General features: G+C 59.1%; 53 protein-coding genes and 1 riboswitch (1 of these 54 cut by a window edge). Of the genes, 14 read left to right on the top strand and 39 right to left on the bottom strand.

Annotated features, from left to right (window positions below; genetic code table 11):
• The 8 genes in view from cobT to cobO are tightly spaced (at most 15 nt apart) and all read right to left on the bottom strand, a layout consistent with a single transcriptional unit that may run on beyond the window.
• Positions 1-461 carry the beginning of a nicotinate-nucleotide--dimethylbenzimidazole phosphoribosyltransferase gene (gene cobT / locus QFX16_RS08955; protein WP_283183638.1) on the bottom strand. It extends 595 nt beyond the left edge of the window, so only the first 461 of its 1,056 coding nucleotides appear in the window; it begins with the start codon at positions 459-461; the stop codon falls past the left edge of the window.
• Entirely contained in the window at positions 458-979 is a 522-nt protein-coding gene (gene cobU, locus QFX16_RS08950) for a bifunctional adenosylcobinamide kinase/adenosylcobinamide-phosphate guanylyltransferase (RefSeq protein ID WP_283183637.1), read from the bottom strand. Before cobU ends, cobT begins: the two co-directional genes overlap by 4 nt.
• Positions 980-994: 15 nt before the next feature.
• Positions 995-2,446 (bottom strand): cobyric acid synthase, encoded by a 1,452-nt coding sequence (locus QFX16_RS08945; protein ID WP_283183636.1) that lies wholly within the window; start codon positions 2,444-2,446, stop codon positions 995-997.
• On the bottom strand, positions 2,443-3,435 hold the full coding sequence (gene cobD / locus QFX16_RS08940) for a threonine-phosphate decarboxylase CobD (protein WP_283183635.1): 993 nt from the start codon (positions 3,433-3,435) through the stop codon (positions 2,443-2,445). Before cobD ends, QFX16_RS08945 begins: the two co-directional genes overlap by 4 nt.
• Positions 3,428-4,336: an adenosylcobinamide-phosphate synthase CbiB gene (gene cbiB, locus QFX16_RS08935; protein WP_095130118.1), complete on the bottom strand. Its 909-nt coding sequence runs from the start codon at positions 4,334-4,336 to the stop codon at positions 3,428-3,430. The genes cobD and cbiB overlap by 8 nt, the downstream gene beginning before the upstream one ends.
• Positions 4,333-4,983, bottom strand: a complete 651-nt coding sequence (bluB, locus tag QFX16_RS08930; protein ID WP_283183634.1) for a 5,6-dimethylbenzimidazole synthase — start codon at positions 4,981-4,983, stop codon at positions 4,333-4,335. The genes cbiB and bluB overlap by 4 nt, the downstream gene beginning before the upstream one ends.
• Positions 4,980-6,380, bottom strand: coding sequence for a cobyrinic acid a,c-diamide synthase CobB (locus tag QFX16_RS08925; protein WP_283183633.1), 1,401 nt, complete (start codon positions 6,378-6,380; stop codon positions 4,980-4,982). Before QFX16_RS08925 ends, bluB begins: the two co-directional genes overlap by 4 nt.
• Positions 6,377-6,988: a cob(I)yrinic acid a,c-diamide adenosyltransferase gene (gene cobO, locus QFX16_RS08920; RefSeq protein WP_283183632.1), complete on the bottom strand. Its 612-nt coding sequence runs from the start codon at positions 6,986-6,988 to the stop codon at positions 6,377-6,379. Before cobO ends, QFX16_RS08925 begins: the two co-directional genes overlap by 4 nt.
• 81 nt (positions 6,989-7,069) lie before the next feature.
• Positions 7,070-7,304, bottom strand: a riboswitch (cobalamin riboswitch).
• Positions 7,305-7,458: 154 nt separating this feature from the next.
• Here cobO and QFX16_RS08915 point away from each other — a divergent pair.
• Complete coding sequence (locus QFX16_RS08915; protein ID WP_283183631.1) at positions 7,459-8,043, top strand: hypothetical protein; 585 nt, start codon at positions 7,459-7,461, stop codon at positions 8,041-8,043.
• Positions 8,044-8,111: 68 nt separating this feature from the next.
• The gene (locus QFX16_RS08910; protein WP_283183630.1) at positions 8,112-9,425 is read left to right on the top strand and encodes a PQQ-dependent sugar dehydrogenase; all 1,314 of its coding nucleotides are present in this window, start codon (positions 8,112-8,114) and stop codon (positions 9,423-9,425) included.
• Between the two features lie 4 nt (positions 9,426-9,429).
• Here the strand turns inward: QFX16_RS08910 and QFX16_RS08905 are convergent, their stop codons facing one another.
• From QFX16_RS08905 to QFX16_RS08880, 6 genes are all read right to left on the bottom strand, one after another.
• A complete protein-coding gene (locus tag QFX16_RS08905) occupies positions 9,430-10,083 on the bottom strand; it encodes a class I SAM-dependent methyltransferase (protein WP_283183629.1) in 654 nt (217 codons plus the stop codon).
• Between the two features lie 15 nt (positions 10,084-10,098).
• The gene (locus QFX16_RS08900; RefSeq protein WP_129442324.1) at positions 10,099-10,635 is read right to left on the bottom strand and encodes a C40 family peptidase; all 537 of its coding nucleotides are present in this window, start codon (positions 10,633-10,635) and stop codon (positions 10,099-10,101) included.
• A 165-nt stretch (positions 10,636-10,800) separates the two neighbouring features.
• Positions 10,801-11,451: a C40 family peptidase gene (locus tag QFX16_RS08895; protein ID WP_129442322.1), complete on the bottom strand. Its 651-nt coding sequence runs from the start codon at positions 11,449-11,451 to the stop codon at positions 10,801-10,803.
• 215 nt (positions 11,452-11,666) lie between these two features.
• Complete coding sequence (gene hda, locus QFX16_RS08890) at positions 11,667-12,371, bottom strand: DnaA regulatory inactivator Hda (RefSeq protein ID WP_008148645.1); 705 nt, start codon at positions 12,369-12,371, stop codon at positions 11,667-11,669.
• Positions 12,372-12,601: 230 nt separating this feature from the next.
• Positions 12,602-13,675, bottom strand: a complete 1,074-nt coding sequence (locus tag QFX16_RS08885) for an AI-2E family transporter (protein WP_283183628.1) — start codon at positions 13,673-13,675, stop codon at positions 12,602-12,604.
• A gap of 39 nt (positions 13,676-13,714) precedes the next feature.
• Positions 13,715-14,773, bottom strand: a complete 1,059-nt coding sequence (locus QFX16_RS08880; RefSeq protein WP_283183627.1) for a DUF8605 domain-containing protein — start codon at positions 14,771-14,773, stop codon at positions 13,715-13,717.
• 382 nt (positions 14,774-15,155) lie between these two features.
• On the opposite strand from QFX16_RS08880, the gene purM reads away from it, so the two are divergent.
• Genes purM through QFX16_RS08865 form a run of 3 tightly spaced genes read left to right on the top strand, consistent with a single transcriptional unit; the run spans position 15,156 to position 17,598 of the window.
• A complete protein-coding gene (gene purM, locus QFX16_RS08875) occupies positions 15,156-16,214 on the top strand; it encodes a phosphoribosylformylglycinamidine cyclo-ligase (protein ID WP_283183626.1) in 1,059 nt (352 codons plus the stop codon).
• An 11-nt stretch (positions 16,215-16,225) separates the two neighbouring features.
• Positions 16,226-16,876, top strand: a complete 651-nt coding sequence (purN, locus tag QFX16_RS08870) for a phosphoribosylglycinamide formyltransferase (RefSeq protein WP_008148637.1) — start codon at positions 16,226-16,228, stop codon at positions 16,874-16,876.
• A gap of 8 nt (positions 16,877-16,884) precedes the next feature.
• Positions 16,885-17,598 (top strand): DUF3108 domain-containing protein, encoded by a 714-nt coding sequence (locus QFX16_RS08865; protein ID WP_283183625.1) that lies wholly within the window; start codon positions 16,885-16,887, stop codon positions 17,596-17,598.
• A 63-nt stretch (positions 17,599-17,661) separates the two neighbouring features.
• Here QFX16_RS08865 and QFX16_RS08860 read toward each other — a convergent pair whose 3' ends face one another.
• The 3 genes from QFX16_RS08860 to QFX16_RS08850 all read right to left on the bottom strand — a co-directional run bounded on the left by QFX16_RS08860 (position 17,662) and on the right by QFX16_RS08850 (position 22,008).
• Positions 17,662-18,840: a trans-sulfuration enzyme family protein gene (locus QFX16_RS08860; protein WP_283183624.1), complete on the bottom strand. Its 1,179-nt coding sequence runs from the start codon at positions 18,838-18,840 to the stop codon at positions 17,662-17,664.
• Complete coding sequence (locus tag QFX16_RS08855; RefSeq protein WP_283183623.1) at positions 18,837-20,213, bottom strand: pyridoxal-phosphate dependent enzyme; 1,377 nt, start codon at positions 20,211-20,213, stop codon at positions 18,837-18,839. Before QFX16_RS08855 ends, QFX16_RS08860 begins: the two co-directional genes overlap by 4 nt.
• Before the next feature lie 169 nt (positions 20,214-20,382).
• Positions 20,383-22,008, bottom strand: coding sequence for a methyl-accepting chemotaxis protein (locus tag QFX16_RS08850; protein WP_283183622.1), 1,626 nt, complete (start codon positions 22,006-22,008; stop codon positions 20,383-20,385).
• 252 nt (positions 22,009-22,260) lie between these two features.
• Between QFX16_RS08850 and QFX16_RS08845 the strand changes: the two genes are divergently transcribed.
• Together QFX16_RS08845 and QFX16_RS08840 are read left to right on the top strand one after the other, a co-directional pair.
• Entirely contained in the window at positions 22,261-22,677 is a 417-nt protein-coding gene (locus QFX16_RS08845) for an OsmC family protein (RefSeq protein ID WP_283183621.1), read from the top strand.
• 61 nt (positions 22,678-22,738) lie between these two features.
• On the top strand, positions 22,739-23,626 hold the full coding sequence (locus tag QFX16_RS08840) for a pirin family protein (RefSeq protein ID WP_283183620.1): 888 nt from the start codon (positions 22,739-22,741) through the stop codon (positions 23,624-23,626).
• 28 nt (positions 23,627-23,654) lie between these two features.
• On the opposite strand, the gene QFX16_RS08835 is transcribed toward QFX16_RS08840, so the two are convergent.
• From QFX16_RS08835 to QFX16_RS08820, 4 genes are all read right to left on the bottom strand, one after another.
• Positions 23,655-24,383, bottom strand: a complete 729-nt coding sequence (locus QFX16_RS08835; protein WP_283183619.1) for a dienelactone hydrolase family protein — start codon at positions 24,381-24,383, stop codon at positions 23,655-23,657.
• Positions 24,384-24,449: 66 nt separating this feature from the next.
• Complete coding sequence (gene htpG / locus QFX16_RS08830) at positions 24,450-26,354, bottom strand: molecular chaperone HtpG (protein WP_283183618.1); 1,905 nt, start codon at positions 26,352-26,354, stop codon at positions 24,450-24,452.
• A 96-nt stretch (positions 26,355-26,450) separates the two neighbouring features.
• On the bottom strand, positions 26,451-26,888 hold the full coding sequence (locus QFX16_RS08825; RefSeq protein WP_283183617.1) for a PaaI family thioesterase: 438 nt from the start codon (positions 26,886-26,888) through the stop codon (positions 26,451-26,453).
• Positions 26,885-27,361: a PaaI family thioesterase gene (locus QFX16_RS08820; protein WP_283183616.1), complete on the bottom strand. Its 477-nt coding sequence runs from the start codon at positions 27,359-27,361 to the stop codon at positions 26,885-26,887. The genes QFX16_RS08825 and QFX16_RS08820 overlap by 4 nt, the downstream gene beginning before the upstream one ends.
• A gap of 157 nt (positions 27,362-27,518) precedes the next feature.
• On the opposite strand from QFX16_RS08820, the gene QFX16_RS08815 reads away from it, so the two are divergent.
• Entirely contained in the window at positions 27,519-27,752 is a 234-nt protein-coding gene (locus tag QFX16_RS08815; protein ID WP_283183615.1) for a hypothetical protein, read from the top strand.
• 77 nt (positions 27,753-27,829) lie between these two features.
• Here QFX16_RS08815 and QFX16_RS08810 read toward each other — a convergent pair whose 3' ends face one another.
• The 13 genes from QFX16_RS08810 to sdhC form a co-directional block, all read right to left on the bottom strand.
• Positions 27,830-28,231 (bottom strand): MAPEG family protein, encoded by a 402-nt coding sequence (locus tag QFX16_RS08810; RefSeq protein ID WP_283183614.1) that lies wholly within the window; start codon positions 28,229-28,231, stop codon positions 27,830-27,832.
• Positions 28,231-28,968, bottom strand: a complete 738-nt coding sequence (locus QFX16_RS08805) for a DUF599 domain-containing protein (RefSeq protein ID WP_008148609.1) — start codon at positions 28,966-28,968, stop codon at positions 28,231-28,233. Before QFX16_RS08805 ends, QFX16_RS08810 begins: the two co-directional genes overlap by 1 nt.
• A 158-nt stretch (positions 28,969-29,126) precedes the next feature.
• Positions 29,127-30,440, bottom strand: a complete 1,314-nt coding sequence (gene brnQ / locus QFX16_RS08800; protein ID WP_283183613.1) for a branched-chain amino acid transport system II carrier protein — start codon at positions 30,438-30,440, stop codon at positions 29,127-29,129.
• A gap of 350 nt (positions 30,441-30,790) precedes the next feature.
• Complete coding sequence (ltrA, locus tag QFX16_RS08795; protein WP_283182147.1) at positions 30,791-32,212, bottom strand: group II intron reverse transcriptase/maturase; 1,422 nt, start codon at positions 32,210-32,212, stop codon at positions 30,791-30,793.
• A 487-nt stretch (positions 32,213-32,699) separates the two neighbouring features.
• Entirely contained in the window at positions 32,700-33,581 is an 882-nt protein-coding gene (gene sucD, locus QFX16_RS08790) for a succinate--CoA ligase subunit alpha (protein WP_008148605.1), read from the bottom strand.
• The gene (gene sucC, locus QFX16_RS08785; protein WP_008148602.1) at positions 33,581-34,747 is read right to left on the bottom strand and encodes an ADP-forming succinate--CoA ligase subunit beta; all 1,167 of its coding nucleotides are present in this window, start codon (positions 34,745-34,747) and stop codon (positions 33,581-33,583) included. Before sucC ends, sucD begins: the two co-directional genes overlap by 1 nt.
• A gap of 199 nt (positions 34,748-34,946) precedes the next feature.
• A complete protein-coding gene (gene lpdA / locus QFX16_RS08780; RefSeq protein ID WP_095130080.1) occupies positions 34,947-36,383 on the bottom strand; it encodes a dihydrolipoyl dehydrogenase in 1,437 nt (478 codons plus the stop codon).
• A gap of 110 nt (positions 36,384-36,493) precedes the next feature.
• Positions 36,494-37,714, bottom strand: a complete 1,221-nt coding sequence (gene odhB / locus QFX16_RS08775) for a 2-oxoglutarate dehydrogenase complex dihydrolipoyllysine-residue succinyltransferase (RefSeq protein WP_010456848.1) — start codon at positions 37,712-37,714, stop codon at positions 36,494-36,496.
• A gap of 42 nt (positions 37,715-37,756) precedes the next feature.
• Complete coding sequence (locus tag QFX16_RS08770; RefSeq protein ID WP_283183612.1) at positions 37,757-40,588, bottom strand: 2-oxoglutarate dehydrogenase E1 component; 2,832 nt, start codon at positions 40,586-40,588, stop codon at positions 37,757-37,759.
• Positions 40,589-40,847: 259 nt separating this feature from the next.
• On the bottom strand, positions 40,848-41,552 hold the full coding sequence (locus tag QFX16_RS08765; RefSeq protein ID WP_140893366.1) for a succinate dehydrogenase iron-sulfur subunit: 705 nt from the start codon (positions 41,550-41,552) through the stop codon (positions 40,848-40,850).
• An 11-nt stretch (positions 41,553-41,563) separates the two neighbouring features.
• Positions 41,564-43,339, bottom strand: a complete 1,776-nt coding sequence (gene sdhA / locus QFX16_RS08760; RefSeq protein ID WP_208671896.1) for a succinate dehydrogenase flavoprotein subunit — start codon at positions 43,337-43,339, stop codon at positions 41,564-41,566.
• Between the two features lie 3 nt (positions 43,340-43,342).
• A complete protein-coding gene (gene sdhD / locus QFX16_RS08755) occupies positions 43,343-43,711 on the bottom strand; it encodes a succinate dehydrogenase, hydrophobic membrane anchor protein (RefSeq protein WP_007945134.1) in 369 nt (122 codons plus the stop codon).
• Entirely contained in the window at positions 43,705-44,079 is a 375-nt protein-coding gene (sdhC, locus tag QFX16_RS08750; protein ID WP_033053500.1) for a succinate dehydrogenase, cytochrome b556 subunit, read from the bottom strand. The genes sdhD and sdhC overlap by 7 nt, the downstream gene beginning before the upstream one ends.
• Positions 44,080-44,442: 363 nt before the next feature.
• Here sdhC and gltA point away from each other — a divergent pair, with 363 nt between their 5' ends.
• Together gltA and QFX16_RS08740 are read left to right on the top strand one after the other, a co-directional pair.
• On the top strand, positions 44,443-45,732 hold the full coding sequence (gltA, locus tag QFX16_RS08745; protein ID WP_282377548.1) for a citrate synthase: 1,290 nt from the start codon (positions 44,443-44,445) through the stop codon (positions 45,730-45,732).
• A gap of 273 nt (positions 45,733-46,005) precedes the next feature.
• Complete coding sequence (locus QFX16_RS08740) at positions 46,006-47,310, top strand: IS4 family transposase (RefSeq protein ID WP_283183611.1); 1,305 nt, start codon at positions 46,006-46,008, stop codon at positions 47,308-47,310.
• 146 nt (positions 47,311-47,456) lie between these two features.
• On the opposite strand, the gene QFX16_RS08735 is transcribed toward QFX16_RS08740, so the two are convergent.
• The 3 genes from QFX16_RS08735 to QFX16_RS08725 all read right to left on the bottom strand — a co-directional run bounded on the left by QFX16_RS08735 (position 47,457) and on the right by QFX16_RS08725 (position 50,527).
• Positions 47,457-49,115 (bottom strand): cation acetate symporter, encoded by a 1,659-nt coding sequence (locus QFX16_RS08735; protein WP_283183610.1) that lies wholly within the window; start codon positions 49,113-49,115, stop codon positions 47,457-47,459.
• Positions 49,112-49,423, bottom strand: a complete 312-nt coding sequence (locus QFX16_RS08730; protein ID WP_017337238.1) for a DUF485 domain-containing protein — start codon at positions 49,421-49,423, stop codon at positions 49,112-49,114. The genes QFX16_RS08735 and QFX16_RS08730 overlap by 4 nt, the downstream gene beginning before the upstream one ends.
• A 252-nt stretch (positions 49,424-49,675) precedes the next feature.
• Positions 49,676-50,527 (bottom strand): glycine betaine ABC transporter substrate-binding protein, encoded by an 852-nt coding sequence (locus QFX16_RS08725; protein ID WP_283183609.1) that lies wholly within the window; start codon positions 50,525-50,527, stop codon positions 49,676-49,678.
• Between the two features lie 300 nt (positions 50,528-50,827).
• Between QFX16_RS08725 and QFX16_RS08720 the strand changes: the two genes are divergently transcribed.
• On the top strand, positions 50,828-52,423 hold the full coding sequence (locus QFX16_RS08720; RefSeq protein ID WP_283183608.1) for a glycoside hydrolase family 17 protein: 1,596 nt from the start codon (positions 50,828-50,830) through the stop codon (positions 52,421-52,423).
• 93 nt (positions 52,424-52,516) lie between these two features.
• Here QFX16_RS08720 and QFX16_RS08715 read toward each other — a convergent pair whose 3' ends face one another.
• Positions 52,517-52,885: a hypothetical protein gene (locus tag QFX16_RS08715; RefSeq protein WP_046054321.1), complete on the bottom strand. Its 369-nt coding sequence runs from the start codon at positions 52,883-52,885 to the stop codon at positions 52,517-52,519.
• A gap of 224 nt (positions 52,886-53,109) precedes the next feature.
• Between QFX16_RS08715 and QFX16_RS08710 the strand changes: the two genes are divergently transcribed.
• Positions 53,110-54,408, top strand: a complete 1,299-nt coding sequence (locus tag QFX16_RS08710) for a serine/threonine protein kinase (protein ID WP_283183607.1) — start codon at positions 53,110-53,112, stop codon at positions 54,406-54,408.
• Positions 54,401-55,189 (top strand): MlaA family lipoprotein, encoded by a 789-nt coding sequence (locus QFX16_RS08705; protein ID WP_283183606.1) that lies wholly within the window; start codon positions 54,401-54,403, stop codon positions 55,187-55,189. Before QFX16_RS08710 ends, QFX16_RS08705 begins: the two co-directional genes overlap by 8 nt.
• A gap of 87 nt (positions 55,190-55,276) precedes the next feature.
• Here the strand turns inward: QFX16_RS08705 and QFX16_RS08700 are convergent, their stop codons facing one another.
• Complete coding sequence (locus QFX16_RS08700; RefSeq protein WP_283183605.1) at positions 55,277-56,191, bottom strand: DUF808 domain-containing protein; 915 nt, start codon at positions 56,189-56,191, stop codon at positions 55,277-55,279.
• Positions 56,192-56,325: 134 nt separating this feature from the next.
• On the opposite strand from QFX16_RS08700, the gene QFX16_RS08695 reads away from it, so the two are divergent.
• Positions 56,326-56,931 (top strand): TetR/AcrR family transcriptional regulator, encoded by a 606-nt coding sequence (locus QFX16_RS08695; RefSeq protein ID WP_283183604.1) that lies wholly within the window; start codon positions 56,326-56,328, stop codon positions 56,929-56,931.
• The last annotated feature ends 77 nt before the right edge of the window (positions 56,932-57,008 follow it).

The following is a 57,008-nucleotide window of genomic DNA, read 5'->3' as shown; positions in this document are numbered from 1 at the left end:
GCCTGCAAAGCGAGTTCGCCTTGAGCCGGCGTCATGGCCGCCCCTTCGACGAAATTCGCCGTGCCCGGGCCGATGTTCACGTGACGCACGCCTGGTAAATTCAACGACGGCGTCACCGTGCCGAGGTCGACAACTTCCAGGGATGCCCCGAGTTGCCGCGCCAACACGCTGATCGCCGCGCCACCGCTGACGAAGTTGTGCAGCATCTGCCCGGTGACTTCCTGAGGAAATGCCGACACCCCTTCCGCGACCACGCCGTGGTCACCGGCAAAAATCGCGATCCACAGCTGATCGAGTCTCGGCTTGACCTGCCCCTGCAACCCGGCCAATTGCACGGCCACCGACTCAAGCCGACCGAGGGAGCCGGCCGGTTTGGTCAGTTGCTGTTGACGGGCCTGCGCCTGCTCGACCGCTTGAGCATCGATCGGTTTGCATGGGTTCAGCCACCAGGATTGAGTCATAACGCAGTTCCTTTCAAAGTCAGGGGCAGGCCGGCGACGGTCAGGACAACTCGCTCACAGCGCTCGGCCAACGCTTGATGCAGCCAACCGGCTTCATCGACATAGCGGCGGGTCAATTCGCCCAGCGGCACGACACCCATTCCGGTCTCGTTGCTGACAAAAATGATTTCACCCGGCAGCGACGCCAGGCAGTCCAGCAACGCATCACGTTCGGCCGACAGACGCTCGGTGTCGTCGAGCATCAGCAGATTGGTCATCCACAACGTCAGGCAATCCACCAGCAGGCACCGATCGGTGCTGGCGGTTTCGCGCAGGACGCGGGCGAGTTCCACAGGCTCTTCGATCAATGCCCATTCGGCCGGACGACGGGCGCGGTGATGGGCGACCCGCTCGTTCATTTCACCGTCGAGCGGTTGACTGGTGGCGATGTAAGTCACTGCCAGAGCGCTGTCGGAGGCGAGTTTTTCGGCCAGGCGACTTTTGCCGGAGCGGGCGCCGCCGAGGATCAGTTGCAGCATGCTGATAACCCTTCTTTAAAACCCACAGAGCTCACGCAACAACCCGGTATCAAGATGCTTCTCCACCAGATCCGCCAGCCGCTCGATATCGCGCTCACGCAACGCGTGATAATCCACGTCCTGCACCGCCTGCAAACCTGCCCAGCGCAACAGCGCACTGCACGCCGCGGGCGATTCAAACAGCCCATGCAGATAGGTGCCGAATATCTGCCCGTCCACACTTTGCGCACCGTCGCAGCGACCGTCGTCCAGCTGCACCGCGGCGTTTTCCAACGCCGGCCCGGTGGTCACGCCGGCATGAATTTCATAGCCGCTGACCGGCGCGTCTTCGAGCGCCAGATGCCCGCGCACATTGCGCAATTGCTTCTCTTCTTCGAGCTGCGTTTCGAACGCCAACAAGCCCAAACCAGCACTGGAACCCGGTGCGCCTTCAAGGCCCAGCGGGTCGTGTACCTGCTCGCCGAGCATTTGCAAACCACCGCAAATGCCTAGCACTTTGCCGCCATAACGCAGATGACGACTGATCGCGGTGTCCCAGCCATTGGCCCGCAGATACGCGAGGTCGCTGCGCACGCTTTTCGAACCGGGGAGAATCATCAGGTCGGCCGGTGGAATCGCCTGGCCGGGGCCGATGAATTGCAGATCCACCTGCGGATGCAGGCGCAGCGGATCGAAATCGGTGTGATTGCTGATGCGCGGCAGCACCGGCACCACCACTTTCAGCACCTGGTCGGCCTTGTCGGTCTGACGCTGGTCAATGCCGTCCTCGGCCTCCAGGTGCAGGTCCATCACGTAAGGCAGAACGCCGATCACCGGTTTGCCGGTGCGCGCTTCCAGCCAGTCAAGACCCGGTTGCAGCAAAGCGATATCACCGCGAAACCGGTTGATGATGAAGCCTTTGACCCGCGCCTGCTCGCTGGGCGACAGCAGCTCCAGCGTGCCCACCAGATGCGCAAAAACCCCGCCGCGATTGATGTCGGCGATCAGCAGCACCGGACAATCCACCGCCTCGGCAAAGCCCATATTGGCAATGTCACCGGCACGCAGATTGATCTCGGCCGGCGAACCCGCGCCTTCGACCATGACCACTGGATAAGCCGCGCTCAACCGTTCATGAGAGGCCAGCACTGCTTGCATGGCGATGGCTTTGTAGTCGTGATACGCGACCGCGTTCATCGTCGTGACCGCGCGGCCATGGATGATCACTTGAGCGCCGGTGTCGCTGTTGGGCTTGAGCAGCACCGGGTTCATATCGGTGTGTGGCTCAAGGTTGGCGGCCTGAGCCTGCACCGCTTGCGCACGACCGATCTCGCCACCGTCGGCGGTCACGGCACTGTTCAGCGCCATGTTCTGTGGCTTGAACGGCACGACGCTCACACCCTGACGCGTGACCCAGCGGCACAACGCCGTCACCAGCGTACTTTTACCGGCGTCGGAAGTGGTGCCCTGCACCATCAACGTAGTCATTGGGTTTCCCTAGCGTAGGCTTCGAACGCTTGCGCGAGACGTGTCCAGTCGGCTTCATCGGCGGGCAAACCGAAACGCAGGCTGCTGTTGTGCGTGAACAACCGCAACAGAATGCCGCGCCGGGCCATGAACTCATGCAGGACTTCGGCGCTGTCGGTGATCAGCCATTGAAACAAGGCGCAGCCACCCTGGGGTTTGAAACCGTGGTGTTCAAGCAGCAGCGCCAGACGTTCACTGGCTTCATCAGCGCGAACCCGTTGCCGGGCATGCCCTTCGGTATCCAGCAGACAGGCCTGCCCCAGCACCCGTGTCGGCCCGCTGACCGCCCACGGTCCCACTTGCTCAGCCAGCAACTTGAGCAACTTGCGCTCGGCCAGCACAAAACCCAGGCGCACACCGGCCAGGCCGAAAAATTTGCCGAAGGAACGCAGCACGATCAACCCGACCTGATTGGAAAAAGGTGCGAGGCTCAGCTGCGGTGTGTTGTCCATGAACGCCTCGTCTACCACCAGCCAGCCACCACGTTGGGCCAGCCGCGAATGCCAGTCGAGCAGCCGACTCGGTGTCAGGCTCAGGCCGGTAGGATTGTTCGGGTTGACCACCACCAGCACGTCGAGGCTGTCGAGAAAGAAGTCGACTTCCTGCTCCAGCACTTCACGCACGATGTAGCCATTACGGCGCCACGCTTCGGCGTGTTCGGCGTAACACGGCGAGAGCACGCCGACCTTGCCGACCCGGCGCAAACGCGGCAGCAGCTGGATCGCCATTTGCGAACCGGCCACCGGCAGCACCTGAGCGGCGCCGTAATAATCACAGGCCGCCTGCTCCAGACCGTCATCGGTTTCCGGCAAACGCGCCCAGGCCCGCAACGGAATCTCCGGGACCGGAAACGGCCAGGGCGCGAGGCCGCTGGACAGGTCGAGCCAATCGGCTTCGGCGATGCCGTAATCGAGCGCCGCCTTGCGTAACCGACCACCGTGCTCAAGCATAAAATTCAGCCCCCACGCAGAGTATCAGCAACCATAACCATACCCCGCGCTGGACCAATTGCCAGCCGCGGTCGATGGAGTCGGCATCCGCCGGCACGCCTTCGCCTAGCGGCGGACGCTGATGCAGTTCACCGTGATAAATCGCCGCCCCGCCCAACTCGACACCGAGCGCACCGGCTCCGGCCGCCATCACCGGACCGGCATTCGGGCTGTCCCAGGTCGGGCCTTGAGTACGCCAGCATTTCAGCGCCAGTCGGGTTTTGCCCAGCAGCGCGTAGGTCAGCGCCACCAGGCGTGCTGGAATATAGTTGAGGACGTCGTCGATCTTTGCCGCGGCCCAGCCGAAACGCTCGAAGCGTTCATTGCGATAACCCCACATCGCATCCAGCGTGTTGCTCAAACGGTAGAGCACCACGCCAGGCGCGCCGGCCACGGCAAACCAGAACAACGCGGCAAATACTGCGTCGCTACCGTTCTCCAACACGGATTCGGTGGCGGCGCGGGCGACTTCGGTTTTATCCAGTTCGCTGGTCTGGCGGCTGACCAGATAGCTGACCCGTTTGCGCGCCTCGTCCAAATCATCGCTGCGTAGAGCCTTGGCCACCGGTTCGACGTGTTCACCGAGGCTGCGCATACCGAGGGCGCAATAGAGCACGAGAATTTCGACGATCCAGCCGACATAGGGCGCCCAGGAAAACGCCGTGGCCAGCAGGGTCAGCGGCAACACTGCAATCACCCAGGCAGTGACGCCATGGCTGCGCCAGCCGCGACCCTCACCATTGAAACGTTGCTCGATGCGATCGGCAAAACGGCCGAACGCCACCAGCGGATGCCAGCGTTTGGGTTCACCCAGCAGCGCATCCAGCGCAACCGCGGCGACACTCAACAACGCCACACTCATTGACTTACTCCCCAATAATTTTCGTACAGCAACTCACTGAGCGGACGCGCCTGCGCCCAGCCTTCAAGTACCAGCATCGGCGCCGGATAGAATTCCTTGACCGGCCCCAGGCAAAGAACGGCCAACGGCTTGGCTCCGGCCGGCAAACCCAGCAGGTCCGCCAGGGCTTGCGGCTCGAACAGCGACACCCAGCCCATGCCCAATCCTTCAGCGCGGGAGGCCAGCCAGAGGTTCTGGATCGCGCAGGACAACGAGGCCATATCCATTTCGGGCAAGGTGCGTCGGCCGAAGATGTGGCGCTCGCGATCGTCCATCAGCGCAGCGACCAGCACTTCGGCGCAGTCGTTGATGCCTTCGACTTTCAGCTTCATGAATTCGTCGGTGCGCTCGCCGAGGGCTTCGGCGGTGCGGATGCGTTCTTCTTCCACCAGTGACTGGATCTTGCCGCGCAAGGCTCGATCGCTGATGCGGATGAACCGCCAGGGCTGCATCAGACCGACACTCGGTGCCTGATGCGCGGCTTCGAGCAGGCGCCGCAGTAACTCCGGCTCGACGGTGCCACCGCTGAAATGACGCATGTCGCGGCGTTCGCCGATGGCTCGGTAGACCGCCGCGCGCTCAGCTTCGGAAAATGCGTTGTCGCTCATGGCCTCTTCGCGAGCAGGCTCGCTCCCACATTGGAAGGTGTGCTGTCTGAAGAAACGCGGTCCCCTGTGGGAGTGAGCCTGCTCGCGATGGCGGCCTCAAGGTCAGGCGCAAACAATGCGGCTACAGCAGTCGGATTGGATGGGAAATAAAAGTGCACATAAGAAGCCGTCATCCGCCCCTCACGATAAACCGCTTCCGCCCCACGCCCACCGTTAGGGCTCAGGCCACGAGCGATTGGCTCAAGTTCGGTGCTGGTTAGCGAATGGTGATAGGTGTGTCCGCGCAACGAACCTTCCGGCAACTCGACTGCCTGCAACGCCAGCGCGGCCAGACGCTTTTGCATCACCGCATCACCGGCCAGCAAGCCGACTAATTCAGCGCGAGTGCCCTCGACATCGGTCAACGAATCGAGCAGATACAGCATGCCGCCGCACTCGGCCAACAACGGTTTCCCCGCCGCATGGTGAGCGCGGATTGCGGCCAGCATCGTGGTGTTCTGTGCCAGCGCTACATGGTGCAATTCGGGATAACCACCCGGCAGATAGAGGCTATCTGCCTCCGGTAATTGCGTGTCACGGATCGGCGAGAAAAACGACAACTCGGCGCCCATGGCGCGGAGCAAATCCAAGCTTGCACCGTAGGTGAAGGCAAACGCTTCGTCACGGGCCACGGCAATCCGCACACCGGCCAGCAGCGGCTCGGCAGCGATCACATCAGGGGCGGCGAATTCCACCGCTGGTGGCAGCGCGACTTCGCAACTGCTGGCCAGTGCATCGGCCGCCGCATCGAGGCGCAGATCGAGATCGTTCAACTCACTGGCCTGAACCAGACCCAAATGGCGACTCGGCAATTCGATCCCGGTTTCCCGGGACAACGCGCCGTACCAGCGCAAACCTTCAGTGAGGCTGCCTTCCAGTAATTGCGCGTGACGCAGGGTGCCGACGCGGTTGGCCAGCACACCGGCAAACGGCAAGTCCGGCTGATAACGCGCCAGCCCCAACGCCAGTGCGCCAAAGGTCTGGGCCATGGCCGTGCCGTCGATTACACCGAGCACCGGCACACCGAAGTGCCGCGCCAGATCTGCGCTGGACGGCGTACCGTCGAACAGGCCCATGACGCCTTCGATGAGGATCAGATCGGCTTCGCCGGCGGCTTCCCACAACAGTCGACGACTTTCCTGCTCGCCGACCATCCACATGTCCAGTTGATACACCGGTGCACCGCTGGCGCGCTCAAGAATCATAGGGTCGAGAAAATCCGGGCCGCATTTGAACACGCGCACCTTGCGCCCCTGATTGCGATGCAAACGGGCCAGCGCGGCGGTCACGGTGGTCTTGCCCTGACCGGAGGCCGGCGCGGCAATCAATACCGCCGGGCAATGACGTGGCTGACTCACAATTCGACGCCTTTTTGCGCTTTGATCCCGGCCTGGAATGCGTGCTTGATCACGCCCATTTCGGTGACGGTGTCAGCCAGTTCGATCATCTCCGGTTTCGCACCGCGACCGGTGACCACCACGTGCTGCATCGGCGGACGGGCCTGCAAGTCACTGAGCACCTGATCGAGATCCAGATAACCGTGCTTGAGCGCGATGTTCAATTCATCCAGCACCACCAGGCCGATCGACGGATCACACAGCAATTCGCGGGACACCGCCCACGCGGCTTCAGCGGCGGCGATGTCACGCTGGCGATCCTGGGTTTCCCAGGTGAAGCCCTCGCCCATCACATGAAAACGCACCTGTTCCGGAAAGCGCCGGAAGAACAGTTCTTCGCCAGTGCTGCTGCGCCCTTTAATGAACTGCACCACGCCACACTGCATGCCGTGGCCCATGGACCGGGCGAGCATGCCGAAGGCCGAACTGCTTTTGCCTTTGCCGTTGCCGGTCAGCACCAGCAGCAGGCCGCATTCATTCGGGGAATTGGCGATGCGTTCGTCGATCACGGCTTTTTTGCGCAGCATGCGCGCCAGATGACGTTCGTCACGATCGGGGGTATCAGTCATGGGGGAGCTCTCCGTTGAGGCTGGATAACGGCGGGCAGGCACAAGAATAGACGGCAAAAAGCCTGGCATCGCCCACCGTGATGCCGCTGGATGGATCAGGCCGGTCTCCGGGCTCATGAGCGGCGTTTTGCCTGACTGCGCGCCTTCCCATGTCGACAGTCGACACAGTGGCTCAAGGCGCAGTCTTCACTCATTTACCGTTGCGGGGGCAGCGCCGGGATCATGGCTCTTCGTCATTTGAAGATCGTCACTCACCGGCTTCCCTGTTTCACTCTGTCGACCAAGGTCACAGAGCACCTGAAACAAGCCGCGAAGGTTAGAGGGTTGGGGATGGAGCGTCAATTGAAGACGGGCGGCCTGCGAGCGAATAACTGCCGTCGATCAATTATCTGACGCCAATCTTGTGCCACACTCTCAGCAGTGATATCAAAGAGCCATAACCTCACAACACAATAACAAGGGTGAGCCGCATGCAAGGCATGATCATCAGCAATCCGAAGCTGGAATTCCTGCGCCCGGTGCTGGAACGCTGGTTTGACTGTATCGACCGCTACAACGCCGTGCGCGGCGATAACGACACGCCTTACTGGTTCGACGAAAAGGCCAACCTGGGCCTGCTTTCCGCCGCGGCCTGGATGGCAGAAATGGTTACGCTGCAACAAACACCGACCCGTAAACAGACCGAAGAAGGCGAACGCAATGGCCGCGCCGACCTGTTTATCGCGACCAGCGAAGAACGCGCTTACCTTCAGGCGACCCAGCGCTGGCCACGCGTCAACAGCCTGAACCTGACTCAAGCATTGCAGGACATCACCAGCGACGCCAAGCGCATCAGCTACGCCAGCGACCTGAAACTCGGCTGCCTGTTCGTTGCGCCGCAAAAGGCCCAACAAAGCGCTACTCCGGAAGAACTCCAGGACATGGTCGACGACCTGCAAAAGGAACACACCTGCGCGGTGGCCTGGTATTTCCCCTACGCGTATCGCAAGTTGCGCAACGAAGCCGGCAACTATCACCCCGGCATCGCCGTGCTGTTCAAGGAAGCCCGCGGCTGACCGGTTGAACCATCGCGCACCTGCGCTTCTCTATTGATTAGGTCAATGCATTCATAGGGAAGATCAGCATGCGCAAGCCTCAGCTCGCTCTCGTCATCGTGCTCGCCGGAGGGCTTGCCGCCTGTGGTGAAACCTCCAGGCTGCAAGTCTCCGACGGCACCGGCCCGTCACCCAAGCTACCAGAACCCAACAAAACCCTGATCCCGACAGTGAACATCGCCCCGGCGATTGGCTGGCCGGACGGCGCGAAACCTATCGCCACGACGGGGACTCAGGTGACGGCTTTTGCTGATGGTCTCGACCACCCGCGCTGGCTCTACGTGCTGCCCAACGGCGACGTGCTGGTCGCCGAAACCAACGCACCATCCAAACCCGATGACGGCAAAGGTATTCGTGGCTGGGTCATGGGCAAAGTCATGGGCCGTGCCGGCGCCGGCGTACCGAGCCCGAACCGCATCACGCTGCTGCGGGACAAGGATCACGACGGGGTCGCCGAAACCCGCACGGTGTTCCTGGAAAACCTCAACTCGCCCTTCGGTATGACCCTGGTCGGCAATGACCTGTACGTCGCCGACACCGACCGCTTGCTGCGCTTCCACTATGAAAACGGCGAGACGGCGATCAAGTCACAGCCGATGAAGGTGATCGACCTGCCGGGCGGTACGCTGAATCATCACTGGACCAAAAACGTCATCGCCAGCAAGGACGGCAGCAAGCTGTACGTCACGGTGGGTTCCAACAGCAACGTGGCCGAAAACGGCATGGACAAGGAAGAAGGTCGCGCGGCGATCTGGGAAGTGGATCGCGCCACCGGCAATCATCGAATCTTCGCCTCGGGGATTCGTAATCCAAACGGCTTGGCCTGGGAACCTCGAAGCGGCGCACTGTGGACGGCGGTTAACGAGCGCGATGAAATCGGCAGTGATCTGGTGCCCGACTACATCACTTCAGTGAAGGACGGCGGGTTCTACGGCTGGCCTTACAGTTATTACGGTCAGCACGTCGACATCCGCGTCGAGCCGCAAAACCCCGACCTGGTGGCCAAGGCCATTGCGCCGGACTACGCGGTCGGCCCGCATACCGCATCGCTGGGCCTGACGTTTGCTGAAGGCAACAGACTGCCGGCGCAGTTCAAGGAAGGGGCGTTCATCGGCCAGCATGGCTCATGGAACCGTAAACCGCACAGTGGCTATAAAGTGATTTTTGTACCGTTCAGCGCAGGGAAGCCGACTGGACAGCCGGTGGATGTGCTTACTGGTTTCCTCAATGACGAGGAAAAAGCCATGGGCCGGCCGGTGGGTGTGGTGATTGACCAGCAGGGTGATTTGTTGGTGGCGGATGACGTGGGCAACAAGGTGTGGCGCGTGTCGGCGGCCAAGTAAACGCCTAACGCTTGCGGCACAGTGTCAATCCATCGCCCAATGGCAACAGCGACAGATCCACACGCGGGTCATCCTTCAAGGCGCGATTGAGCGCCTGGATGGCTCGGGTGTCTTCGCTCTCGGGATTGTCCTCAAGCACCCGGCCACTCCACAGCGTGTTATCAAACACCGCCAGACCGCCGATGCGCAGCAGACGTAATGCGTGCTCCAGATAGCGTGGGTAGTTGGCTTTGTCGGCATCGATGAAGATCAGGTCGAATGGCACTTGCTGATCCAGCTGAGCCAGGGTTTCCAGCGCGGGCGCCAGACGCAGATCGATCCGCTCGGCAAGACCCGCCTCCTGCCAGTAACAGCGCGCGATGGCGTTGTAGTCGCCGGGTATGTCACAGCAGATCAGCGAACCGTCATCCGGCAATGCAGCCGCCATGCACAACGCGCTGTAACCGGTGAAGGTGCCGATTTCCAGCAGACGCTTGGCACCGGTGAGTTTCACCAATAGCGCGAGGAATTGCCCCTGCTCCGGCGCCACCTGCCAGCGAGCCATGGGCAGCGCCTGGGTTTCGTCACGCAAACGCTTGAGCAACGGCGTTTCGCGCAATGAAACGTCGAGCAGGTATTGATACAGAGAATCGTCGAGATTGAGGGTGCGAGCGGTCATGACAACCTCTGCAATTTATGGGTTGCGTGCCAAGTGCTCAGGTTGCAAGACGCGCTTGGCACTCAGATAGGCTTTCTGCCAGTAAGCTTTGGACAAGCTGTCGAGCTTCACCGTGCCGCCGGTGGCCGGCGCATGGACGAAGCGACCTTCGCCGACGTAGATCCCGGCGTGACTGACCTGAGAACCGCCATTGGTGGCGAAGAAGATCAGGTCACCGGTTTGCAGGCCTTCCTTGCCCACGCTGGCCGCCTGCATGCTGATCATCTCGCGCGTGGTACGCGGCAGAGAAATGCCGGCGACGTCACGATAGACATAACCGATCAGCCCGCTGCAATCGAAACCCGAATCCGGCGTGTTGCCACCCCAACGATACGGCGTGCCCACCAGGCCGAGCGCGCGGAACAATACGTCTTCTGCCTCAGGGGAGAATGCTTGGGAGGAACTGAAAATAATGGGAGCGCGAACCACCGGCGCAGGAGGCGGTGTACGGCTGGCGCAGGCGCTGAGCAGCGCTGCGAAGAACATGATTGCGAGGCGGGCCGACGTCGACATATGCAGAGCATCCTGATCTGGCTGCGGCTTTTTCTGCAGGGGGCGCAGAAAAGAAAACCGCCTGCGCAGGACGCAGGCGGTTTGCCATCAATAATAGATCAGGATTCTAGCTGCTACGTGGCAAACTTCAAGTAAGACTTTAAGTTCACCTTACAAAAAGTCCGTTTACTTGCGAGCCGTGACGATCGTCGGGGCCGCAGTCGGTGCCATCGCCAGTGCGCGCTTGGCTTCGATGAAGGTTTTGCTCCAGTAGCTGTCGCCCAGGCTATCGATCCGGACACCACCGCTTTTACGGCTGCTGGAATGGATGAACTGGTTGTCACCCAGGTAGATCCCGGCGTGACTGACGCGGCCGCGACGGCCATTGGTGGCGAAAAACAGCAAGTCGCCCGGCTCCAGTTTGCTGCGAGAAACCAGCGGAGCGTCGACGTTGATCATTTCGCGAGTGGAGCGTGGCAGGTTCAGGCCGGCTTCTTCACGAAACAGGTAACCGATGAAGCCGCTGCAATCAAAGCCAGCTTCGGAGGTGCCGCCGAAACGGTAACGGGTACCTATCAGGGACATGCCGCGTTCGAGGATGCTGTCAGCAAGAACGGGAAGCTGGTACGACTTGCCGCCGGCGAAGTCTGCCAGTTCTTTTTCGGTGGCCGCCTCTTCCTGGAAAAGAGCTTGCTGATAAAGAGCGGAAGATTGGGCGGTAGCAGAATTCTTAACCTGCTGTTGTTGCTCTTGCTGGGACACTGGGGAGTGAGCAGCGCAACCGAACAACAGGGTGACGAGTGCGAGGGGCACGAGGGGTGCAAAGCGATTTAGCATGGGCACGACCGTGACTGATAGTTCTAAAGAAGCCGAGACTATGCCTACTATCATCCTCATTTGCAAATTCAATCGAACTTTATGTGACTTCTTGGTTTCGCGTTTACATCTAAGCGCTGAAGCCCGTTTTAGACAGTCGCGCAGCCTGCAACCCTGTAGGAAAGCGAAATTCTTGACGCCTGAAATATGCCTAAACCCGCTGCAGGCCCTTGGTTTTACCAGCCTAACGTTTCTTTCAGGAACGGAATTGTCAGCTTGCGCTGAGCTTGAAGGGAGGCCTGATCGAGACGCTCAAGCAGCTCGAAAAGTGCACTCATGCTGCGCGTACCGCGGGTCAAAATAAAATGCCCGACTTCATCGGTCAGGTGCAATCCACGACGAGATGCCCGCAGTTGCAAGGCACGCAATTTGTCTTCGTCGGAGAGCGGACGCATCTGAAAGATCAGCGCCAACGTCAGACGGGATTTGAGGTCCGCCAGCTTCACCGGCAGCTCACGCGGGGATGTCGAAGCGGCGATCAACAGGCGTCGACCGCTGTCACGCAGACGATTGAACAGATGGAACAGCGCCTCTTCCCAATCCGCCCGACCGGCCACCGCCTGCAAATCATCCAGGCAGACCAGTTCGTACTGTTCGAGGTTGTCGAGGATGGCGATGCCGCGATCAAGCAGTTCGGCCAACGGCAAATACACCGCCGGCTCCCCCAGCTGTTCAAAGCGCAGGCAGGCCGCCTGCAACAAATGCGTACGCCCTACCCCGTCCTTGCCCCAGAGATAAATCAGGCTTTCGGTCCAGCCGGCGTCGGCTTCGCATAGCCGCTCGACATAGCCGAGTGCAGCGGCATTGGCGCCTGGATAGTAATTGATAAAGGTAGCGTCATCACGCAGACGCACACCTAGGGGCAGCTGAATCGGTTTCATGCTGACTGAACAGTTCCAAAGGAACCGTTAGTGGCCTCTGTGTAAAGTTTGCGAAGTTTATACCCGTGAGGCGGGTCGCACAATGCGACAGACCACAAGCAAAATCAAAGGTTTGCGTTAACGCCCTGGTTTTATGACAGTTTCTTTGGCGGCGCATGTGACAGCCGCGCGAGGGATTCGGGTCAACCTGGCATGGAACCAGGCTGCCCGCGATGCTTGATCAGGCCCTGTTAAATCTCGGGCTCATCAACCCCGCTGTACATACCCGAATCTTTATACAAATCATGCATATGGCGAACCAGCACCATGATCACCGCCGCCACTGGCAATGCCAGCAGCACACCGGTAAATCCGAACAGTTCGCCCCCTGCCAGAATCGCGAAGATCACCGCCACCGGGTGTAGACCGATCTTGTCCCCCACCAACAATGGCGTCAGCACCATGCCTTCCAGCGCCTGCCCCACCATGAACACCGCGACGATACCGAACATGGGATACAGATCGCCGCCGAACTGGAACAGACCGGCAATCAAGGCCGCGCCGATCCCGATGACAAACCCCATGTACGGCACGATCGCCGCCAGACCGGCAATCAACCCGATCAACAGCCCTAGCTCCAGCCCTACCAACATCAGGCCGGCCGCGTAGATCACGCCCAATGCCACCATGACCAGCAACTGCCCGCGCACGAATGCACCCAGCACTTCATGGCATTCACCTGCCAGGGTCACGACACGCTCTTCGCGATCACGGGGCAGCAGGCTGCGGATCTTGGCCATCATCAGGTCCCAGTCCCGCAGCAAATAGAAGACCACCACCGGGATCAGCACCAGATTCGCCAGCAAGCCAATCAATGCGAGGCCGGAGGCCGTTGCCTGACTCAGCACAACACCGACAATGTCAGTGGTTTGGCCCATGTGCTCACTGATCGCAGCCTTGAGCTTGTCGAACTTCCAGAAATTATCCGACAGTCCAAATTTCGATTGCGCCCACGGCAGTGCGGTGTGCTGCAACCAATCGAGCATCTGCGGCGTCAGTTCGTACAAACGAAACAGCTGCTTGGCGAGCATCGGTATCAACACCAGCAGCAAGGTCGTGAAGATCAGGGTGAACAGCGCAAACACCGCCACCACGCCCCAGGTCCGAGACAGGCCGGCCTTCTCCAGCCGATCCACCAGCGGATCGAACAGATAGGCCAGCAGCAACGCGACCAGGAACGGGGTCAGAATCGGATGCAACAACCAGACAAACACGCAGAGCAGAAGCACCCCACCCAACCAGAACCAACGCCGCGTATCGGCCATGTACCACTCCATATGCATCTATATAAAGAAAGAAAACCGTTACCAACGGAATCGCAACTGCGGCACAGGTGCCGGAGTCGGCGCTACTACCGGCGCCGAACCCTCGGCCGGCTGAGCCGGTGCTACTGGCGCCGGCGCTTCACCGGCTGGAACTTCCTGCAACTTCGCCAACGACAATTGCGCCCTCAGTTGCTCGGCGCTGCCATTGACCCGGTAGAGAATCCGGTCGCCGTCGACACTTTGCAGACGCGCACCAAACGGCTCCAGCAAGCGCCCAAGTGCCGCGTAACGCTCCAGGTTCACGCCCTGCACTTCGAGCAATTGTTCACCCGAAGCACCTGGCTTGACCACAAAACGAGGCGCCAGCCGTTGACTGACCGCCAGCATCACCGCATCAGCCACAGCAGCCTGATCCGCGCCCTGAACACTGCCCGCCTCCTTCTTGTTGCCCAGCCACAACTGCCACTTGGCCTGCCACTGTCCGCCCTCTTCACGGGCATGCACCGCGAGCAAGGCGTCAGCGTTGTAACGCTCCGATGCGCCGCGCAGTGGCGTCGCGTCCGTACCTTCCAGATTCGGTGCCGTGGCGACAATCTGCTCACTCAGATCCGCCAGCGGCAGGCGCAGCGGCAAACCACGGTGTTGCGCTGCTCGACGCAGCGGTGCAGCACTGGCCTGCCCATCGCCGACCAGACTCGAACCCTCGGTGGAATCGTTCAACCACCAGCCGAGGATCGAAGGCCGGTTCGCCCCCCACAACGACAGCCCGGCACGGCGTAACGCTTGCTCGGTGGTGGCCGGGTCAAAATCGACCTTCAGCACTTCCGGCGGGCCAGCGTCAAAGCCGTACTGACTGATGATTTGCTGCGGGTCCTTGCGCAGTGCCGCCAACCCCGGACTTTGCGCAGCCTTGGGATCGCCGGTCAGACGCAACACCAACGTATCCAGCGCTTGCTGGGTCGCTTGATCGCGCACTTCCGGGGTTTGACCACTGACAGGCTGACGCACCTGATACAGGCTTTTGACGGTTTCGGCATGACTCGCCAGGCTGACCAATGACAAACAGCCCGCAAACAAAAATCTAGAAAAAAAGCGCATGGAGGATTCCTGACGACAAGAGCGGCTGGAACAGGCCGCGTGAACCGGATTGAGCAAGGCTGTGACCACGCCCCCAAGCAAAACATTCACCCGACCCCGGCAAGTTTTTGCACTGTCATAACGATAGACGGTTAATAGCGATACCTTATACAGCCATGAAGGAGGCGACCAACACGGGCAATGAAGGTTTTTTTAAGCTGATATGCCCCTGCCGTCGGCCTGAGGATGGCCGCTGCCCCTCAAGCCTGATAAAATCGCGCGCCTTCGCAGACCGGCAACAGCCGGGCACCCTGAAATTCGCGGATGGCAATCGCCTTCGTCAGTTTCGGTGGTCCCACTGGACTCGGTCGTTACCCCTGAATCCCCCCTAAAGGCCTGGATCATGAGCAAGCAACCCTCCCTGAGCTACAAGGACGCCGGTGTAGACATCGACGCCGGTGAAGCATTGGTCGAACGCATCAAGAGCGTCGCCAAGCGCACTGCGCGCCCGGAAGTCATGGGCGGCCTGGGCGGTTTCGGCGCCCTCTGCGAAATCCCGGCCGGCTACAAGCAGCCAGTACTGGTTTCCGGCACTGACGGCGTCGGCACCAAGCTGCGCCTGGCACTGAACCTGAACAAGCACGACAGCATCGGCATCGACCTGGTTGCCATGTGCGTGAACGACCTGGTGGTCTGCGGCGCCGAGCCGCTGTTCTTCCTCGACTACTACGCTACCGGCAAACTCAACGTCGAAACCGCGACACAAGTCGTGACCGGCATTGGCGCTGGCTGTGAATTGTCCGGCTGCTCCCTGGTTGGCGGCGAAACCGCTGAAATGCCTGGCATGTACGAAGGCGAAGACTACGACCTGGCCGGCTTCTGCGTCGGCGTCGTGGAAAAATCCGAAATCATCGACGGTTCCAAAGTCGCTGCCGGCGATGCCCTGCTCGCCCTGCCGTCTTCCGGCCCGCACTCCAACGGCTACTCGCTGATCCGCAAGATCATCGAAGTGTCCGGTGCCGACATCGAGAACATCCAGCTCGACGGCCAACCGCTGACCGACCTGTTGATGGCCCCGACCCGTATCTACGTGAAGCCGCTGCTCAAGCTGATCAAGGAAACCGGCGCGGTCAAAGCCATGGCCCACATCACCGGTGGTGGCCTGCTGGACAACATCCCGCGCGTTCTGCCAAAAGGCGCACAAGCCGTGGTTGACGTCGCGAGCTGGACCCGACCTGCCGTGTTCGACTGGCTGCAAGAGAAAGGCAACGTCGACGAAAACGAAATGCACCGCGTGTTGAACTGCGGCGTCGGCATGGTCATCTGCGTCGCTCAAGAGCACGTAGAAACCGCGCTGAACGTCCTGCGTGAAGCCGGCGAGCAGCCTTGGGTCATCGGTCAGATCTCCACCGCTGCCGAAGGCGCGGCCTCGGTTGAACTGAAGAACCTCAAGGCACACTGATGCAAGAGCGGATGTCCCAGACCTGTGATGTGGTGGTGCTGTTGTCCGGCACCGGCAGTAACTTGCAGGCCTTGATCGACAGCACGCGGACCGGCGACAGCCCGGCCCGCATCGCTGCGGTGATTTCCAACCGCGCCGACGCCTACGGCCTGCAACGCGCCAGGGACGCGGGTATCGACACCCGCACCCTGGATCACAAGGCTTTCGAAGGCCGCGAGGCCTTCGATGCCGCGCTGATCGAACAGATCGACGCGTTCAACCCCAAACTCGTGGTACTGGCCGGCTTCATGCGCATTCTCAGCGCTGACTTCGTGCGCCACTACGCGGGTCGCCTGCTCAACATCCATCCCTCGCTGCTACCCAAATACAAAGGGTTACACACGCATCAGCGCGCGCTGGAGGCCGGCGACACCGAGCACGGCTGCTCAGTGCACTTCGTCACCGAGGAACTCGATGGCGGACCACTGGTCGTACAGGCAGTAATACCGGTAGAGTTGCACGATTCGCCGCAGAGTCTGGCGCAGCGAGTCCATACCCAGGAACACCTGATCTACCCGTTGGCTGTACGCTGGTTTGCCGAAGGTCGTTTATCACTCGGCGAGCAAGGTGCTTTACTGGATGGAAAGTTACTCGCGGCCAGCGGCCACTTGATTCGAACCTAGGAGATTTTATGCGTCGCGCCCTGCTCTTCGCTTGCGCTCTGCTCGCACTGCCATTTGCGCAGGCTGCAGAACTTCAACCTTTCTCCGCCAGCTACACCGCTGACTGGAAGCAGTTGCCCATGAGCGGCACCGCTGAACGCAGCCTGACCAAGCAAGCCAACGGCGCCTGGAAGCTCAGCTTCAAGGCCTCGATGATGATCGCCAGCCTGACCGAAGAAAGCACCCTGACCCTGGACAAGGACACCCTGCTGCCGCAGTCCTACCACTTCGAACGTGGCGGCCTGGGCAAAGCCAAGAAGGCTGACCTGGATTTTGACTGGACCAACAAAATGGTCACCGGCACCGATCGCGGTGACCCGGTCAAGATCCCGCTCAACCGCGGCATGGTCGACAAATCCACTTATCAGCTCGCCCTGCAGCACGACGTGGCCGCTGGCAAGAAAAGCATGAGCTATCAAGTCGTCGACGATGGTGAAGTCGATACCTATGATTTCCGCGTGCTGGGTTCGGAAAAGGTCGACACCAAAGCTGGCCAGATCGAAGCAATCAAGGTCGAGCGCGTGCGCGACCCGACACAAAGCAAGCGCATCACCGTCCTGTGGTTCGCCAAAGACTGGGATTACCTGCTGGTTCGTCTGCAACAGGTTGAAACCGACGGCAAGGAGTACAACATCATGCTCCTCGACGGTACGGTCAACGGCAAGGCTGTCAAAGGCAACTGATCCGGCCCGACACAAAAATCCGGAATCCGATAAGGGTTCCGGATTTTTTTTGCCTGCTGAAATTCAGATCCGCGCCAGCGCCTGTGCCAGGTCGGCGCGCAGGTCTTCGACATCCTCGACCCCCACGGACAACCGCACCAACGCATCACCGATGCCGAGTTGCGCACGAGTATCCGCGGGGATGCTGGCGTGGGTCATGATCGCCGGGTGCTCGATCAGGCTTTCCACACCGCCCAGGCTCTCGGCCAAGGCAAAGATCCGTACACTCTCGAGGAAACGCGTGGCACCGGCCAGGTCGGTGTTCAGGTCGAGGGATATCATCCCGCCGAAACCGCGCATCTGCCGCTGCGCCAGTTCATGCTGCGGGTGCGACGGCAGCCCCGGATAATAGACGCGCGCCACCTGCGGTTGACGCTCCAGCCATTGCGCCAGGTCCAGCGCGTTGTTGCAGTGGCGTTCCATGCGCAGCGCCAGGGTCTTAACGCCGCGCAGGGTGAGGAAAGCGTCGAAAGGCCCGGCGATCGCGCCCACCGCGTTCTGCAGGAAGCCCAGACGCTCCGCCAGGTCTGCGTTTTGTCCGACCACCGCGATGCCGCCGATCACATCGGAGTGGCCGTTCAGGTATTTGGTGGTCGAGTGCAGCACGATGTCGAAGCCCAGCTCCAGCGGGCGCTGTATCCATGGGCTGGCAAAGGTGTTGTCGGCCACACAAATGATGCCTCGCTGGCGGCAGATGCGGGCGATGGCAACGAGGTCAGTGAGGCGCAGCAAAGGATTGCTCGGCGTCTCGACCATGACCATCCGCGTGTCGTCCTGCAGCGCCGCTTCGAAGGCCGACACATCAGTCAGGTCGACGAAGCTGAAGCGATGCCCGGCGCTGCGCCGGCGCACTTTATCGAACAGGCGGAAAGTACCGCCGTACAGGTCATTGCCAGAGACGATGTGCGAATCAGCATCGAGCAATTCGAGCACGGTGGAAATCGTCGCCAGCCCGGAGGCGAACGCGAAGGCCTGGGTGCCGCCTTCAAGGTCCGCAACGCAACGCTCCAGCGCAAAGCGCGTCGGGTTGTGCGAGCGCCCGTAGTCGAAGCCTTTGTGCACTCCGGGGCTCTGCTGCAAATAGGTGGAGTTGGCATAAATCGGCGGCATCAGCGCGCCGGTGGAAGGGTCGGGCGTTTGCCCGGCATGGATCACACGGGTGGCGAAGGCGCGTGGCACAGCGTTTTCATCGTGTTGACTCATGTAAGCGATCTCCGTAGGTGAATGAGCATGTCGACTCGAGTAATCAAGCCGTAGAAGCCCGAAGCGTCGGCGATGATCGCCACCAGCCCACGGTCGAGCTCCGCCCGTAGTTCCGCCAGACTGGCGCTTGGAGGCAGGGTTTGCAGCTGATCGGTCATCGCGCTGGCCACGCTCGCGCGAAAGTGCGAAGCATCTTCTTGCATGCCAAGCAGAATGTCGGACTCGTCGATCACGCCGACCAGCCGCTGCCCGCCCTCCAGCACCGGCAGTTGCGACACATCAGCCAGGCGCATGCGCTGGAACGCGGTGAGCAGCGTATCGTCCGGGCCCACGCTGATCACCCGGCCATCCTCAAAGCGCCGTGAGATCAGGTCGCGCAGATCGCCGTAATGTTTGTACTGCAGCAGGCCCTGATCGTTCATCCACTGGTCGTTATAGACCTTTGACAGGTAGCGTGTGCCGGTGTCGCAGACGAAGCTGACGACCCGCTTCGGCTCGGTTTGCTCGCGGCAGTAACGCAGCGCCGCCGCCAGCAGTGTGCCCGTCGAGGAACCGCCGAGAATGCCTTCGGCGCGCAGCAGTTGGCGGGCATGATCGAAGCTTTCCTCATCGCTGATCGAATACGCGTGGCGCACGCTGGACAGGTCGGCAATCGACGGAATGAAGTCCTCGCCGATGCCCTCCACCGCCCAGGAGCCGGGCGTGCTCATGGTGCCGCTGCGGCTGTATTCGGCCATCACCGAGCCGACCGGATCGGCCAGCACCATGACCAATTCCGGCTGCACGCGGCGAAAGAAACGGGTCAGCCCGGTCAGCGTACCGGCCGAGCCAACGCCGACGACGATGGCGTCCAGATCATGCTGAGTCTGCGCCCAGATCTCCGGCGCGGTGCTGCATTCGTGGGCCAGCGGGTTGGCCGGGTTGTTGAATTGATCGGCGAAGAAAGCGTCGGGAATTTCCAGCGCCAGCCGCGCCGCAACGTCCTGGTAGTAATCGGGATGGCCCTTGCCGACGTCGGAGCGGGTAATGTGCACCTCGGCGCCCATCGCCTTGAGGTGCAAAACCTTCTCGGTGGACATCTTGTCCGGCACCACCAACACCACTCGGTAACCCTTGGCACGGCCGACCAGGGCCAGGCCAAGGCCGGTGTTGCCGGCGGTCGCCTCAACGATGGTGCCGCCGGGACGCAAGCGGCCATCGCGCTCGGCGGCGTCGATCATCGCCAGGCCGATGCGATCTTTGATCGAACCGCCGGGGTTCTGCGATTCGAGTTTGAGGAACAGCGTGCACGGGCCGGTATCGAAACGGCTGACGCGCACCAGCGGCGTATTGCCGATCAGTTCGAGTACGGCGGGTCGGGAGTCGGTGGGCATGTCGTCACCTCGCTACGCAAATCAGCACTGGATGGACAGCAACCGGCGGCGAGTCATCGCGCGCCAGTCGCAGGCAAAGCATCGCTTGGACCATAGGCCGGGATGGCGCCACCCGCAACCTTGCACAGCCAGCCGGTAGCGTCGCAGGAACGACAAATCCGCTCGGCGTTCAGACCGAAAACCGCGCCACCATCGTATTCAGATCGACCGCCAACCGAGACAGCTCCTGGCTTGCGGCACTGGTTTGATTGGCCCCGGCCGACGTCTGCAATGCCAGATCGCGAATGTTCATCAGGTTGCGATCCACCTCTCGCGCGACAGCCGCTTGCTCCTCTGAGGCGCTGGCAATCACCAGGTTGCGTTCATTGATCAGGGTAAACGCCGTGGCGATTTCCTCCAGCGCCGTGCCGGCGGCTTTCGCCACTTCCAGGGTCGAACGCGCGCGCGTGTTGCTCTGCTGCATCGAGCTGACCGCAGCATCGGTGCCTTGCTGGATGCCAGTAATCATCTGCTCGATTTCCTGGGTCGATTGCTGCGTCCGGTGCGCCAGCGCTCGCACTTCATCGGCCACCACCGCAAACCCGCGCCCGGCACTCCCGGCCCGCGCTGCTTCGATGGCCGCGTTCAGGGCCAGCAAGTTCGTCTGCTCGGCAATCGAACGAATCACATCCAGGACTTTGCTGATGCCATAAACTTTCTGCGCCAGGTCCTCGACCTGGGTCGCATTGGCCGTGACATCGTCGGCCAGGGATTCGATGGACAACACGGTCTGATGCACCTGCTCGCGACCGTGCTGGGCGATCCGGTCGGATTCCCGAGACGCTTCGGACGTGGCCACCGCATTGCTCGCAACCTCCTCCACCGCAGCGGTCATCTGATTCACCGCCGTGGCGGCCTGGTCGATTTCCAGGCTCTGCTGATGCAGGCCCCGGGTGGCCTCTTCGGTCACACAACTGAGTTCTTCCGAGGCCGAGGCCAATTGGCTGGATGAGTCGGAGATACGCCGCAGGGTTTCGCGCAAACTCCCCTGCATGCTTTTGAGCGCGTGCAACAGCCGCGCCGGCTCGTCCTTGCCGGTGATGCTGATATCACCGGTGAGATCGCCGCCAGCCACCCCTTCAGCCACCTTCAACGATTGAGAAAGCGGCACGACGATGCTGCGGGTCAGCAGCAGCGCCAGGCCGATGGTCATCAGCGCCGTCAGGCCAATCATCACCCCGACCCAGACCCGCGAATGGCTGAACACCTGGCGCCCCGCCTCCGTCGCCAGGTTAGCGTTGTGTTTGTTCAGTTCGACCAATGCCTTGAGGGTGGCGGCGATTTCATCGGCCAACGGACTCATCTCGCCATTGAGGATGGCGGCCGCCTCTTCCACCCGTCCCTGAGCAGACAGCGTCATCACCTGCGTCTGAAACTGCAGGTAGTGTTGCTCCGAGACTTTGAAGCGGTCGAACAGCACACGCTCTTCGGGCAGCACGATCAGCGCGTCATACCACTGCTGAGGCTCACCCAGGACGCCTTTGAGCTCGTCGAGTTTGCTGACGTTTTGCGCCAGCGCCTGCGGGTCCCGATTGATCAGCAGGCGCATGGTCAATGCCCGCAGCCGCAGCATGTCCTGATTCATCTCCCCGACCGCCATCACACTGGGCAGCCAGTTGTCATCGACCTGATCGGACTGCGCGCGCATTTTCGACATTTGCAGCAGGGCGAACGCCCCCAATCCAAACACCATCAACGCCAGCAGGCCAAAACCCAGGCCCGCGCGCGGCGCAATATTGAGACTTCTGATACTCATTGCTCTGGTTCCTTCCATAAGCGCTGCATCAACCCTGCAGCGGGTTGCTTTAGAAGGTATCGGCCCGGGGAAATTTTGCGTAAGACGAAAACGTGATATCAAAACGCCCAACTACTTCGATCGACGGGCGGTAACGATTCAGCGCTCGGGAATGGGCACGCAAGAAAGTGGAACGCGTAACAGGAGGAGTGCTCTATAACTTCAAGGTCTTTTTTGACCGAATGACTTTTCCTGTTGCCTACGAGGTTTCCCATGACTGTCACCGTCAACACCGTCTCCACCGAAGGTTTTCGTCACAGCGTACAGATCGATGACCATGAACTCTTTGCCGACGTACCGACACTCGCCGGCGGCGAAGGCTCGGCGCCCGAGCCACACGATTACTTCGACGCGGCCCTGGGTGCCTGCAAGGCCCTGACCCTGAAGATGTACGCGAAGAAGAAAGACATCCCGTTGACCGGTATCACGGTCGAAGTCAAACGTGACAACAGTGAAGAGCAGAAAGGTAAATATGCCCTCCACGTCAAACTGACACTCAAAGGTGTGCTCACCGACGCTCAGCGCGATGAGCTGCACCGCGTGGCCGACCGTTGCCCGGTCCACAAGTTGATGACCACCACCGACGTCAGCATCGAAACGCACCTGTCTGAAGGTGCCTTCAGCCAATAGCGGCAAGGGCTGCGCAAGCGGGTTATGCTCCACGCATTACCCGCTCAGCCTGGAATGCAGCATGAACACTCCGCTCGTGATCCGTCCCCGCGCCGAAGATGTCGAAGGCCAGCCAATTCTTCGCCCACTGCCGTCAGCCAAATGCCGCAGCGTCGGGCCTTTCGTGTTTTTCGACCACATGCTCGAAACCCGTTATGAGGCGGGAAAAGGCATGAACATCCGTCAGCATCCGCACATTGGTCTGTCGACCCTCACGTACTTGTTCGAAGGAAAAATCCAGCACAAGGACAGCCTCGGTTCTGACCAAGTGGTGGAGGCCGGTGATGTCAGCTGGATGACGGCGGGCAGCGCGATTGCCCACGTCGAGCGCACGCCTGAGGCGTTGAAGGACAGCGGCTTCACGATGCACGGTTTACAGATTTGGCTGGCCTCACCAAAAGATAAAGAGCACGGTCCCGGACACTACAGTCACCATCCGGCGGCCACGCTGCCGGTCAGCGATAACCTGGGGGTGAAGATCCGGATGATTGCCGGGTCAGGCTTTTGCCTGGAATCACCGGTCCCGGTGCTTTCTCCTACCTTGTATGCCGAATTGAACCTGCAAACGGCGACCACCTTGCTGATTCCAACCGAGCATGAAGAGCGGGCGTTGTATGTGCTGGACGGCGAGGTGCAACTGGATGGCGAGCTGATAGAACCGCATTCGCTGGTGGTGCTGCCGGTTGGGGAAGAGATGACGCTGTTCGCTGAAAGCGACTGTCATGCCGTGCTGTTTGGTGGAGCGCCGCTGGATGGGCCGCGGCGGATCAACTGGAATTTTGTGGCGAGCGATCCGGCGTTGATCGATGAAGCGCGGCGACGTTGGGCGGCCGGGGATTGGCCGACGGTGCCGGGGGAAAGTGACAGGATTGAGTTGCCAAAGGGACGAAGCGAGCCCACCCCCCTGTAACGATCAGTGTCAGGACCGAGAGCCGCTATCAGCCTTTAAACACTTCATCCAGCAAGTTGTGCATCGACGCAAACGCACGCCCCGCCGTCTTCGCGTCATACATCATCATGCCCGGCACATTGGCATGCGGATCGGTGAAGGAGTGCACCGCGCCGCCGTAGCTCAGCAGTTGCCAATCCACGCCCGCCGCGCTCATTTCATCTTCAAACGCCGGCAACTGCTCTTTCGGCACCAATGGATCGGATGCACCGTGCAGCACCAGCACCGAACCCTTGATGTTCCTGGCATCCGCCGGATTCGGCGAATCCAGAGTTCCGTGGAAAGACACCGCTGCTTTCACCGGCGCGCCGGTGCGAGCCAGATCCAGCGCGCAGCAACCGCCGAAGCAGAAACCAAAGGTCGCCAGTTTCGAGCTATCGACCTCCGCTTCGTCCTGGATTTGCAACTGATCGAACGCTGCTTGCATGCGTTTGCGCAACAACGTCCGATCATGCTTGAGCGGCATCATGGCTGCACCCGCCTCGTCGCCGTTCTGCGGACGGACCGACTGGCCGTAGAGGTCCGCGATCAGCACCACATAACCCTTGGACGCCACAGACTTGGCAATTTCCTCGGCACCGGCGCTGACGCCCATCCAATTCGGCGCCATCAACAGGCCGGGACGCGGGCCTTTGTGGTCGGCATCGAACGCCAGACGGCTTTCATACGACTGGCCATCAATCTGATAAGCGACGGAACGAACAGTGATCTGGCTCATGACTAACTCCCAGTAAAAGACACCAGAATAAAAAAACCCGCCGAAGCGGGTTTTTGTACAACGCAGTTAAACCGACAGTTCAACCAGCAGCTTGTTGAGACGGCGCACATACGCGGCCGGGTCTTTCAAGCTGTCGCCGGCGGCCAGCGCCGCCTGATCGAAGAGAATGTGCGACAGGTCGCCGAAGCGTTCGTCGCTCTGCTCGTTGTCGAGCTTCTCGATCAGCGGGTGAGCCGGGTTGAATTCGAAGATCGGCTTCGATTCAGGAACCTTCTGACCGCTGGCTTCCAGGATCTGACGCATCTGCATGCCCAAGTCCTGCTCGCCGATGGCCAGAATCGCCGGGGAATCGGTCAGACGATGGGAAACCCGCACTTCAGCAACGGAGTCGCCCAGTGCAGTTTTCAGACGCTCAACCAAACCTTCTTTGGACTTGGCGACTTCTTCCGCAGCTTTCTTGTCTTCTTCCGAATCCAGGTTGCCCAGGTCCAGGTCACCGCGCGCCACGTCGACAAAGCTCTTGCCGTCGAAGTCGCTGAGATAGCTCATCAGCCACTCGTCGATGCGGTCGGTCAGCAGCAGCACTTCGATGCCTTTCTTGCGGAAAACTTCCAGATGCGGGCTGTTTTTGACTTGCGCGTAGGTTTCGCCGGTCAGGTAGTAGATCTTGTCCTGACCTTCCTTGGCGCGAGCCAGGTATTCGGCCAGACCCACCACTTGCTCGCCTTCATCACCGCTGGTCGATGCGAAACGCAGCAGGCCAGCGATTTTCTCTTTGTTGGCGAAGTCTTCTGCCGGGCCTTCTTTCATGACCTGGCCAAAGTTTTTCCAGAAGCTTTTGTATTGCTCAGGCTCGTTCTTCGCCAGCTTTTCCAGCATGTCGAGAACGCGCTTGGTCAGCGCCGACTTCATGGAATCAATGATTGGGTCTTTCTGCAGGATTTCCCGCGACACATTCAGCGACAGGTCGTTGGAATCGACCACGCCCTTGATGAAGCGCAAGTACAGCGGCAGGAACGACTCTGCCTGATCCATCACGAACACGCGCTGCACGTACAGTTTCAGGCCTTTCGGCGCTTCACGCTGGTACAGATCGAATGGAGCACGGGCCGGCACGTAGAGCAGCGAGCTGTATTCAAGCTTGCCTTCGACCTTGTTGTGGCTCCAGCTCAGCGGGTTTTCGAAGTCATGAGCGACGTGTTTGTAGAACTCCTGGTATTCCTCGTCTTTCACTTCAGTGCGAGGGCGAGTCCACAGGGCGCTGGCGCGGTTGACGGTTTCCCATTCAACGGCCGGTTGCTCTTCGCCTTCAACGGCTGCCACTTCTTTCGGCAACTCGATCGGCAGAGCGATGTGGTCGGAGTACTTCTTGATGATGTTGCGCAGACGCCAGCCATCGGCGAATTCGTCTTCACCGGACTTCAGGTGCAGGACGATGCGAGTGCCGCGCTCGGCTTTATCAACGGTGGCAACTTCAAAATCGCCTTCACCCTTGGACGACCAGTGCACGCCTTCGGTGGCAGCAGCACCGGCACGACGGCTGAACACGTCGACTTTATCGGCGACGATGAATGCAGAGTAGAAACCCACACCGAATTGACCGATCAGGTGCGAGTCTTTTTTCTGATCGCCGGAGAGATGTTTCATGAAATCGGCAGTGCCGGATTTGGCGATGGTACCCAGGTGGGTGATCGCATCTTCACGGCTCATGCCGATACCGTTGTCTTCGAGGGTGACGGTTTTAGCGTCCTTGTCGAAGCTCACACGGATTTTCAGTTCGGCGCCACCTTCCAGCAACTCAGGCTTGGACAGGGCTTCGAAACGTAACTTGTCGACAGCGTCAGAGGCGTTCGAGATCAATTCGCGAAGGAAAATTTCCTTGTTGGAATACAGCGAATGGATCATGAGGTGCAGCAGCTGCTTCACCTCGGTCTGGAAGCCCAGGGTTTCCTTTTGAGTTTCCACACTCATGGTCATCAAACTCCAATCAGATGGCAGTGGCCGCGACCTGAAGGGTCGGCGGCGGGTTGTCATCAAAGTTGGGGGCTGAGTTCAGGATTTCAAGGGCTATTCAATTTTGAAATGGGCGCGGGCTGTGGCAATCGGTTCGGCTTCAGTGCTTTGCCAGGCCGTAATCGCAACGTTGGCGACCCGGCGACCCTGCCGGCAAACCTGGCATCTGGCCCAGGTGTCGCGAAACTGCCCGGCGCGCAGATAGTCGAGGGAGAAATCGATGATCTTCGGCACACCCGGCGAACCGGTGAAAATCAGCAGGTGCAGCGCTGCGGACAACTCCATGAACCCGGCGATCACGCCACCATGAATCGCCGGCAATAAGGGGTTACCAATGTTGTCCTTGTTGGCCGGCAAGCGAAACAGCAGATCATCCCCCACCCGCGAACATTCGATGCCGATCAATTTGGCGTAGGGAATCAGGTGCAGCAGTGAGGCGTAGTCGCCCTGCTCATGTGCCTGCTGAAGTTGTTCCTTGAAGGAATCGGTCATTTCGCACCTCCGGCGATGACGCCGCCAAAGCCTTTGGTGCCCTTGATGGCTTTGCCCATGCGCATGAAGGTACCCACCACATGGGCGATGGGCTGCTCGGGGTCGTCCTGGTAGGCGAAACCGCGAGCAAAGATCACATCCGTGGTCACCCGGTAGCACTGGGCAAAACCGTAGACATCTTTATGCGGCTCGGCGGCGTGCATGTAGTCGATGCGCAGGTCGAGGGTCGGACAAACTTCGAATTCGGGCAGCACGCAGAGGGTGGACATGCCGCAGGCCGTGTCCATCAGCGAGGTCAGCGCCCCGCCGTGAATCACGCCGGTTTGCGGGTTGCCAACAATTTGAGGACTATACGGCAGGATGACCGTTAGCCCATCAGCGCTGGCGCTGTGAACCCGCAGCCCAAGTACCTGACAATGTCGCAGCGCCGATAAAAATCGTGTAGCGCGCTCAAAAACGGGGTTTTCGGCCATTTTGATAAAACTCTTCTTAGTGTTCAGGCAACGCACTAGGCGTTTCAGTAAAAGTTCCCGTCGGAATAAACTTATATATCTGTATGATTTGAGGAACTTAACGCTATGGGCTGTGCTCTTAAGGTCAGTAGATATTTTCCATAAGGAGAAACACCCCATGCGTAAGACTTTAGCTGTTGCCTTGATGTTGACCGCTTCCCTCGGTCTCGCAGCCTGCGATAAAAAATCCGAGGACAAAGCTCAAGATGCTGCCAAACATGCTGAGCAAGCTCAGCAAGACATGAGCAAAGCTCAGGATAAAGTGAACGACGCTGCGAAAGAAAACGCCGAAGCCGCCAAAGCTCAGGCTGAATCGGATGCAGCGGCAGCAAAAGAAGCACCTAAAAACTAAAACAGTTTTTAGCGTGAGAAAGAAAACCCGCCAAGTGCGGGTTTTCTTTTGCCTGCTGTTTTTTTGCACTGCAGGCGTTACAGCAAAATAGTTTTAAAAGTCGGACTAATCATCAACAGCAACGAACACACTAGTCCGACGAACCATACCAGGCTGCGCTGCCAGGCCAGATCAACCCAATAGCACAGCAAATAAATGATTCGCGTAATCACGAAGATGATTGCCAGCAAGTCGATCAGCCACCCCGCTGTCTGCGTGGTGTGAGCCATCAACACCCCCACCGCGAACAGAATGAACGCCTCAAAACAGTTTTGATGAGCCGCCAACGCACGAGCACCGAAGCCTGTCAGTTGCGCCTGTTGCTGACGCGGCAAGTGGTTGTCGTAACCACCCTGGTCATTCATCGCCTTGGCCACGGGAATCTTTGCCACAAAAATCAGCAAGGCACTGATAAACACACACCAGAACGGAATACTCATCAAACAGCCTCTTTAATCGCCTCGGGCAATGGTGCCTCTGTAGGTGTATAGACCATCACGTCCAGAACGTCGGAATGAAACTCCCGGCGATACAACACCAGCACCACGCCGGCACTCATCAACATGAACAACCACGGGCTGACGAACCAGGCCAGCATGGTCATGCCGAAGTAGTAAGAGCGCAGTCCGAAGTTGAACTGGTTGGCGGCCATGGAAATGACGCGGGCCGCCCGGGCAGCAAAGGCTTTGCGCTCTTGTTCGGAAACGTGACGCTCACCGACCATGGGCGCTGAGCCAACCAGAATTGCCGCAAAGTTGTACTGGCGCATGCACCAACTGAACGTAAAGAACGCATAGACAAACACCAGCGCCAGGCACAGCAACTTGATCTCCGACATTCCCTGGGACGCCTGTTGCACCATCGGGATATCCGCCAACAACGACACCGCCCGTTCGGACGCTCCGAGCACCGTGAGAATGCCGGCCAGGATAATCAGTGTGCTAGAGGCGAAGAACGAGGCGTTGCGCTCCAGGTTACCGATCACGCTGGCGTCAGCGATGCGGTTGTCGCGCAACAGCATGCGGCGCATCCAGTCTTCGCGATAAAGGTGCAGCACGCTGGCCAGGCACGCGGTGTCGCGGCCCTTCCACGTCGCATAACGGGTGTAACCGCCCCAGCAGATGGCGAACCAGAGCGCGGCGAGGATGTGGATCATGTTGGCGTGGATGAACGACATGCAGGTCCTTGTGATGTGTTTGGCAAAGCAAGTAGTGCTTCGACGTTAGCGCAAGGAAAAAGACACTGCACCGGCTCCAAAAAAAATGCCCCGTATCGATTGATACGGGGCATTTCCATGTGTGTTCACGACCCGCTTGTGGCGGGCCATGAAGCGGCTTAAGCCAGAGCTTCTTCGCGCTTGCCCAGCAGGCGATCGCAAACCACCGCGACGACCAGGGTCATGACCGACGGCACCAGCCAGGCCAGGCCTTGCTCGCTCAGCGGCAGGTGGGACAACTGAGTCGGCATCCAGTCCGCCAGACCCGCGCCCTTGAGGGCGTCGATCAAACCGAAGATGAACGACACCAGCATCACCGGACCGACGATGCGGCCCTGCTCATGCCAGAAGTCCTTGCAGAAGCTCAGGGCGACCAGGGCAATGCACGGCGGGTAGATCGCGGTCAGCACCGGGATCGAGAACGCAATCAGCTTGGTGAGGCCCAGGTTGGACACCAGCAGGGAGAACGCGGCCAGGATGATGACCAATGTCTTGTAGGACAGCGGCAGCACACGGCTGAAGTATTCGGCGCAGGCGCATGTCAGACCCACCGCCGTTACCAGACAGGCCAGGGAAATCAGCACCGCCAGAAAACCGCTGCCCAGTGAGCCGAAGGTATGTTGCACGTAAGCGTGCAACACCGCCGCGCCGTTGGTGGCACCCGCGGCCACTTCATGGCTGCCCGAACCGAGACGGAACAGGCTGATGTAAACCAGCGCCAGACCCACGCCGGCAATCAGCCCGGCGATGATCGCGTAACGAGTAATCAACACCGGCGACTCCACGCCACGGGAGCGGATTGCGTTGACAATGACAATGCCAAATACCAGTGCGCCCAGAGTATCCATGGTCAGGTAACCATTGATGAAGCCTTGGGAGAACGGTGCCGCCACGTATTCCGGGGTGGCCACGCCGACATCACCGGCCGGCAATGCAAACGCGGCGATGCCGAGCGCGGCCAGGGCGATGATCTTCAGCGGTGCGAGGAAACGTCCTACGGTATCCAGCAGCCGGCCCGGATAGAGCGAGATGAAAAACACCAGCAGGAAGTACACCGAGCTGTAGAGGAACAGCGCCAGCGGGCTCTCGCCGGTCAGCGGCGCCAAGCCGACTTCGAATGACACGCTGGCGGTGCGCGGTGTCGCGAACAGCGGGCCGACAGCGAGGTAGCACGCAGCAGCCAGCAGGCCACCGGCGACTTTCCCGATCGGGCTGCTCAAGGCATCCATGGCGCCACCGACCTTGGCCAGGGCGACGACGGTGATCACCGGCAGACCCACCGCAGTGATCAGAAAGCCCAGCGCCGCCATCCAGACATTTGGACCGGACTGCAGACCGACGATAGGCGGGAAGATGATGTTGCCAGCCCCGACAAACAGGGCAAACGTCATAAAACCAAGTGCCAGGATGTCCTGGCCTTTCAACACTTTCATTAAGGAAATACCACACTACTGAATCGGAATTTAGAGAGGGATTTCCCTGAGGGGTGAGGGAAATGCTGTCGGTCCGTATAGGACTGACCCGTTTAGCGCGTAGCAACCTTGTGGGCCGCGGACGCAAAAATGGCTGCTAGCCTAACGAATTTGCCCGACAAACGCACTGTTAGGGTGCGATATGTCCGATGCGCGACATTTCCGTGTCGCGTTTACATATCTAAATTTCCTACCTCCGCACAGATCGTTCCCACACGGGAGCGTGGGAACGATCACCAGATCGAGTAGGAGGCGGCTTTACAGCCGCCGTCCTCTCACACCACCGTACGTACGGATCCGTATACGGCGGTTCAAGTTATGCGATTAAGCCGAGTTATCGTATTCAGTATTGAGACCAGACCAAGCCGATCCCACAGTTTCTTCGGTAGCGCCTGATTCATGTGTGGCGCTCCCGAGTTCCACCATGGGCCTCGGCCATTGAACGCTGATATGCAGGCGCGATGCCTACTGAGCCCCAGGCGTATCAAGTTACGAGCCCTTGTTGAGGGCTGCTTCCATTGACGCCATACGGCGCAGCGCAGCTTACGACGCACCCAGCCATCCAGTTTCTCCAGCGCTCGCTTGCCTTGGGTTAACTTGAAGTACCCAGCCCAACCACGCAGCACAGGGTTTATCCGCACGATGACGGTTGCCATCTTGCAACCCCGCGCGCCGCGTAGCAGCTCTGCGAGTCGGTCGCGTAAGCGACCCAGACTCCTCGTCGCCACTCTTAGTCTCGGCTGTCGGTGCCAGCTCATCCCATAACCCAGATAATCACAGACCCAAGGCCTTGCCACGCGGCTCTTTTCCCTATTCAGCGTCAGTTTCAGACGCTGGATCAGGAAGCACTCGACGCTGACCATCACTCGCTCGCCGGCACGGCGACTGCGCACATAAATGTTGGCGTCGTCGGCGTAGCGCACGAAGCGATGACCCCGCCGTTCCAGTTCGCTGTCGAGTTCGTTGAGCAGGATGTTCGACAGCAACGGCGAAAGCGGGCCGCCTTGCGGCGTCCCTTCCTGCCGTCGGCTGACGAGTCCACCTGACATCGTTCCCGCTTCGAGGTAACGACGGATCAACGTGAGCACACGCTTGTCTTCGATTTGACGCGCCACGTAAGCCATCAGGACATCGTGGTTGACCCGATCAAAGAATTTCTCCAGATCAAGTTCCACGCACCAGCGGTGACCCGCTGCCACATGGCCGCGAGCGGTTTCGATGGCTTGGTGAGCGCTTCTGCCCGGACGAAAGCCGTAGCTGTAATCCGAGAACAGAGGGTCGAAGATCGGCGTGAGCTGTTGCAGCAAGGCCTGCTGGATCAGGCGATCCACGACGCAGGGGATACCCAGCTGCCGTGTCCCGCCTTTGGGTTTCGGAATGTCGACGGCGCGTACACCTTGTGGGTGATACTCACCGGCCAGCAACCGAGCCTTAAGGGTCGGCCAATACTGTTTCACGTAGCCTGCCAATTCGTCGACCGTCATGCCATCGGCACCCGGCGCGCCCTTGTTGCTGACTACGCGTTGATACGCACGCTTGAGGTTGGCGGGTGCAAGCACCCGCTCCATCAGCGTGTCCGGCTCCGCGTTCGTCCACGTCACAGACGCCGCCGATACCTGTGCGCTGTCAGCCGTCATCCGCGGATACTGTCCGGGACTCGGAGTAACAGTCTTCTCTGCGAGAAATTTCTGCATTTCGGTATCCAACGAGACTCTGACGCCTACCAGCGGCATAACCTGTTCGGCCCTTGGTGACGTGGTTATCCGCCACTTACTACGGCCTCGGCTGACTTCTGCACGCTCATCCCGTCGCCTCTCGGCGTTCGGTAGCACAGTGGCAAACGTGCAGATCTCCCAGGGTAATTCGCGTGACCTTCCTGCTTATGCCTGTCGGATCTACGTCGCAACGTTCCGTGCAAGTATTGGGCTTTGAGGAAGTTTGCCCCCTTACCCCGCTGCGCCGCCTAATCCGCTTCCTGTTCGTCAGGCCAGCATTTTGCCTCGGGCTTCCTTCAGATTCGCAGTCACCCGCGACACCCTTGCCTCTGGCTAACACTTCCCCTTGCCGGGTGTGTAGAGGACTTTCACCTCCAAGTCACCAGCGTGGCCACCACAGCCAAGCCGGTTGCGCTTGCGCGCAACGCGCCATGCCTGGCGCACAAACGACAAAGGCCACCCGAGGGTGGCCTTTGTTTGGTGAAGCGTCAGATAAGCGCGAAGCTTACTTGATCGCCCAACCGGTCAGCTCGGACAAAGCCTTGCCGATGTCTGCCAGCGAACGCACGGTTTTAACACCTGCGTCTTCCAGGGCAGCAAACTTCTCGTCTGCAGTGCCTTTGCCGCCAGAGATGATTGCGCCAGCATGGCCCATGCGCTTGCCCGCAGGGGCAGTCACACCAGCGATGTAGGAAACAACCGGCTTGGTCACGTGTGCCTTGATGTAAGCAGCCGCTTCTTCTTCAGCCGAACCGCCGATCTCACCGATCATCACGATCGCTTCGGTCTTCGGGTCTTCCTGGAACAGCTTCAGGATGTCGATGAAGTTCGAGCCCGGGATCGGATCACCGCCGATGCCGACGCAAGTCGACTGACCGAAACCGGCGTCAGTAGTCTGCTTGACAGCTTCGTAGGTCAGGGTGCCGGAACGGGAAACGATACCGACCTTGCCTGGCAAGTGAATGTGACCTGGCATGATGCCGATCTTGCATTCGCCTGGAGTGATCACGCCTGGGCAGTTAGGACCGATCAGGACTACGCCCAGCTCGTCGCACTTGACCTTGGCATCCAGCATATCCAGGGTAGGAATGCCTTCAGTGATACAAACGATCAGCTTGATGCCGCCGAATGCTGCTTCCAGGATGGAGTCCTTGCAGAAAGGAGCTGGAACGTAGATCACGCTGGCGGTGGCGCCAGTGGCAGCTACAGCATCTTTCACGGTGTTGAACACTGGCAGACCCAGGTGCTCGGTGCCGCCTTTGCCGGGCGTTACGCCACCCACCATCTTGGTGCCGTATTCGATGGCTTGCTGGGTGTGGAAACTACCTTGCGAACCGGTAATACCCTGGCAGATAACTTTGGTGTCTTTATTGATCAGGACGCTCATTATTTGCCCTCCGCAGCTTTGACAACTTGTTGAGCAGCGTCGGTCAGGCTGGTAGCAGCGATGATGTTCAAACCGCTTTCTGCCAGTACTTTAGCGCCCAGCTCAGCGTTGTTGCCTTCAAGGCGAACAACAACCGGGATTTTCACGCCGACTTCTTTCACAGCGCCGATGATGCCTTCGGCAATCATGTCGCAACGAACGATGCCGCCGAAGATGTTGACCAATACTGCAGCGACGTTAGTGTCGGACAGGATGATCTTGAACGCTTCGGTCACGCGTTCTTTGGTAGCACCGCCGCCCACGTCGAGGAAGTTGGCTGGTTTGCCGCCATGCAGGTTGACGATGTCCATGGTACCCATGGCCAGGCCAGCACCGTTGACCATGCAACCGATGTTGCCTTCCAGTGCTACGTAGTTCAGTTCGAACTTGGCAGCGTGCGCTTCGCGCGGATCGTCTTGCGACGGATCGTGGAAAGTCTTCAGCTTAGGCTGACGGTACATGGCGTTGGCGTCGATGTTGATCTTGGCGTCGAGGCAATGCAGATCGCCGTCAGCCTTGATCACCAGCGGGTTCACTTCCAGCAGGGCCAGGTCGTGATCCTTGAACAGCTTGGCCAGGCCTACGAAGATCTTGGCGAACTGAGCAACTTGCTTGCCTTCCAGACCGAGCTGGAATGCCAGCTCGCGACCCTGGAATGGCTGAGCGCCAACCAGTGGATCGATAGTGGCCTTGAGGATTTTCTCAGGGGTGTCGTGAGCGATTTTCTCGATGTCCACGCCACCTTCGGTGGAAGCCATGAACACGATGCGACGGCTCGAACGGTCAACGACAGCGCCCAGGTACAGCTCTTTAGCGATATCAGTGCACGACTCAACCAGGATCTTGGTGACTGGCTGACCATTGGCATCAGTCTGGTAAGTCACCAGACGCTTGCCCAACCACTGTTGAGCAAATGCTTTGGCGTCTTCTTTGCTACGAACCAGCTTGACGCCGCCCGCTTTACCGCGACCACCTGCGTGAACCTGGGCTTTGACAACCCATTCGGTCCCGCCGATTTTGTCGCACGCTTCTGCTGCTGCTTCCGGGGTGTCTACGGCGAAACCCTGGGATACTGGCAGGCCGTATTCGGCGAACAGCTGCTTACCCTGATACTCGTGAAGATTCATGCTTATTACCGTCTTCGTTAGGTACTGCGCATTCGGTGCTGCACTTGTTCAAGTGCCGCACCACCTGTGACTGCTGCTTGCGTAGGTGTTCCGGATAACCGGTGAACTACGCAAGGCTGCGTCCGGCGGACATTCCGCGGTGAGTCTTGCACGCAAGGCTCACGACGGGCCTTCCGCCGTGGTTTCTTATTGTCTTGTCTTAACGCTTCTTGCGGTTGGCGATGTGAATGGCGCCGCCATTCACCGCCAGAGCAGCTTCATGCAAGGCTTCGGACAGGGTCGGATGGGAGAAAACCATCATGCCCAGGTCTTCGGCACTGGTGCCGAACTCCATACCGATCGCGCCCTGCTGAACCAGTTCTGCAGCGCTCGGGCCAATCACGTGGACGCCCAATACGCGGTCAGTCTTGGCATCAGCAATGACTTTCACAAAACCGCCGGTGTCGTTGGCTGCCATGGCACGGCCACTGGCTGCGAACGGGAAGGTGCCAACGTTAACTTCAACACCTTCAGCCTTCAAGACCTGCTCGGTTTTGCCAACCCACGCGATTTCCGGGTGAGTATAAATAACAGACGGGATCAGGTCATAGTTGATCTGGGCTTTGTGGCCCTTGATGCGCTCAACCACCATGATGCCTTCTTCGGACGCCTTGTGCGCCAGCATCATGCCGCGAACCACGTCGCCTATCGCGTAAACGCCCGGAACGCTGGTGGCGCACTGGTCGTCAACGAAAACGAAGCCACGTTCGTCGATGTTCACACCGCTGTCAGCTGCCAGCAGCTCGGTGGTCACCGGACGGCGACCAACGGCAACGATCAGCTTGTCGAACGTGATGTTCTGTTCGCCATTGGCATCGGTGTAGTTCACGACAACTTCGTTGCCGTTCACTTTGGAACCGGTGACGCGAGCGCCCAGCTTGATGTCCAGACCTTGTTTGGTCAGGGTCTTGTAGGCTTCTTTGGAAACGGCGTCGTCAGCCGCTGGCAGGAACTTCTCCAGCGCTTCCAGAACAACCACTTCGGAACCCAGACGGGACCAGACCGAACCCAGTTCCAGACCGATTACGCCAGCGCCGATAACGCCCAGACGTTTTGGAACCGATTGGAATTCCAGTGCGCCAGTCGAATCGACGATCACGTTCTGATCAACCGGAGCTGGTGGAATGTCGATCGGACGCGAGCCCGAAGCCAGAATCACGTTCTCGGCTTCGATGATTTCGACGGTGCCGTCTGGCTTGGTCAGTTCAACTTTCTTGCCGGCCAGCAGTTTGCCGTGGCCTTGCAGGGAAGTGACGCCGTTCGCCTTGAACAGGGTGGCAACGCCAGAGGTCAGGCCTTTGACGATGTTGGCTTTACGGCCAACCATTGCCGCCACGTCCATGGTCACGCCAGCGTGATTGATACCGTGGATCGCGAAGCCTTCTTTGGCTTCCTTGTATTTCCAGGAGCTGTCCAGCAGCGCCTTGGATGGAATGCAGCCGACGTTCAGGCAAGTACCGCCGAGGGCCAGTTTGCCTTCCTTGTCGGTGTATTTCTCGATGCAGGCAGTGGAGAGGCCCAGTTGCGCTGCTTTAATGGCAGCCACGTAGCCGCCAGGGCCCGCGCCAATCACTACCACGTCGAATTTCTGAGTCATGTGTCATTCCTTCTCGAATCAAACCGGACGGGCCCTTTTGAGGACCGTCGTGGGACGAAGCTGGTCATTACAGAAGGGCCGTCCATCACTGGACGGCCCGTGCAACGAAATCAGATATCCAGCAGCAAACGAGCCGGGTCTTCCAGCAAGTTCTTGATGGTAACCAGGAAGGTCACAGCTTCTTTGCCATCGATCAGACGGTGATCGTAGGACAGAGCGAGGTACATCATCGGACGGATAACAACCTGACCGTTGATCGCCATAGGACGCTGCAGAATGTTGTGCATGCCCAGAATAGCCGCTTGCGGCGGGTTGACGATCGGGGTCGACATCATCGAACCGAAGGTACCACCGTTAGTGATGGTGAACGTACCGCCGGTCATCTCGTCCATCGACAGTTTGCCGTCACGAGCCTTCTTGCCGAAGGTGGCGATGCCGCCTTCGATTTCCGCCAGGCTCATCAGTTCGGCGTTACGCAGAACCGGTACAACCAGACCGCGGTCGCTGGAAACAGCAACACCGACGTCAGCGTAGCCGTGGTAAACGATGTCAGCACCGTCGATTGACGCGTTGACAGCCGGGAAGCGTTTCAGCGCTTCGGTAGCAGCCTTGACGAAGAACGACATGAAGCCCAGGCGCACGCCGTTGTGGGACTTCTCGAACAGGTCCTTGTACTTCGAACGCAGGGCCATGACTTCGGTCATGTCGACTTCGTTGAAAGTGGTCAGCATCGCCATGTTCGATTGAGCTTCAACCAGACGCTTGGCGACGGTGGCCCGCACGCGGGTCATCGGTACGCGCTTCTCGATGCGATCGCCGGCAGCGAACACTGGAGCAGCAGCGGCAGGAGCAGCAGCCTTGGCAGGCGCGGCAGCCGGAGCGGCTTTCTTGGCAGCTACAGCGGCAACAACGTCTTCCTTGGTCACACGACCGCCTTTGCCAGTGCCGGCAACGGAAGCGATGTTGATACCGTTTTCTTCAGCCAGCTTGCGAGCAGCCGGTGCAGCAACAGGATCATCTTCGCCTTCAGCGGCAGGAGCAGCAGCTTGTGCAGCGGCCGGAGCAGCGGCAGCAGCTGGAGCGGCAGCAGCGCCGCCCGCTTCGATGGAGCCCAGGACTTCGTCGGACAGAACGGTGTCGCCTTCGTTCTTGACGATAGCGCCCAGCACGCCATCAGCGGTGGCCAACACTTCCAACACGACTTTGTCAGTTTCGATGTCGACGATCAGGTCATCGCGCTTGACGGCGTCGCCCGGCTTTTTGTGCCAGGTGGCAACGGTGCCATCGGCAACCGATTCCGGGAAAGTGGGGGCTTTGATTTCGATAGCCATTATCTGTGGGTCCTTAAATTCGGTTTCAGGTGCGCGAAGGCGTTAAACAGTAAAGGCGTCTTGCAGCAGTTTTTCCTGCTGCTCAGCGTGCATCGATGCATAACCACAAGCAGGTGCAGCGGAAGCATCACGACCGGCGTACTCGAGAAAGAGTGCTTTGTTGTGATTGCCAACGATGCGGCGCATGTGGTGTTGGCTGCAGTACCAGGCACCCTGGTTCATCGGCTCTTCCTGACACCAAACGATATGTTTGAGGTTGGTGTACGGAGCCAGGACTTCGTTCAAGTCGTCCTCAGGGAATGGGTACAGCTGCTCGATACGCACGATGGCGATGTCATCACGACCTTCGGCACGGCGTTTTTCCAGCAGGTCGTAGTAGACCTTGCCGCTACACAGAACAATGCGCTCGACCTTTTTCGGGTCCAGGGTATCGATTTCCGGGATAACGGTCTGGAACGAACCTTCGGCCAGATCTTCCAGGGTCGAGATGGCCAGTTTGTGACGCAGCAGCGACTTCGGCGTCAGGACGATCAACGGCTTGCGCAGCGGGCGAATCACCTGGCGACGCAGCAAGTGGTAGATCTGAGCCGGCGTAGTCGGCACGGCTACCTGAATGTTGTGCTCGGCGCACAGTTGCAGGTAACGCTCCAGACGAGCCGAAGAGTGCTCCGGACCCTGACCTTCATAACCGTGCGGCAGCAGCATGGTCAGACCGCAGAGACGGCCCCACTTGTGCTCGCCACTGGTGATGAACTGGTCGATAACCACTTGGGCACCGTTGGCGAAGTCACCGAACTGGGCTTCCCAGATCACCAGCGCCTCAGGCGTGGTGGTCGAGTAACCGTATTCGAACGCCAACACGGCTTCTTCGGACAGGAACGAATCGTACAGGTCGAAACGTGGCTGGCCCTTGTACAGGTTTTGCAGCGGGACGTAGGTACCCGCGTCTTTCTGGTTGTGCAAGACAGCGTGACGGTGCGAGAACGTACCACGACCGATGTCCTGACCCGTCATGCGGATCGGGTGACCTTCGAACGCCAGGGTCGCGTACGCCATGGTTTCGGCGTAACCCCAGTTGATCGGCAGGCCGCCGGCTTGCATTTTCTGACGGTCTTCGTAGATTTTCGAGACCTGGCGCTGAACCACGAAGCCTTCTGGAATTTCCAGCAGCTTGGCGGACAGTTCCTGCAAGGTTTTCAGATCGAAGCGAGTGTCGTGACGCGCGGTCCAGGCGTGGCCCAGATACGGACGCCAGTCCACGAACAACTCTTTGTTCGGCTCTTTGACCAGGCTTTTTACAACATGCAGACCGTTGTCCAGCGCATTGCGGTATTCGTCGACTTTCGCCTGAACACGCTCTGCGTCCAGCACACCGCCCTGAGTCAGACGATCGGCATACAGCTCACGGGTGGTGCGCTGTTTGGTGATCTGCTGATACATGATTGGCTGGGTGCCGCTTGGCTCGTCGGCCTCGTTGTGGCCACGACGACGGTAGCAGACCAGGTCGATCACCACGTCACGCTTGAACTGCATGCGGTAGTCGATGGCCAGCTGGGTCACGAACAACACGGCTTCCGGATCATCACCATTCACATGGAGGATCGGCGCCTGGATCATTTTCGCAACGTCGGTCGCGTACTCGGTGGAACGCGAGTCCAGCGGGTTGCTGATGGTGAAACCGACCTGGTTGTTGATCACGATGTGCACGGTACCGCCGGTCTTGAAACCGCGGGTCTGCGACATCTGGAAGGTTTCCATGACCACGCCCTGACCGGCAAATGCCGCGTCACCGTGGATGGAGATCGGCAGAACCTTCTCGCCGGTAGGGTCGTTACGACGATCCTGACGGGCGCGAACCGAACCCTCGACCACCGGGGAAACGATTTCCAGGTGGGACGGGTTGAACGCCATGGCCAGGTGAACTTCACCGCCAGTGGTCATCACGTTGGACGAGAAGCCCTGGTGATACTTAACGTCACCGGAACCCAGCTCGACCTTCTTCTTGCCTTCAAACTCGTCGAACAGCTCGCGCGGGTTCTTGCCGAAGGTGTTGACCAGCACGTTGAGACGGCCACGGTGGGCCATGCCGATAACGATTTCCTTGGTGCCGTAGGAACCGGAACGCTGGATCAGCTCGTCGAGCATCGGAATCAGGCTCTCGCCGCCTTCCAGACCGAAACGCTTGGTACCCGGGTATTTGGTACCCAGGTATTTTTCCAGACCTTCGCCGGCGGTGACGCGCTCGAGCAGGTGGCTCTTGATGTCGGCGGAGTACGTTGGACGGCCGCGCACGCTTTCCAGACGCTGCTGGAACCACTGGCGCTGCTCGGAATCGGTGATATGCGTAAATTCAGCGCCGATGGTGCGGCAATATGTCTGCTGCAACGCTTCGTGAATTTCGCGTAGGCTCGCCTCCTCTTTGCCGATGAACAGGTCGCCGGCACGGAAGGTCGTATCAAGATCGGCATTGGTCAAGCCGTAGTGATTGATCGACAGGTCTGCAGGTGCAGGACGCTGCCACAGCCCCAGCGGGTCAAGCTGGGCTGCCTGGTGGCCACGCATACGGTAGGCCTGGATCAATCGCAGCACTTCAACTTGCTTCTTCTCGTGCTCACTGCTCACGCTGCCGGCGGAAACCGGTTGGGCGCGGCGCTGGTTCTTTGCCAGCAAGACGAAATGATCGCGAATTGTGGAGTGCGAAACATCGGTGGCAGTGTTGCCGTCAGCAGGCAACTTCTGGAAGTAGGTGCGCCACTCTTCTGGCACAGCGTTAGGGTCGTGCAGGTAGAGCTCGTAGAGCTCTTCCACATAGGCAGCGTTACTACCGGATAGGTAGGCGCTGTTCCACATGCGCTGCATCACGCTTTCTTGCATGCTTGGTCACCCTCGGTTAGGGGAACACCACCGGCGTCGACACCGAGCACACTTGCAGAAGTCCAAATGCAGCGACTAAAACAAGCCACTTAGGATCACGCTGATAGTCCGGGTACCAGCCCGGATGCCCCTGCTTGTCTCATTTCTTCAAAATAAGAGCCGCAGCCTTATAAGCTGCTGCTCAGGTTAAGACTACGGCGCCGGTTGAAGCCTGCGCCGTAGCATCTACGGGTACTGCGGTCCTACAGGTACTGCTGAATCACACGCCGCTTTGCAGCAGCATGTTACGTACGTGACCGATGGCCTTAGTCGGGTTCAGGCCTTTCGGGCAGACGTTGACGCAGTTCATGATCCCGCGGCAGCGGAATACGCTGAACGGGTCATCCAGTGAAGCCAGACGCTCGGCAGTCTTGGTGTCGCGGCTGTCTGCCAGGAAGCGATACGCTTGCAGCAGAGCAGCTGGACCCAGGAACTTGTCCGGGTTCCACCAGAAGGACGGGCAAGAGGTCGAGCAGCAAGCGCACAGGATGCACTCGTACAGACCGTCAAGCTTTTCACGCTCTTCAGGGGTCTGCAGACGTTCGATGGCCGGAGCCGGCGTGTCGTTCTGCAGGTATGGCTTAACCTTCTCGTATTGCTTGTAGAAGATGCTCATATCGACGACCAGGTCACGGATAACCGGCAAACCTGGCAGAGGACGAACGATCAGCTTGTTACCTTTTACAACAGCGGACAGCGGCGTGACGCACGCCAGAGCGTTTTTGCCGTTGATGTTCATGCCGTCGGAACCGCAAACACCTTCACGGCAAGAGCGACGATAGGAGAAACCTTCGTCCTGCTCTTTGATCAGGGCCAGGACGTCCAGCACCATCAGGTCTTTACCACCGGTATCGACCGTAAATTCCTGCATGAACGGCGCAGCGTCCTGATCAGGGTTGTAGCGATAAACACTGACTTGCAACATGGCGGCCACCCTTAATAAGTCCGAATCTTAGGTTCAAAAGTCGGAACGGTCTTCGGCGAGAAGTTCACAGCACGCTTGGTAACGCGCTTGTCACCCGGGAAGTACAGGGTGTGGCACAGCCAGTTTTCGTCGTCGCGATCTTCGTAGTCTTCACGGGCGTGAGCGCCGCGGGACTCTTTGCGGATCTCTGCGGCGATGGCGGTAGCTTCGGCCACTTCCAGCAGGTTCTGCAATTCAAGAGCTTCGATACGAGCGGTGTTGAACGCCTGGCTCTTGTCGTTGATCTTGACGTTGGCGATACGGCCACGCAGATCAGCCAGCTGAGCAATACCCTTCTGCATGTATTCGCCGGTACGGAACACACCGAAGTAGTTCTGCATGCAGCTTTGCAGCTCTTTACGCAGGGTGGCGACGTCTTCGCCTTCGGTACGCGAGTTCAGGCCATCGAGACGTGCCAGGGCAGCGTCGATGTCGGACTGGCGAGCGCGGGTGTAGTCGACGCCTTCTTTCAGGGTCTGTTCCAGGAACAGGCCGGCAGCACGACCGAATACCACCAAGTCGAGCAGCGAGTTGCCGCCCAGACGGTTGGCACCGTGAACCGATACGCAGGCCACTTCGCCTACTGCGAACAGGCCCGGGATGATCTGGTCAACGCCGTTTTCATCCTGAGTGATTGCCTGACCATGAATGTTGGTCGGCACGCCGCCCATCATATAGTGGCAGGTTGGAACGACCGGAATCGGCGCTACGGCTGGATCGACGTGGGCGAAGGTCTTGGACAGTTCCATGATGCCTGGCAGACGACTGTGCAGAACTTCTTCACCGAGGTGATCGAGTTTCAGCATTACGTGGTCGCCATCCGGACCGCAACCGTTGCCGGCGATGATTTCTTTAACCATCGAACGAGCAACAACGTCACGACCAGCAAGGTCTTTGGCGTTCGGAGCATAACGCTCCATGAAACGCTCGCCGTGCTTGTTGATCAGGTAACCGCCTTCACCGCGGCAGCCTTCAGTAACCAGTACACCGGCGCCGGCGATGCCGGTTGGGTGGAACTGCCACATTTCAATGTCTTGTACCGGCACGCCAGCACGCAGAGCCATGCCGACGCCGTCACCTGTGTTGATCAGGGCATTGGTGGTGGACGAGTAGATACGACCTGCACCGCCAGTCGCCAGTACAGTGGCGTTAGCGCGGACGTAGGAGGTTTCGCCGGTTTCGATGCAGATGACGATCATGCCGACAAAGGCACCATCTTCGTTCTTCACCAGGTCGACACCGTAGTATTCGTTGAGGAACACGGTGCCGGCCTTCAGGTTGGCCTGGTACAGGGTGTGCAGCAGTGCATGACCGGTACGGTCGGCAGCGGCGCAAGTACGTGCAGCCTGGCCGCCTTTACCGAAGTCTTTCGACTGTCCGCCGAACGGACGCTGATAGATGCGACCTTGTTCAGTACGGGAGAACGGCAAGCCCATGTGCTCGAGTTCGAAGACCGCTTCCGGGCCTACGGAACACATGTATTCGATAGCGTCCTGGTCACCGATATAGTCGGAACCCTTGACGGTATCGTACATGTGCCAGCGCCAGTCATCGTTCGGATCTGCCGAAGCGATGGCGCAGGTGATACCACCCTGGGCGGAAACAGTGTGCGAGCGAGTCGGGAAAACCTTGGTAACTACGGCAGTCTTGTGACCACCCTGTGCCAGCTGCAGAGCAGCGCGCATACCAGCACCGCCGCCGCCAATAATGATGGCGTCGAACGAAAGCGTATTAACTGTAGTAGACATGAATCAGATACCCCAAAGAATCTGCACACCCCAGACGAAGTAAGCGAACATCGCGACGCCGCATACCGCCTGGAAGAGGAAACGTATTGCAGTCGCGGACTTGCCGAACGCCATTGGCGTCAGGTAGTCGGTCGCGATGGTCCACATGCCGACCCAGGCGTGAGCGCCGAGGGCAACGAGGGCCAGGAGACTGAAAATACGCATCCAGTTGCTTGCGAACAGTTCATGCCATTGGGCGTAGCCGATGCCAGGGTTGGCAACGACGTATCCGATCAGGAAGATGAAATAAGCCGCGAGAACGACCGCAGAAACACGTTGCGCCATCCAGTCATAGAGGCCCGAACGCGACAGGTTCGTGACGTTAGTTACCATATCCAAACTCCTGCCAGAACGATTACCACCACGGAAACGGCGATAACGATTTTCGAGCCCAGTTTGCCGCCTTCAAGCGACTCGCCGATGCCCATGTCCATCATCAAATGGCGCACACCGGCAACCAAGTGATACAGCAAGGCGGACAGGATGCCCCATGTCACTAGCTTGGCTAGCGGACTGGTCAGACACGCTTTCACCTGACCGAAGCCTTCTTCCGAGTCGAGCGACTTGTCCAATGCATAAAGCATGATGGCCAGGCTGACAAAGAGGATGATTCCGGAGATTCGGTGAAGAATGGACGTGTAAGCAGTGACTGGGAGTTTGATGGTCCTTAGGTCTAGGTTTACAGGTCGTTGGCTATTCACGGCTTTTTTTCACACTGAAGAGCCCCTAACAATCAGGGCAAAGTTGTTGGGGAGTGCACTGGTCAGGTACCCACCACCCAGGGAGTGCGACCCCCAGTAAAGCAGGCCCAAAAGCCCCTGGCGGTCGGAGGCCGAGTATAGACAGTTAGGCTACTAATGACAACGCAATCGCCTTCCCCTAATAGCTCATTGCACAAGTCGTATAAAAGGCGTAAATGGCAGTCAATTTCGAGGAAAAAGTCCGGTTAAAGCCTTCTGGAGCAAGACTTTAGGCAAATTGACATTCGAATTTATCTCACTATAGTGGTGCGGGCCCTGCGTGGGGGGTCTGTCTGATGATTTCAAGCATAAATAGGAGGCCACATGGCTGACAAAAAAGCGCAGTTGATCATCGAGGGCGCAGCCCCCGTCGAGCTGCCCATTTTAACCGGCACCGTTGGTCCCGATGTAATTGATGTTCGGGGCCTGACGGCCACGGGCCGTTTCACCTTTGACCCGGGTTTCATGTCGACCGCTGCCTGCGAGTCGAAGATCACCTATATCGACGGTGACAACGGGATCCTGCTGCACCGCGGCTACCCGATCGAACAGCTGGCTGAAAAATCGGACTACCTGGAAACCTGCTATCTGCTGCTCAACGGCGAGCTGCCGACAGCAGAACAGAAAGCCCAGTTCGTCAGCACCGTGAAGAACCACACCATGGTTCACGAGCAGCTGAAAACTTTCTTCAACGGTTTCCGTCGCGACGCCCACCCGATGGCCGTCATGTGCGGTGTAGTCGGCGCCCTCTCGGCCTTCTACCACGACTCCCTGGACATCAATAACCCGCAGCATCGCGAAATCTCCGCGATCCGCCTGGTTGCCAAGATGCCAACCCTGGCAGCGATGGTTTACAAGTACTCCATGGGCCAACCCATGATGTACCCGCGCAACGACCTGACGTACGCGGAAAACTTCCTGCACATGATGTTCAACACTCCGTGCGAGATCAAACCGATCAGCCCGGTACTCGCCAAGGCCATGGACAAGATCTTCATCCTCCATGCCGACCACGAGCAGAACGCATCGACTTCCACCGTACGCCTGGCTGGCTCTTCGGGCGCCAACCCGTTCGCCTGTATCGCCGCCGGCATCGCTGCACTGTGGGGCCCTGCCCACGGCGGCGCGAACGAAGCTGTTCTGACCATGCTCGATGAAATAGGCGATGTGTCGAACATCGACAAGTACATCGCCAAGGCCAAGGACAAGAACGACCCGTTCAAACTGATGGGCTTCGGTCACCGGGTTTACAAAAACCGCGACCCACGCGCAACAGTCATGAAGCAGACCTGCGACGAAGTGCTGAAGGAACTGGGCATCACCAACGATCCGCAACTCGAACTGGCCATGCGCCTGGAAGAGATCGCCCTGACCGACCCGTACTTCATTGAACGCTCGCTGTACCCGAACGTCGACTTCTACTCGGGGATCATCCTCAAGGCGATCGGCATTCCAACCAGCATGTTCACCGTGATCTTCGCTTTGGCGCGGACTGTCGGCTGGATCTCCCACTGGAAAGAAATGCTCTCCAGCCCGTACAAGATTGGCCGTCCGCGCCAGTTGTACACCGGCTACGAGTCGCGTGACATCACCAAGCTGGAAGACCGCAAATAAGACCTGTCTTGCGATAACGTCTTAAAGTTGCACCGGGAACGGCCTCTATGTAGATAGAGGCCGTTTCTGTTTGTGCTGGTTCAGCGGCCTGAAGGCCGACTGGGTCTTTGGTCGTGTACATATCCGTTGCTGCGGTAACGGCTGATTATGGTTTCGCTTTTACAGCCAGCCCTTTCAAGGTCTTTGATAAAATCCTCAAAACTCCAGTCAGGACGGCGAGACGATGTGGGCAGAGGTTTAGCGCGGTTCGAGAAAAAAGCACCGGCCAGTGTCATGGCCAAATTGGTTTTGGAGCAGGCCGTTGCGGCAGAGTGGGTTGATCAGGTGTTCGAAGAACATCGTCAGCGCCAGTACCCGCGCGAGCTTTTGTTTTCGACCATTATTGAGCTGATGTCCCTTGTTTCTCTGGGTTTGCGGCCCTCCCTACACGCCGCCGCGCGGCAGATGGAGGATCTTCCCGTCAGCCTGGCGGCGCTTTATGACAAGGTCAGCCGAACCGAACCTGCGCTGTTGCGCGCGTTGGTAACTGGTAGCGCGCAGCGCCTGGCTCCGACGATTCAAGAATTGGGTTGCTCGGCCATTTTGCCTGGCTGGCAATTACGCGTCGTCGACGGCAACCATCTGCCTTCCAGCGAAAAACGTCTGGGCGCTTTGCGCCGCCAACGAGGTGCCGCCCGCCCTGGTTTTTCGGTCGTGGTTTACGACCCTGATCTCGACCAAGTCGTCGACCTTCAGCCCTGTGAAGATGCCTATGCCAGCGAGCGCGTCAGCGTGCTGCCGTTGCTGGAAAAGGCCACGGCGGGCCAGCTATGGATGGCTGATCGGCTCTACTGCACGCTCCCGGTCATGGAGGCCTGCGAAGATGCCGGCGCTTCATTCATCATTCGCGAACAAAGCAAGCATCCACGCCTGCTTAAAGAAAGCGACTGGCAGGAGCCTGTCCCGGTCGCAACTGGCAGCGTGCGCGAGCAAACCATCGAAGTAAAAGGCGGACGCCAGTGGCGGCGTGTCGAACTGAACCTGCAAAACCCCACCGAATCCGGCGACACCACGCCGTCCTTCTGGAGCAACTTGCCCGACACCATCAGCGCAGAGCAGATCGCCGATTTGTACCGACGTCGCTGGAGTATTGAAGGGATGTTCCAGCGTCTGGAATCGGTGCTGGACAGTGAAATCGAAACCTTGGGCAACCCCAAAGCCGCCCTGCTGGGGTTCGCGTCCGCCGTGTTGGCTTACAACGTTTTGTCCGTGCTTAAACGCAGTGTCGAACAGGCTCATTGCCAGACCCAACCCGAGGGCTGGGAAGCGTCGATCTTTCACCTGACGGTACAGGTTCGCAGCGGTTATGAGGGTATGCAAATAGCCTTGCCGCCAGAGCACTTATCCCTCCCCATCCCCGCAGGAGGGCTGGCTCAGTACCTGCTGACGCTAGGCCGAAACGTCCAGCCCAAAGCGGTCGCCAAAAGCAAACGAGGTCCGAAGGTGCTCAAGTCCAAAGAATGGCTGGAGGGTAAGGCAGTGAATGCCCACGTGTCGACGGATCGGGTGCTCAAAGCCGCGAAAGTCAAAAGACCTTGAAAGGGCTGGCTGTAAAAGCGAAACCATAATCAGCCGTTACCGCAGCAACGGATATGTACACAATCAAACCGCCCAACAAAAAAAGCCCCGATCTCTCGACCGGGGCATTTCTGTTTAACGCAGCTTATATAAGCAAACCTGAAACCTTAGTGAGAAACCGCCCCACTCGCCCCCAAGCCCGTCTGCGAACGAACAAACTGAGGGAAGAACAGCGCCCGCTCATTGTCAGCCGCGGTCGACTTGTCTGTAATCGAGAAGAACCAGATCCCGATAAACGCAATGGCCATGGAGAACAGCGCCGGGTACTCATACGGGAAGATAGCCTTCTCGTGATGCAGAATCTGCACCCAAATGGTTGGCCCAAGCACCATCAAACCAACAGCACTCACCAAACCCAACCAGCCACCGATCATCGCTCCGCGGGTGGTCAGATTCTTCCAGTACATGGAAAGCAGCAGCACCGGGAAGTTACAGCTCGCCGCGATGGAGAACGCCAGGCCCACCATGAACGCGATGTTCTGGCTTTCGAACAGAATGCCCAGACCGATCGCCAGCACGCCCAGAAAGATGGTGGTGATTTTCGAGACGCGGATCTCGTCCTTGTCGTTGGCCTTGCCCTTCTTGATCACGCTGGCGTAAAGGTCGTGAGACACCGCCGTAGCGCCGGCCAGCGTCAAACCAGCCACTACAGCCAGAATGGTTGCGAACGCGACTGCCGAGATGAAGCCCAGGAAGATACTGCCACCGACCGCGTTAGCCAGGTGCACCGCCGCCATGTTGTTGCCGCCCAACAGCGCGCCAGCAGCATCTTTAAAGGCAGGGTTGGTGCTGACCAGCAGGATCGCGCCGAAGCCGATGATGAACGTCAGGATGTAGAAGTAGCCAATGAAGCCGGTTGCATACAGCACGCTCTTGCGAGCTTCTTTCGCGTCACTCACGGTGAAGAAGCGCATCAGAATGTGCGGCAGGCCAGCGGTACCGAACATCAGTGCCAGGCCAAGGGAGAACGCGGAGATCGGGTCTTTCACCAGACCGCCGGGGCTCATGATCGCCTCACCTTTAGGGTGAACCTTGATCGCCTCGGAAAACAGCGCATTGAAGTCGAAGTTGACGTGCTTCATCACCATCAGCGCCATGAACGAGGCACCGGACAGCAGCAACACTGCCTTGATGATCTGCACCCAAGTGGTCGCCAGCATGCCGCCGAACAACACGTACATGCACATCAGGACACCGACCAGGATCACTGCAATGTGATAGTCGAGACCGAACAGCAGTTGAATCAGCTTGCCGGCACCGACCATTTGCGCGATCAGGTAGAACGCCACCACCACCAGCGAGCCGCAAGCGGACAGCGTGCGGATCTGGGTTTGCCCAAGGCGATAGGACGCCACGTCGGCAAAGGTGTATTTACCCAGGTTACGCAGGCGCTCGGCGATCAGGAACAGAATGATCGGCCAGCCCACCAGGAACCCGATCGAGTAGATCAGGCCGTCGTAGCCGGAAGTGAACACCAGGGCGGAAATACCCAGGAAGGACGCCGCCGACATGTAGTCACCGGCAATCGCCAGACCGTTCTGGAAGCCGGTGATCTTGCCACCCGCCGCATAGTAGTCGGCTGCCGAATTGTTGCGCTTGGAAGCCCAGTAGGTGATGCACAGGGTCAAACCGACGAACGCTACGAACATCAAAATCGCAGAGACGTTAAGCGGTTGTTTGTTGACTTCACCAGTCAGGGCTTCAGCGGCCCAGGCACCAGGCGCGAAAGCTGCGATGCTCAATAGAGCCATTAGACGCCGGATCATTGCTGAGCCTCCTTGAGAATCGCATTGTTCAGGTCGTCGAATTCGCCATTGGCGCGTCGTACGTAGATTGCAGTCAGGATAAAGGCCGAGAGAATCAACCCGACACCAATCGGTATCCCCCAGGTAATCGAAGACTCGGGGCTAATTTTTGCCCCCAGAATATGCGGCCCGTAAGCAATCAAAAGGATGAAACCGGAGTAAAGCCCAAGCATGATCGCCGAAAGAATCCAGGCGAACCTTTCTCGCTTACTAACCAGCTCCTTGAAGCGCGGGCTGTTTTGAATCGAGAGGTAAATGCTGTCGTTCATTGTTTTTATCCTCGCAGCACAGATGAAGTTGGAACGTTATCCACTCTATGCGGCTGCGGAACTGGTTCCAGACGACCTTAGTATTAGAACGACATGACAGTTTTGTTCCCCCTGTAGGAGCACGGCTTGCCGGCGATGGCAATTTTGAGGGCGCCATCGCTGGCAAGCCGTGCTCCTACGGAAATGCAAAAGGCCGCTTGGAAGCGATACCAAGCGGCCCTGTAAAGTGCTGACTAGACGCGTCAGCTCAAATCATTTGGTCCAGTCTGCAACGCGTTCCGGGTGTTTGGCCACCCACTCCTTCGCGGCGGCTTCAGGTTTGGCACCGTCCTGAATGGCCAACATGACTTCGCCGATTTCGTCTTTCGACGCCCACTGGAAGTTCTTCAGGAACTTGGCAACTTCCGGAGCCTTGGTTGCCAGTTCTTTGCTGCCGATGTTGTTTACGGTTTCAGCCGCGCCATAAACGCCTTTCGGGTCGTCCAGGAAGCGCAGTTTCCACTTGGCGAACATCCAGTGCGGCACCCAACCGGTGACAGCAATGGATTCGTTTTTCTTCTCGGCACGGGTCAGCTCGGCAATCATGCCGGCGCCGGAACTGGCCTTGAGTTGATAGCCGGTCAGATCGTAGTCCTTGATTGCCTGCTCGGACTTGAGCATTACGCCCGAACCGGCGTCGATGCCGACGATACGACTTTTGAAGCTGTCGTCGGTTTTCAGATCGGCAATACTTTTAGCTTTGACGTACTCCGGCACGATCAGGCCGATTCTCGCGTCCTTGAAGTTCGGACCGTAATCGACGACTTGATCCTTGTTCTTGGTCCAGTATTCACCATGAGTCACAGGCAGCCATGCAGACATCATGGCATCGAGTTTGCCAGTGGCCACGCCCTGCCACATGATCCCGGTGGCGACTGCTTGCAGTTTCACGTCATAACCGAGTTTCTGCCTGATCACTTCAGCGGCCACGTTGGTCGTGGCGACACTGTCCGACCAGCCGTCGACATAACCGATAGTCACTGCCTTGCCTTCGGCGCTGACTACAGTAGAACTGATCGCCAGCACCAAAGCGGCACCTGCGCCCAAGAGTCGTCGCATCTTCATCGTTACTTCCCCGAAAGTGCTGCGCTCGACGGATGCCGAGTCGCGTCAACGTATTGTTATGGTGCACAGCGCCCCCATCACGCCCACCGCAAACTCATCCGAACATCAGCGCGATTTATCTATGAGAGCACTGATGCGTCGATAATCAACCTCACGACAATGGCGTCCTTCTCTGCCAGCGACCTCAAGGCATCGAGAAACGACATCAGAACGCCATTAATCTAGACCACCGGAAGTCCACCGGCCAATCCGCCCAAACTTTGCATGTCAAAAGTATGCAGGCCACCAAGCACGCGGCAAATGAAGGTAACATGCGCGGCTTTGCTCCCAGACGGCCTGACCATGCCCGCGACATCACGCTTTCCTTTTTTTGCTTATCTATTCGCCTGCCTGTTGGGGCTTTTTGCCCTCGGTGGCTTCTGGTACGGCCTCGGTAAACCGGTGGTGCTGCCGGACGTGGCCAGCGCGACGCACAAGCTGCAATGCGCCTCCTACACCCCGTTCGACAAGGACCAATCGCCGTTCGATCAGCCGTTCAAACTGCGCCCCGAGCGCATGGACGCCGACCTCGCGCTGCTGGCCAAAAGCTTCGAATGCATCCGCACCTATTCCATGACCGGCCTCGAAGCCTTGCCCGCCCTGGCGCGCAAGCACGGGCTGAAGCTGATGATCGGCGCCTGGGTCAACAGCAACCCGGTGGACACCGCCAAGGAGGTCGACCTGCTGATCGCCTCGGCCAACGCCAACGCGGACGTGGTGACCTCAGTGATCGTCGGCAACGAAACCCTGTTGCGCAAGGAAATCACCGGCGCGCAGTTGGCCAAGCTCATTGATAAAGTCAAAAGCCAGGTCAAACAACCTGTCACTTACGCCGACGTCTGGGAGTTCTGGCTCAAGCACCCGGAAATCGCCCCGGCGGTGGACTTCCTGACCATCCATTTGTTGCCGTACTGGGAAGATGACCCGTCGAATATCGACGCCGCCCTGCAGCATGTGGCCGAAGTACGTCAGGTGTTCGGCAACAAGTTCGCACCCAAGGACGTGATGATTGGCGAAACCGGCTGGCCCAGCGAAGGCCGTCAGCGTGAAACCGCCCTGCCGAGCCGGGTCAATGAAGCCAAGTTCATTCGTGCTTTTGTCATCATGGCGGAGCAGCAAGGCTGGCATTACAACCTGATCGAAGCCTTCGACCAGCCGTGGAAACGCGCCAGCGAAGGTGCGGTCGGTGGTTACTGGGGGCTGTTCGATGCCGATCGCCAGGACAAAGGTGTGCTCGCCGGTCCGGTGTCGAACGTGCCTTACTGGACCCAGTGGCTGGTGGTGGGCGGCTTGATCTTCCTTGGCACGTTGATCCTCGGCGGCCGTGTACGCAGCACTCGCGCAGCGCTGGTTCTACCGCTGCTGGGTGCGCTGGCCGCTTGCTCGATTGGCGCCTGGGGCGACCTGGCCCGTGTCACTACGCGGTTTACCAGTGAATGGTTGTGGGTCGCTTTGCTGACGGCTTTGAATGTGTTGGTGCTGGCCCATGCGGCACTGACGCTGAGCGCTCGCACTGGTTGGCGCGGACGGGCGTTCAATGCGCTGGAACGTCGGGCGGGCTGGTTGCTCGCTGTGGCCGGGTTTGCCGCTGCGGTGACGATGCTGGAGCTGGTGTTCGATCCGCGTTATCGCAGCTTCCCGAGTGTCGCATTCATCCTGCCGGCGCTGGTCTATCTGTGCCGCCCGGTGAGCGTGCCGCGTCGGGAGATTGCCCTGCTGACCTTCATCATTGGTGCTGGCATTGCGCCGCAGCTGTATCGTGAAGGTTTGCAGAATCAGCAGGCCTGGGGTTGGGCGCTGGTGAGTGTGTTGATGGTTGCAGCGTTGTGGCGCAGTTTGCGGGTTCGCAAAGGATAATCATCAAGCAAGATCAAAAGATCGCAGCCTGCGGCAGCTACAGGGAAACGCGTATTCCTGTGTGGAGCTGCCGCAGGCTGCGATCTTTCTGTGTCAGGCGACGCGGTTTTCCCGAACCAACCGCAACCCGGCAATCACCACCGCAAAAACAGCCAATGTCGTGTTGTACAACGCCAGCGCCGGAAACCCGAACACCAGCGCGAGCACGGCCAACCACCACCCTGCCCGGCCCGGTAGCACAAAACCGATAACGGCTGCCGCCAATGCCGCGAAGCCCAAGACATTGAAGTGAATCATCAGGCCCAGGCTCGAACGAACCTGGCATTCCCAGCGACTCGCTTCGTCCACGCAGATGCCGACCCATTGAGCATCCTCCATAAAGCCATAACGCGCGCCATAACTGGCGGCCAGCCATAACGGCAGGAGAACGAGCAGCAGAATCACAGGCAGACGGCGGGACATGAAGCACTCCAATAAACGAAAACGGCGGCCAGCTTAATCCCCCGCCAGCGGTAAGCAAACGCATGTAAGAGATAATTGGTCACGAAATAGCTGCAAAGTGTATCGTCCAGCTACTATTACTCCGAAATTAGTCCTGATTGGTGCCGATCCATGGCACTTTGGCGCAAACCCCGTGGTCATAGCCTGCGAACTTCATTCGGCACCTTTCTCTAAGAGATCTAGTCATGCTCCGTTCCTTGCGCTTCGCCGCCCTGTTTGGCGGCCTTATTTTGAGTGCGTCCGCACTGGCGGTCGACATCGACGCCGCCAGTTATGGCTATCCCTTGACCAACCCGTTCGAGGCGACCATTGCCACGACACCGCCGCACTTGCGCCCGGAGTTGCCGCTGGATGACGACATCAATCAGGCCGACCGCAGCGTCAGGTTGCGCCCGGAGCGTGAGTTCGACCTGCCGGATAACTTCTGGCCGGTGAAAAAACTCACCTATCGCATCGCCACCCAGGACAAAGCCGCACCGTTGATCTTCCTGATCTCCGGCACCGGCGCGCGCTATGACAGCAGCCTCAACGAGTACCTGAAAAAGCTCTACTACAAGGCCGGCTACCATGTGGTGCAACTGTCGTCGCCCACCAGCTTCGACTTCATGAGCGCCGCCTCACGCTTCGCCACACCCGGCATCACCAAGGAAGACGCCGAAGACATGTACCGGGTAATGCAGGCTGTGCGGGCACAAAACCCGAAAGTCCCTGTCACTGATTACTACCTGACCGGCTACAGCCTGGGCGCACTGGACGCGGCATTCGTCGCGCACCTGGACGAAACCCGCCGCAGCTTCAACTTCAAGAAAGTCTTGCTGCTCAACCCGCCGGTCAACCTCTACACGTCGATCACCAACCTGGACAAGCTCGTCCAGACAGAGGTCAAGGGCATCAACAACACCACCACTTTCTACGAGCTGGTGCTGGACAAACTGACCCGTTACTTCCAGCAGAAAGGCTACATCGACCTCAACGATGCGCTGCTCTACGACTTTCAGCAGTCCAAGCAGCACCTGAGCAACGAACAGATGGCCATGCTGATCGGCACCTCGTTCCGCTTCTCGGCCGCCGACATTGCTTTCACCTCGGACCTGATCAACCGGCGAGGCCTGATCACGCCACCGAAATACCCGATCACCGAAGGCACCACCCTCACGCCGTTCCTCAAACGCGCGCTGCAGTGCGACTTCGACTGTTACCTCACCGAACAGGTCATCCCGATGTGGCGCGCCCGCACCGACGGCGGCAGCCTGCTGCAACTGATCGACCAGGTCAGTTTGTATGCGCTCAAGGATTACCTGCATGACAGCCCGAAAATCGCCGTCATGCACAACGCCGACGACGTGATCCTCGGCCCTGGCGACCTCGGTTTCCTGCGCAAGACCTTTGGCGATCGTTTGACCGTTTATCCACTGGGCGGCCATTGCGGCAACCTTAATTACCGCGTCAACAGCGACGCCATGCTGGAGTTCTTCCGTGGCTAAACACCTCCTGCTTATCGCAGCGTTACTCTGTGCAGGCGTCGCCAATGCCGACAACAGCAAAGCCAACGCACCGGTTGTCATCGACAGTGACGGCTTCAAGGAGCCGCTGAGCAAACTCAAAATCAACCCGGGGCTGGATCAGCGCGAATTCGAACGCTCGACGCTTAACGCGCTGAACGTCTACGACCCGCTGGAAGAGTGGAACCGCCGCGTCTACCACTTCAACTACCGCTTCGACCAATGGGTGTTCCTGCCAGTGGTTGACGGCTATCGCTACATCACACCGAGTTTCCTGCGCACTGGCGTCAGCAACTTCTTCAACAACCTCGGTGATGTGCCGAACCTGTTGAACAGCTTGCTGCAGTTCAAGGGGCAGCGCTCGATGGAAACCACCGCGCGCCTGCTCCTCAACACCACCGTCGGCATCGCCGGCCTGTGGGACCCGGCCACTGCCATGGGTCTGCCGCGCCAGAGCGAAGACTTCGGCCAGACGCTGGGTTTCTACGGTGTACCCAGCGGCGCCTACTTCGTGTTGCCGATCCTCGGCCCTTCGAACATCCGCGACACCGGTGGCCTGGTGGCGGACTTCAGCGCGGAATCGGCAATCAACTTCCTGAACGTCTCCGAAGTCAGCTCCAACCATCCTGAGGTCTGGCTACTGCGCGGCGTCGACAAGCGTCACCAGAATAGCTTCCGCTATGGCCAGCTGAACTCGCCGTTCGAGTACGAGAAAGTGCGCTACGTGTACACCGAGTCGCGCAAGTTGCAGATCGCCGAGTAAATCCATCGGCAACAAAAAAGGCCGTTCGATGCGAATCGAATGGCCTTTTTCATTTCTAGACTTTCCACAAATCCTCTGTGGTTGTCTTCAGCCTTTCACTGCTTTCCAGAGCTTGCTGGCAACCATCACACCCGCCAACACCACCGCCCCCGCCACAATCCCCGCCACCGCATTCAGCAACGTCGGCACGATAAACCCGGCACCGCCCGCCCCTGCGCTGACACTCTCAATCCAGTGATGAATCACCGGCACGCCGTGGGTGAGAATTCCGCCGCCCACCAGGAACATCGCCGCCGTGCCGATCACCGACAGGCTTTTCATCATGTACGGCGCCGCACGCAGGATCCCGCCGCCAATGCTTTTGGCGATCTGTCCAGGCTTCTGAGTCAGCCACAAGCCGAGGTCGTCGAGTTTGACAATGCCGGCCACCAGGCCATACACGCCAATGGTCATGACGATGGCAATGCCCGAAAGCACGATGACTTGTTGGGTCAGCGAAGCATCAGCCACGGTACCCAGAGTGATGGCGATGATTTCTGCAGAGAGAATGAAGTCGGTGCGGATGGCGCCTTTGATCTTGTCCTGCTCGAACGCCACCAGATCGACCGCCGGATCAGCCACGGCCTCGACCAGTTCGGCATGTTCGGCCTGGTCTTCAGCCTTGCTGTGCAAGAATTTATGGGCCAGTTTTTCGAAACCTTCGAAACACAGGTACGCGCCACCGATCATCAACAACGGCGTGACCAGCCAGGGAATGAACGCGCTGATGGCCAACGCCGAGGGCACCAGGATCAGCTTGTTGAGAAACGAGCCCTTGGCCACCGCCCATACCACCGGGATTTCCCGCTCAGCACGCACACCGGAAACCTGTTGGGCATTGAGCGCCAAATCGTCGCCGAGCACGCCAGCAGTCTTCTTGGCGGCCATTTTGGTCATCAACGCCACATCGTCGAGTACCGCGGCGATGTCGTCGATCAGCAACAGCAAACTGCTTCCTGCCATGAATCAGGTTTCCTTCTTGATTGAATGCCGCGCAGCATAGCGCGGCCGGGGACCGCACGGGGCATTCTTGAGCGCCGCGCGAGGCCGGTGCTACCATGCGCAACCGCCAGAACAGGCAAGGAACCCCCTGGTTTATGAGCACCATCCGCGAGCGCAACAAAGAACTGATCCTGCGTGCCGCCAGTGAAGAGTTTGCCGACAAGGGCTTCGCTGCGACCAAAACCAGTGACATCGCAGCCAAGGCGGGATTGCCCAAGCCCAACGTCTACTACTACTTCAAATCCAAGGAAAACCTCTACCGCGAGGTCCTGGAAAGCATCATCGAACCGATTCTGAAGGCCTCGACACCGTTCAACGCCGACGGCGTGCCCAGTGAAGTGCTGAGCGGCTACATCCGCTCGAAAATCCGCATCTCCCGCGACCTGCCCTTCGCCTCCAAGGTGTTCGCCAGCGAAATCATGCACGGCGCCCCGCACCTGAGCGCGGATCTGGTTGAACGACTCAACGGCCAGGCCAAGCACAACATCGACTGCATCCAGACCTGGATCGACCGCGGCCAGATCGCCCCGATCGACCCCAACCACCTGATGTTCAGCATCTGGGCCGCGACCCAGACCTATGCCGACTTCGACTGGCAGATTTCCGCAGTGACCGGAAAGGCCAAGCTCGATGAGGCTGATTATGAAGCGGCGGCGCAGACGATTATCCGGTTGGTGCTCAAGGGGTGTGAGCCGGACTGATACACCGCGGCGCGCCCATCGCCAGCAGGCTGGCTCCCACAATGGATCTCTGACACTCAGATAATCCACCTGTGGGA

The sequence above is a fragment of the Pseudomonas svalbardensis genome (genome assembly GCF_030053115.1).
Classification (GTDB): Bacteria; Pseudomonadota; Gammaproteobacteria; order Pseudomonadales; family Pseudomonadaceae; genus Aquipseudomonas; species Aquipseudomonas svalbardensis.
The sequence above is the reverse complement of the archived record's forward strand: the minus strand, read 5'-3'. Positions and strand labels throughout refer to the sequence as shown.

Coding starts and splice junctions, on each gene's coding strand:
- hda (WP_008148645.1), bottom strand. CDS start 12,371: ATGAAACCGATTCAGCTGCCCCTAGGTGTGCGTCTGCGTGATGACGCT.
- QFX16_RS08855 (WP_283183623.1), bottom strand. CDS start 20,213: ATGCCCACCGACTCCCGACCCGCCGTACTCGAACTGATCGGCAATACG.
- QFX16_RS08910 (WP_283183630.1), top strand. CDS start 8,112: ATGCGCAAGCCTCAGCTCGCTCTCGTCATCGTGCTCGCCGGAGGGCTT.
- QFX16_RS08905 (WP_283183629.1), bottom strand. CDS start 10,083: ATGACCGCTCGCACCCTCAATCTCGACGATTCTCTGTATCAATACCTG.
- QFX16_RS08895 (WP_129442322.1), bottom strand. CDS start 11,451: ATGCTAAATCGCTTTGCACCCCTCGTGCCCCTCGCACTCGTCACCCTG.
- cbiB (WP_095130118.1), bottom strand. CDS start 4,336: ATGAGTGTGGCGTTGTTGAGTGTCGCCGCGGTTGCGCTGGATGCGCTG.
- QFX16_RS08730 (WP_017337238.1), bottom strand. CDS start 49,423: ATGAACGACAGCATTTACCTCTCGATTCAAAACAGCCCGCGCTTCAAG.
- QFX16_RS08710 (WP_283183607.1), top strand. CDS start 53,110: ATGCTCCGTTCCTTGCGCTTCGCCGCCCTGTTTGGCGGCCTTATTTTG.
- QFX16_RS08885 (WP_283183628.1), bottom strand. CDS start 13,675: ATGGCCGATACGCGGCGTTGGTTCTGGTTGGGTGGGGTGCTTCTGCTC.
- QFX16_RS08740 (WP_283183611.1), top strand. CDS start 46,006: ATGGCCAAATTGGTTTTGGAGCAGGCCGTTGCGGCAGAGTGGGTTGAT.
- QFX16_RS08725 (WP_283183609.1), bottom strand. CDS start 50,527: ATGAAGATGCGACGACTCTTGGGCGCAGGTGCCGCTTTGGTGCTGGCG.
- sucC (WP_008148602.1), bottom strand. CDS start 34,747: ATGAATCTTCACGAGTATCAGGGTAAGCAGCTGTTCGCCGAATACGGC.
- QFX16_RS08735 (WP_283183610.1), bottom strand. CDS start 49,115: ATGATCCGGCGTCTAATGGCTCTATTGAGCATCGCAGCTTTCGCGCCT.
- sdhD (WP_007945134.1), bottom strand. CDS start 43,711: ATGGTAACTAACGTCACGAACCTGTCGCGTTCGGGCCTCTATGACTGG.
- QFX16_RS08865 (WP_283183625.1), top strand. CDS start 16,885: ATGCGTCGCGCCCTGCTCTTCGCTTGCGCTCTGCTCGCACTGCCATTT.
- QFX16_RS08850 (WP_283183622.1), bottom strand. CDS start 22,008: ATGAGTATCAGAAGTCTCAATATTGCGCCGCGCGCGGGCCTGGGTTTT.
- QFX16_RS08915 (WP_283183631.1), top strand. CDS start 7,459: ATGCAAGGCATGATCATCAGCAATCCGAAGCTGGAATTCCTGCGCCCG.
- sdhA (WP_208671896.1), bottom strand. CDS start 43,339: ATGTCTACTACAGTTAATACGCTTTCGTTCGACGCCATCATTATTGGC.
- QFX16_RS08945 (WP_283183636.1), bottom strand. CDS start 2,446: ATGACTACGTTGATGGTGCAGGGCACCACTTCCGACGCCGGTAAAAGT.
- QFX16_RS08825 (WP_283183617.1), bottom strand. CDS start 26,888: ATGACCGATTCCTTCAAGGAACAACTTCAGCAGGCACATGAGCAGGGC.
- gltA (WP_282377548.1), top strand. CDS start 44,443: ATGGCTGACAAAAAAGCGCAGTTGATCATCGAGGGCGCAGCCCCCGTC.
- ltrA (WP_283182147.1), bottom strand. CDS start 32,212: ATGCCGCTGGTAGGCGTCAGAGTCTCGTTGGATACCGAAATGCAGAAA.
- QFX16_RS08860 (WP_283183624.1), bottom strand. CDS start 18,840: ATGAGTCAACACGATGAAAACGCTGTGCCACGCGCCTTCGCCACCCGT.
- QFX16_RS08900 (WP_129442324.1), bottom strand. CDS start 10,635: ATGTCGACGTCGGCCCGCCTCGCAATCATGTTCTTCGCAGCGCTGCTC.
- QFX16_RS08765 (WP_140893366.1), bottom strand. CDS start 41,552: ATGTTGCAAGTCAGTGTTTATCGCTACAACCCTGATCAGGACGCTGCG.
- QFX16_RS08700 (WP_283183605.1), bottom strand. CDS start 56,191: ATGGCAGGAAGCAGTTTGCTGTTGCTGATCGACGACATCGCCGCGGTA.
- QFX16_RS08835 (WP_283183619.1), bottom strand. CDS start 24,383: ATGAGCCAGATCACTGTTCGTTCCGTCGCTTATCAGATTGATGGCCAG.
- htpG (WP_283183618.1), bottom strand. CDS start 26,354: ATGAGTGTGGAAACTCAAAAGGAAACCCTGGGCTTCCAGACCGAGGTG.
- lpdA (WP_095130080.1), bottom strand. CDS start 36,383: ATGACTCAGAAATTCGACGTGGTAGTGATTGGCGCGGGCCCTGGCGGC.
- cobU (WP_283183637.1), bottom strand. CDS start 979: ATGCTGCAACTGATCCTCGGCGGCGCCCGCTCCGGCAAAAGTCGCCTG.
- QFX16_RS08720 (WP_283183608.1), top strand. CDS start 50,828: ATGAAGGTAACATGCGCGGCTTTGCTCCCAGACGGCCTGACCATGCCC.
- QFX16_RS08715 (WP_046054321.1), bottom strand. CDS start 52,885: ATGTCCCGCCGTCTGCCTGTGATTCTGCTGCTCGTTCTCCTGCCGTTA.
- QFX16_RS08695 (WP_283183604.1), top strand. CDS start 56,326: ATGAGCACCATCCGCGAGCGCAACAAAGAACTGATCCTGCGTGCCGCC.
- QFX16_RS08820 (WP_283183616.1), bottom strand. CDS start 27,361: ATGGCCGAAAACCCCGTTTTTGAGCGCGCTACACGATTTTTATCGGCG.
- brnQ (WP_283183613.1), bottom strand. CDS start 30,440: ATGAAAGTGTTGAAAGGCCAGGACATCCTGGCACTTGGTTTTATGACG.
- QFX16_RS08810 (WP_283183614.1), bottom strand. CDS start 28,231: ATGAGTATTCCGTTCTGGTGTGTGTTTATCAGTGCCTTGCTGATTTTT.
- QFX16_RS08840 (WP_283183620.1), top strand. CDS start 22,739: ATGAACACTCCGCTCGTGATCCGTCCCCGCGCCGAAGATGTCGAAGGC.
- sucD (WP_008148605.1), bottom strand. CDS start 33,581: ATGAGCGTCCTGATCAATAAAGACACCAAAGTTATCTGCCAGGGTATT.
- bluB (WP_283183634.1), bottom strand. CDS start 4,983: ATGAGCGACAACGCATTTTCCGAAGCTGAGCGCGCGGCGGTCTACCGA.
- odhB (WP_010456848.1), bottom strand. CDS start 37,714: ATGGCTATCGAAATCAAAGCCCCCACTTTCCCGGAATCGGTTGCCGAT.
- purN (WP_008148637.1), top strand. CDS start 16,226: ATGTCCCAGACCTGTGATGTGGTGGTGCTGTTGTCCGGCACCGGCAGT.
- QFX16_RS08845 (WP_283183621.1), top strand. CDS start 22,261: ATGACTGTCACCGTCAACACCGTCTCCACCGAAGGTTTTCGTCACAGC.
- purM (WP_283183626.1), top strand. CDS start 15,156: ATGAGCAAGCAACCCTCCCTGAGCTACAAGGACGCCGGTGTAGACATC.
- QFX16_RS08815 (WP_283183615.1), top strand. CDS start 27,519: ATGCGTAAGACTTTAGCTGTTGCCTTGATGTTGACCGCTTCCCTCGGT.
- QFX16_RS08805 (WP_008148609.1), bottom strand. CDS start 28,968: ATGTCGTTCATCCACGCCAACATGATCCACATCCTCGCCGCGCTCTGG.
- QFX16_RS08770 (WP_283183612.1), bottom strand. CDS start 40,588: ATGCAAGAAAGCGTGATGCAGCGCATGTGGAACAGCGCCTACCTATCC.
- cobO (WP_283183632.1), bottom strand. CDS start 6,988: ATGACTGATACCCCCGATCGTGACGAACGTCATCTGGCGCGCATGCTG.
- QFX16_RS08880 (WP_283183627.1), bottom strand. CDS start 14,773: ATGCGCTTTTTTTCTAGATTTTTGTTTGCGGGCTGTTTGTCATTGGTC.
- cobD (WP_283183635.1), bottom strand. CDS start 3,435: ATGCTTGAGCACGGTGGTCGGTTACGCAAGGCGGCGCTCGATTACGGC.